The 49,048-nt window shown below is 58.2% G+C and carries 50 protein-coding genes and 2 pseudogenes (1 of these 52 running past the window's edge); 25 read left to right on the top strand and 27 right to left on the bottom strand.

All coding sequences use genetic code 11. The features are described from left to right. Positions 1 to 336: 336 nt before the first annotated feature. The 7 genes from H7B90_RS06830 to H7B90_RS06800 form a co-directional block, all read right to left on the bottom strand. Positions 337 to 1,344 carry a FecCD family ABC transporter permease gene (locus tag H7B90_RS06830; protein WP_185135113.1) on the bottom strand — a complete coding sequence of 336 codons (1,008 nt, stop codon included), beginning with the start codon at positions 1,342 to 1,344 and terminating at the stop codon, positions 337 to 339. Beyond that, a complete protein-coding gene (locus H7B90_RS06825; protein ID WP_185135117.1) occupies positions 1,341 to 2,282 on the bottom strand; it encodes a FecCD family ABC transporter permease in 942 nt (313 codons plus the stop codon). The genes H7B90_RS06830 and H7B90_RS06825 overlap by 4 nt, the downstream gene beginning before the upstream one ends. A gap of 181 nt (positions 2,283 to 2,463) precedes the next feature. Next, positions 2,464 to 3,453, bottom strand: coding sequence for an iron-hydroxamate ABC transporter substrate-binding protein (locus H7B90_RS06820; RefSeq protein WP_185135112.1), 990 nt, complete (start codon positions 3,451 to 3,453; stop codon positions 2,464 to 2,466). 227 nt (positions 3,454 to 3,680) lie between these two features. Continuing rightward, the gene (locus H7B90_RS06815) at positions 3,681 to 5,045 is read right to left on the bottom strand and encodes a DUF2252 domain-containing protein (RefSeq protein WP_185135111.1); all 1,365 of its coding nucleotides are present in this window, start codon (positions 5,043 to 5,045) and stop codon (positions 3,681 to 3,683) included. A 157-nt stretch (positions 5,046 to 5,202) separates the two neighbouring features. Then, positions 5,203 to 5,928: a twin-arginine translocase subunit TatC gene (gene tatC / locus H7B90_RS06810; protein WP_185135110.1), complete on the bottom strand. Its 726-nt coding sequence runs from the start codon at positions 5,926 to 5,928 to the stop codon at positions 5,203 to 5,205. A gap of 1 nt (position 5,929) precedes the next feature. Beyond that, positions 5,930 to 6,148 (bottom strand): twin-arginine translocase TatA/TatE family subunit, encoded by a 219-nt coding sequence (gene tatA, locus H7B90_RS06805; protein ID WP_185135109.1) that lies wholly within the window; start codon positions 6,146 to 6,148, stop codon positions 5,930 to 5,932. 37 nt (positions 6,149 to 6,185) lie between these two features. Further along, positions 6,186 to 7,826, bottom strand: a complete 1,641-nt coding sequence (locus tag H7B90_RS06800; RefSeq protein WP_185135108.1) for a PhoX family protein — start codon at positions 7,824 to 7,826, stop codon at positions 6,186 to 6,188. A 215-nt stretch (positions 7,827 to 8,041) separates the two neighbouring features. Here H7B90_RS06800 and H7B90_RS06795 point away from each other — a divergent pair, with 215 nt between their 5' ends. Continuing rightward, positions 8,042 to 8,461 (top strand): VOC family protein, encoded by a 420-nt coding sequence (locus tag H7B90_RS06795; protein ID WP_185135107.1) that lies wholly within the window; start codon positions 8,042 to 8,044, stop codon positions 8,459 to 8,461. Between the two features lie 257 nt (positions 8,462 to 8,718). Here H7B90_RS06795 and H7B90_RS06790 read toward each other — a convergent pair whose 3' ends face one another. From H7B90_RS06790 to H7B90_RS06765, 7 genes and pseudogenes are all read right to left on the bottom strand, one after another. Continuing rightward, on the bottom strand, positions 8,719 to 9,228 hold the full coding sequence (locus H7B90_RS06790) for an SRPBCC family protein (protein WP_185135106.1): 510 nt from the start codon (positions 9,226 to 9,228) through the stop codon (positions 8,719 to 8,721). 58 nt (positions 9,229 to 9,286) lie between these two features. Then, a complete protein-coding gene (locus tag H7B90_RS06785) occupies positions 9,287 to 9,640 on the bottom strand; it encodes a DUF1801 domain-containing protein (protein WP_185135105.1) in 354 nt (117 codons plus the stop codon). A 164-nt stretch (positions 9,641 to 9,804) separates the two neighbouring features. Next, positions 9,805 to 10,461, bottom strand: a complete 657-nt coding sequence (gene catA / locus H7B90_RS06780; protein WP_185135104.1) for a type A chloramphenicol O-acetyltransferase — start codon at positions 10,459 to 10,461, stop codon at positions 9,805 to 9,807. Between the two features lie 86 nt (positions 10,462 to 10,547). Continuing rightward, positions 10,548 to 11,399 carry an AraC family transcriptional regulator gene (locus tag H7B90_RS06775; RefSeq protein ID WP_185135103.1) on the bottom strand — a complete coding sequence of 284 codons (852 nt, stop codon included), beginning with the start codon at positions 11,397 to 11,399 and terminating at the stop codon, positions 10,548 to 10,550. A gap of 118 nt (positions 11,400 to 11,517) precedes the next feature. Continuing rightward, positions 11,518 to 12,333, bottom strand: a complete 816-nt coding sequence (locus H7B90_RS06770) for a ferredoxin reductase family protein (RefSeq protein ID WP_260410821.1) — start codon at positions 12,331 to 12,333, stop codon at positions 11,518 to 11,520. 54 nt (positions 12,334 to 12,387) lie between these two features. Continuing rightward, a pseudogene (locus H7B90_RS33670) lies at positions 12,388 to 12,648 on the bottom strand (ferric reductase-like transmembrane domain-containing protein); the annotation flags it as partial. A gap of 242 nt (positions 12,649 to 12,890) precedes the next feature. Then, positions 12,891 to 13,253: a winged helix-turn-helix transcriptional regulator gene (locus H7B90_RS06765; RefSeq protein ID WP_185135101.1), complete on the bottom strand. Its 363-nt coding sequence runs from the start codon at positions 13,251 to 13,253 to the stop codon at positions 12,891 to 12,893. Between the two features lie 181 nt (positions 13,254 to 13,434). On the opposite strand from H7B90_RS06765, the gene H7B90_RS06760 reads away from it, so the two are divergent. Continuing rightward, positions 13,435 to 13,950, top strand: coding sequence for a dihydrofolate reductase family protein (locus tag H7B90_RS06760; protein ID WP_185135100.1), 516 nt, complete (start codon positions 13,435 to 13,437; stop codon positions 13,948 to 13,950). Positions 13,951 to 14,218: 268 nt separating this feature from the next. Here H7B90_RS06760 and H7B90_RS06755 read toward each other — a convergent pair whose 3' ends face one another. Next, the gene (locus tag H7B90_RS06755; protein ID WP_185135099.1) at positions 14,219 to 15,496 is read right to left on the bottom strand and encodes an adenylosuccinate synthase; all 1,278 of its coding nucleotides are present in this window, start codon (positions 15,494 to 15,496) and stop codon (positions 14,219 to 14,221) included. Between the two features lie 112 nt (positions 15,497 to 15,608). Here H7B90_RS06755 and H7B90_RS06750 point away from each other — a divergent pair, with 112 nt between their 5' ends. Both H7B90_RS06750 and H7B90_RS06745 read left to right on the top strand, forming a co-directional pair. Further along, positions 15,609 to 16,490: a LysR family transcriptional regulator gene (locus H7B90_RS06750; RefSeq protein WP_185135098.1), complete on the top strand. Its 882-nt coding sequence runs from the start codon at positions 15,609 to 15,611 to the stop codon at positions 16,488 to 16,490. Positions 16,491 to 16,609: 119 nt separating this feature from the next. Further along, positions 16,610 to 17,155 (top strand): DinB family protein, encoded by a 546-nt coding sequence (locus H7B90_RS06745; protein WP_185135097.1) that lies wholly within the window; start codon positions 16,610 to 16,612, stop codon positions 17,153 to 17,155. A gap of 76 nt (positions 17,156 to 17,231) precedes the next feature. Here H7B90_RS06745 and H7B90_RS06740 read toward each other — a convergent pair whose 3' ends face one another. Further along, the gene (locus H7B90_RS06740; RefSeq protein ID WP_185135096.1) at positions 17,232 to 17,393 is read right to left on the bottom strand and encodes a hypothetical protein; all 162 of its coding nucleotides are present in this window, start codon (positions 17,391 to 17,393) and stop codon (positions 17,232 to 17,234) included. 107 nt (positions 17,394 to 17,500) lie between these two features. On the opposite strand from H7B90_RS06740, the gene yidC reads away from it, so the two are divergent. Further along, positions 17,501 to 18,331, top strand: a complete 831-nt coding sequence (yidC, locus tag H7B90_RS06735) for a membrane protein insertase YidC (protein ID WP_260410819.1) — start codon at positions 17,501 to 17,503, stop codon at positions 18,329 to 18,331. Between the two features lie 84 nt (positions 18,332 to 18,415). On the opposite strand, the gene H7B90_RS06730 is transcribed toward yidC, so the two are convergent. Then, positions 18,416 to 18,976 carry a GNAT family N-acetyltransferase gene (locus H7B90_RS06730; RefSeq protein WP_185135095.1) on the bottom strand — a complete coding sequence of 187 codons (561 nt, stop codon included), beginning with the start codon at positions 18,974 to 18,976 and terminating at the stop codon, positions 18,416 to 18,418. A 252-nt stretch (positions 18,977 to 19,228) separates the two neighbouring features. Here H7B90_RS06730 and H7B90_RS06725 point away from each other — a divergent pair, with 252 nt between their 5' ends. From H7B90_RS06725 to H7B90_RS06705, 5 genes are all read left to right on the top strand, one after another. Beyond that, a complete protein-coding gene (locus H7B90_RS06725) occupies positions 19,229 to 19,909 on the top strand; it encodes a response regulator transcription factor (RefSeq protein WP_185135094.1) in 681 nt (226 codons plus the stop codon). After that, positions 19,906 to 21,282, top strand: coding sequence for a sensor histidine kinase (locus tag H7B90_RS06720; protein ID WP_185135093.1), 1,377 nt, complete (start codon positions 19,906 to 19,908; stop codon positions 21,280 to 21,282). The genes H7B90_RS06725 and H7B90_RS06720 overlap by 4 nt, the downstream gene beginning before the upstream one ends. A gap of 103 nt (positions 21,283 to 21,385) precedes the next feature. Continuing rightward, entirely contained in the window at positions 21,386 to 23,104 is a 1,719-nt protein-coding gene (locus H7B90_RS06715; RefSeq protein WP_185135092.1) for a S41 family peptidase, read from the top strand. A 156-nt stretch (positions 23,105 to 23,260) separates the two neighbouring features. Beyond that, a complete protein-coding gene (locus tag H7B90_RS06710) occupies positions 23,261 to 24,583 on the top strand; it encodes a hypothetical protein (protein ID WP_185135091.1) in 1,323 nt (440 codons plus the stop codon). Between the two features lie 325 nt (positions 24,584 to 24,908). Then, positions 24,909 to 25,355, top strand: a complete 447-nt coding sequence (locus H7B90_RS06705; RefSeq protein WP_185135090.1) for an OsmC family protein — start codon at positions 24,909 to 24,911, stop codon at positions 25,353 to 25,355. Positions 25,356 to 25,363: 8 nt separating this feature from the next. On the opposite strand, the gene H7B90_RS06700 is transcribed toward H7B90_RS06705, so the two are convergent. The 3 genes from H7B90_RS06700 to H7B90_RS06690 all read right to left on the bottom strand — a co-directional run bounded on the left by H7B90_RS06700 (position 25,364) and on the right by H7B90_RS06690 (position 26,957). Beyond that, complete coding sequence (locus H7B90_RS06700; protein WP_185135089.1) at positions 25,364 to 25,828, bottom strand: acetyltransferase; 465 nt, start codon at positions 25,826 to 25,828, stop codon at positions 25,364 to 25,366. A gap of 40 nt (positions 25,829 to 25,868) precedes the next feature. Continuing rightward, positions 25,869 to 26,498, bottom strand: a complete 630-nt coding sequence (locus H7B90_RS06695; protein WP_185135088.1) for a 2OG-Fe(II) oxygenase — start codon at positions 26,496 to 26,498, stop codon at positions 25,869 to 25,871. A 99-nt stretch (positions 26,499 to 26,597) separates the two neighbouring features. Next, positions 26,598 to 26,957, bottom strand: coding sequence for a winged helix-turn-helix transcriptional regulator (locus tag H7B90_RS06690; protein ID WP_185135087.1), 360 nt, complete (start codon positions 26,955 to 26,957; stop codon positions 26,598 to 26,600). Positions 26,958 to 27,097: 140 nt separating this feature from the next. Between H7B90_RS06690 and H7B90_RS06685 the strand changes: the two genes are divergently transcribed. Next, the gene (locus H7B90_RS06685; protein ID WP_185135086.1) at positions 27,098 to 27,448 is read left to right on the top strand and encodes a DoxX family protein; all 351 of its coding nucleotides are present in this window, start codon (positions 27,098 to 27,100) and stop codon (positions 27,446 to 27,448) included. A 10-nt stretch (positions 27,449 to 27,458) separates the two neighbouring features. Here the strand turns inward: H7B90_RS06685 and H7B90_RS06680 are convergent, their stop codons facing one another. After that, positions 27,459 to 27,971 (bottom strand): hypothetical protein, encoded by a 513-nt coding sequence (locus H7B90_RS06680; RefSeq protein ID WP_185135085.1) that lies wholly within the window; start codon positions 27,969 to 27,971, stop codon positions 27,459 to 27,461. Between the two features lie 131 nt (positions 27,972 to 28,102). After that, positions 28,103 to 29,380 carry a GTPase HflX gene (hflX, locus tag H7B90_RS06675; protein WP_185135084.1) on the bottom strand — a complete coding sequence of 426 codons (1,278 nt, stop codon included), beginning with the start codon at positions 29,378 to 29,380 and terminating at the stop codon, positions 28,103 to 28,105. Between the two features lie 438 nt (positions 29,381 to 29,818). Here hflX and H7B90_RS06670 point away from each other — a divergent pair, with 438 nt between their 5' ends. Genes H7B90_RS06670 through H7B90_RS06660 form a run of 3 tightly spaced genes read left to right on the top strand, consistent with a single transcriptional unit; the run spans position 29,819 to position 33,974 of the window. Beyond that, complete coding sequence (locus H7B90_RS06670) at positions 29,819 to 30,871, top strand: Ig-like domain-containing protein (protein ID WP_185135083.1); 1,053 nt, start codon at positions 29,819 to 29,821, stop codon at positions 30,869 to 30,871. After that, positions 30,802 to 33,264 carry an Ig-like domain-containing protein gene (locus tag H7B90_RS06665; RefSeq protein WP_185135082.1) on the top strand — a complete coding sequence of 821 codons (2,463 nt, stop codon included), beginning with the start codon at positions 30,802 to 30,804 and terminating at the stop codon, positions 33,262 to 33,264. Before H7B90_RS06670 ends, H7B90_RS06665 begins: the two co-directional genes overlap by 70 nt. Beyond that, positions 33,261 to 33,974, top strand: a complete 714-nt coding sequence (locus H7B90_RS06660; RefSeq protein ID WP_185135081.1) for an S-layer homology domain-containing protein — start codon at positions 33,261 to 33,263, stop codon at positions 33,972 to 33,974. The genes H7B90_RS06665 and H7B90_RS06660 overlap by 4 nt, the downstream gene beginning before the upstream one ends. 109 nt (positions 33,975 to 34,083) lie before the next feature. Here the strand turns inward: H7B90_RS06660 and H7B90_RS06655 are convergent, their stop codons facing one another. Both H7B90_RS06655 and H7B90_RS06650 read right to left on the bottom strand, forming a co-directional pair. Next, positions 34,084 to 34,506 (bottom strand): DUF1259 domain-containing protein, encoded by a 423-nt coding sequence (locus H7B90_RS06655; RefSeq protein ID WP_185135080.1) that lies wholly within the window; start codon positions 34,504 to 34,506, stop codon positions 34,084 to 34,086. A gap of 50 nt (positions 34,507 to 34,556) precedes the next feature. After that, complete coding sequence (locus H7B90_RS06650) at positions 34,557 to 34,970, bottom strand: DUF1259 domain-containing protein (protein WP_185135079.1); 414 nt, start codon at positions 34,968 to 34,970, stop codon at positions 34,557 to 34,559. Positions 34,971 to 35,489: 519 nt separating this feature from the next. Here H7B90_RS06650 and H7B90_RS06645 point away from each other — a divergent pair. Continuing rightward, positions 35,490 to 35,911, top strand: a pseudogene (locus H7B90_RS06645) (DNA-3-methyladenine glycosylase I). 140 nt (positions 35,912 to 36,051) lie between these two features. Here H7B90_RS06645 and H7B90_RS06640 read toward each other — a convergent pair. Next, the gene (locus H7B90_RS06640; RefSeq protein WP_185135078.1) at positions 36,052 to 36,639 is read right to left on the bottom strand and encodes a TetR/AcrR family transcriptional regulator; all 588 of its coding nucleotides are present in this window, start codon (positions 36,637 to 36,639) and stop codon (positions 36,052 to 36,054) included. 197 nt (positions 36,640 to 36,836) lie between these two features. Between H7B90_RS06640 and H7B90_RS06635 the strand changes: the two genes are divergently transcribed. After that, positions 36,837 to 37,334 carry a DUF2798 domain-containing protein gene (locus H7B90_RS06635; protein WP_185135077.1) on the top strand — a complete coding sequence of 166 codons (498 nt, stop codon included), beginning with the start codon at positions 36,837 to 36,839 and terminating at the stop codon, positions 37,332 to 37,334. 111 nt (positions 37,335 to 37,445) lie between these two features. Here H7B90_RS06635 and H7B90_RS06630 read toward each other — a convergent pair whose 3' ends face one another. Beyond that, the gene (locus tag H7B90_RS06630; RefSeq protein WP_185135076.1) at positions 37,446 to 39,005 is read right to left on the bottom strand and encodes an IS1182 family transposase; all 1,560 of its coding nucleotides are present in this window, start codon (positions 39,003 to 39,005) and stop codon (positions 37,446 to 37,448) included. Positions 39,006 to 39,441: 436 nt separating this feature from the next. On the opposite strand from H7B90_RS06630, the gene H7B90_RS06625 reads away from it, so the two are divergent. The 6 genes from H7B90_RS06625 (at position 39,442) to hprK (ending at position 46,374) form a co-directional block, all read left to right on the top strand. After that, positions 39,442 to 39,843, top strand: coding sequence for a GntR family transcriptional regulator (locus H7B90_RS06625; RefSeq protein ID WP_185135075.1), 402 nt, complete (start codon positions 39,442 to 39,444; stop codon positions 39,841 to 39,843). After that, positions 39,840 to 40,949, top strand: a complete 1,110-nt coding sequence (locus H7B90_RS06620; protein ID WP_185135074.1) for a DUF5808 domain-containing protein — start codon at positions 39,840 to 39,842, stop codon at positions 40,947 to 40,949. The genes H7B90_RS06625 and H7B90_RS06620 overlap by 4 nt, the downstream gene beginning before the upstream one ends. A gap of 51 nt (positions 40,950 to 41,000) precedes the next feature. Continuing rightward, positions 41,001 to 43,283 carry a preprotein translocase subunit SecA gene (locus tag H7B90_RS06615; protein WP_185135073.1) on the top strand — a complete coding sequence of 761 codons (2,283 nt, stop codon included), beginning with the start codon at positions 41,001 to 41,003 and terminating at the stop codon, positions 43,281 to 43,283. Between the two features lie 55 nt (positions 43,284 to 43,338). After that, positions 43,339 to 44,304, top strand: coding sequence for a helix-turn-helix transcriptional regulator (locus H7B90_RS06610; protein ID WP_185135072.1), 966 nt, complete (start codon positions 43,339 to 43,341; stop codon positions 44,302 to 44,304). Between the two features lie 100 nt (positions 44,305 to 44,404). Beyond that, complete coding sequence (locus H7B90_RS06605) at positions 44,405 to 45,193, top strand: zinc ribbon domain-containing protein (protein ID WP_260410818.1); 789 nt, start codon at positions 44,405 to 44,407, stop codon at positions 45,191 to 45,193. Between the two features lie 266 nt (positions 45,194 to 45,459). Continuing rightward, positions 45,460 to 46,374 (top strand): HPr(Ser) kinase/phosphatase, encoded by a 915-nt coding sequence (gene hprK / locus H7B90_RS06600; protein WP_185135070.1) that lies wholly within the window; start codon positions 45,460 to 45,462, stop codon positions 46,372 to 46,374. Positions 46,375 to 46,436: 62 nt separating this feature from the next. Here the strand turns inward: hprK and H7B90_RS06595 are convergent, their stop codons facing one another. Beyond that, entirely contained in the window at positions 46,437 to 46,739 is a 303-nt protein-coding gene (locus H7B90_RS06595; protein ID WP_185135069.1) for a hypothetical protein, read from the bottom strand. 272 nt (positions 46,740 to 47,011) lie between these two features. Here H7B90_RS06595 and H7B90_RS06590 point away from each other — a divergent pair, with 272 nt between their 5' ends. The 3 genes from H7B90_RS06590 to H7B90_RS06580 all read left to right on the top strand — a co-directional run. Continuing rightward, entirely contained in the window at positions 47,012 to 47,590 is a 579-nt protein-coding gene (locus H7B90_RS06590; protein ID WP_260410817.1) for a TetR/AcrR family transcriptional regulator, read from the top strand. Beyond that, positions 47,565 to 48,311 carry a type I methionyl aminopeptidase gene (gene map, locus H7B90_RS06585; RefSeq protein WP_185135067.1) on the top strand — a complete coding sequence of 249 codons (747 nt, stop codon included), beginning with the start codon at positions 47,565 to 47,567 and terminating at the stop codon, positions 48,309 to 48,311. Before H7B90_RS06590 ends, map begins: the two co-directional genes overlap by 26 nt. 430 nt (positions 48,312 to 48,741) lie before the next feature. Then, positions 48,742 to 49,048: the 5' portion of a ParA family protein gene (locus H7B90_RS06580; protein ID WP_185135066.1), read on the top strand. Its footprint extends 758 nt past the window's final position; the window shows 307 of its 1,065 coding nt (coding positions 1-307); it begins with the start codon at positions 48,742 to 48,744; its stop codon lies beyond the right edge, outside the window.

Genomic DNA, 49,048 nt, shown 5'->3' with positions numbered 1-49,048 from the left:
CGTGCCTCTGGGCACGCCATAAGAAAAATAGGGCGCAGGGAAAATTCCCTACGCCCTATCCGGTTCGATCCGTACAGGTTAAGGTAGGAGCCTTCTCGCGAGTCGTGAAATCGTATGGTTAAAAATGGACAGACTTCTCCCGTCGACATCAACACCATGAACGATGCCAGCCATCGCGAGGGGCAGCCGGCTCACTTGGTTATTCACGAACTCCCGGTTCATCCTACCTTCACCTCCCTATGCATACTTATTTCCGAGTATAGCACGCTCCAGTCTTTTTCCACAATCCTGGAATCGTCCCGCCCGCGCCCGGCCAGTCGCGGCGAGAGGCCGCGGCTACTTCCTCAGCAGAAGATACAAGAAGTACGGCCCGCCGATGAGCGCGACCATGACGCCCGCCGGAATGCCGGCCGGCTCGACGAGATGGCGCCCGACGGTATCGGCGAACAAGAGCAGCCACCCGCCCATCAGGACGGCGACGGGGACGTAAACCTGGTGGCGGCGCCCGACGATCGCCTTGGCGATATGGGGGGCCATCAGGCCGACGAACGCGACGCCCCCGGTGACGGATACGGCCGCGGCGGCCAGAGCGACGGCGACCGCGAGCAGAATGAGCCGATCCCGGCCCACGGAGACGCCGGTTCCGACGGCGACAGCTTCGTCCATCGCCAGCAGGTTAAGGGCGTTCGACTTGTACAGCGTGTACGGAAGCAGAACGACGAGCCATGGCAGCAGCGCCCACACGAACGGCCAATCCGCTCCCCAGACGTTGCCCGCCAGCCACTTCGCGATGAAGTCGACCTTCCGGGGATCGGCCGAGGAGATCAAGACGATCATCAAGCCCGACAGGGCCAGCGCGAAGCCGACTCCGACGAGCAGGAACTTGACGGGCTGCAGCCCCGTTCCCTTGGAATAAGAGAAGAGGTAGATCAGGGCGGCCGTCGCCAGCGCGCCCGCGAACGCCACGAGCGGAAGCGCGTAGGCGAACGTCTTCGGATCCATCGGGTAGTAGAGGAAGAAGGCGGCGATCGCCACCCCCGCTCCCGCGTTGATGCCGACGACGCCGGGATCGGCCAGATCGTTCCGCGTAACCCCCTGCAGGATCGCGCCGGAGAGAGCGAGGCCCATGCCGGCGAGCAGCGTCACGACGATCCGCGGCAGGCGGATGGAGAACAGCACCAGGTTCTCCTTGGTCGTGCCGTGCCCGAACAGCGTCTGGAGCAGACGATCGAAGGACAGCGCTCCGGAGCCGATGCTGGTCGAGGCGACGATCGTCGCCAGGATCAGCAGCGCCACGATCGCGATCACGACGACTTGTTTGGGATAACGAGCGGTACGGGTCATGACAGCGACTTCACTCCTTTGCGCACGACGAACAGGAAGAACGGAAGACCGAGCACCGCGATAATCGCCACGACCGGCGTCTCGATCGGAGCGTAGAGCGTCCGGCCGAGCGTATCCGCCATCAGCATGAACGTCGCTCCCCAAAGAGCCGACATCGGGATGACCGTGCGGTAATCGGTCCCGAACATCGCCCTCACCATATGGGGAATCATCAGCCCGATGAACGCCATGTTCCCGACGAGAGCGACGGCGGCCCCCGCCAGCAGAATGATGACGATATACAGAATGGCTTTGACGTATGCCGTTCGAAGGCCCAAGCCGACCGCGGCTTCCTCGTTCAGGCTCAGAACCGTCAGCGCCTTGGACAGCGCCATCGCGACCAGAAGGGAGACGACGATGACGGGACTTAACGCCCGGACCTGCTCCCACGTCGTGCCGATCAGCCCCCCGGACGTCCACATCGTCACGTTCTTGGACGTCTTGAACAAGAGGCCGGTCCCGTCCGTGACGGCGTACAGGAAGGCGGATACCGCCGATCCGGCCAAGACGATCCGGGTCGGGGACAAGCCGCCCTTCTTCACCGCGCCGATGCCGATGACGAGCAGCATGCCGAGCGCGGCTCCGACGAAGCAGACGATCATAATGCCGAAGTAGCTCAAGCCCGGCCGCAGGGCGACGACCAGGGCCAGCGCCGCGTTCGCCCCGGCGGTCAGCCCGAGAAGCCCGGGGTCCGCGAGCGGATTGCGCGTCAGCCCCTGCATGATCGCGCCGGCCGTCGCCAGCGCGGCGCCGACGAGCACGGCGGCGACTTCCCGCGGATAGCGGATCTCCCGGAGCATGGCGATCTTATCGTCCTCCCCGCCGCGGTTCGCCAAGATCGGCCAGAGCTCGCTCAAGGATACGTCCTTCGCTCCGAGCAGCATGGCGAGGGCGAACATGACCGCGAGCGCCGCCAGGCTGATCGCGGCCCGAAGAATCGTCGATTTGGATTTGCGACTGCCACTCACGTTGCCATTCCTCCTTCAAGGTCATCGAGGGCGCGAAGAAGACCGAGAGCGCCTCCATGGTGCCAGAGGCATCTCGGCCTTCTTCGCCGCTTCCGCGCGCGAACGCGATCGCTTATTGCAGGAAGCCTTCCTTGAAGATGTTCAGCAGATACTCGAGCGTCGTCGGATCGCTGTACGTGGAAGCTTCGGTGTCGATCTCGATAACCTGGTTATTCTTGACGGCCGGGATCTTCTTCCACGTCTCCGTCTGCATGAAGGAGTTGTCTCCCTGGGAGCTGCGGCTAAGGACGATGTAATCGCCGGCATAATCGCCGAGAACTTCGGGGGAGAGCGTATAGTAGCCCGGTCCGAGGGCGTCCGTCTTGACCTTCTCCGGCATGCCGAGTCCCATGGCCTGGTACAGAATCTCGGTTCCGCGCGCCCAGGCGTCGCCGAACACGTAGAAGTTCTTCGAGTCGGTCTCGAACACCGATACCGTCACGTTGTCGCCGTGCTTGGCCTTGATCTCGTCGCCGACGGCCTTGGCCCGCTTCGTGAAGTCGTCCGCCCAAGCCTTCGCTTCCTGCTCCTTGTTCAGAAGCTTGCCGATCTCGATCTGTTGATCCAGGTAATTCAGCTTGCCCCAGGTGAAGGTGACGGTAGGCGCGATCTCCTTCAGCTTGTCGATGTTCTTGCTGGTGGCGTCGACGATAATCAGATCCGGGTCGAGCTCGATGATCTTCTCGAGGTTGTCTTCGGACACGACTTCCACGCCCTTCAGCTTCTCGGTGAAGTGCGGACTCTTGTTCGTCCACTCGTCGACGCCGACGAGCGTTCCGCCGAGCGAGAGCACGTTCGGCGCGTACCCGAGAGCGACGATCCGCTGCGGATGCGCCGGCACTTCGACCGGACCGAGCTCGGATTCGTACGTGATCGTGCCGGACGCGGAGGACGATGCGGAGGCGGACGGCGATGCCGCCGGCTCGCTGGCGTCGGCGCTTGCGCTCGGGCTGGAGCTGGCGCTCGAGGAAGGCGATGCGCCGTTATCGGAGGCGTTGTTGCCGCAAGCGCCGAGAATGACGCCCATGATCAGAAGGAATGGAAGAAGCAGTTTGGTGTTCATCTCTAAACTCCTTTATATGCCGATAATGATTCTCAATATCATCTGTGAATTACTATAAATTCGCTAGGTCGGGTTGTCAATGAAAAAATATCGTCAAAACCGGCGTTCCCTCCGATCCGAAGGCCGTTCTGACGGCGATTGCGGCAATAGGACCGGGTCGTCCCCGCTTCTTCGCGAGGTGATCCCGGTCCTTGCTCGGCTTCTGCGTATGGATTCGGATTCGCAGTTCATGATCGGCCTTGCTCGAACGCTTCGCTCCATTCCTTAAACAGAGAATAGTCTTCTCTTACCTGATAGGCGTACGACAAGGCCCTGTTCGCCAAATAGTCGCGGAAGGCGTCCGCGTCGTCGCCGATCGCCCGGGCGATCTCGTCCTCGCTGTGATAAGGCAGCAGGCCTTCCTCCACGTCCGCGTCCGCGCGGGCATGCATCTTGGCCGTAATCCGCCCCATGCACTCCGCCGTCCGGAGCCAATCCTTCGGTTCCGCGAATTTATGAGGCTTGAGCTTCTTCTTGTACGGCGACCGCTCTCTGGCATAGAAGTGCCGGCCGTTCAGCGTCAGGTAACCCAGGAAGGGATCCGCCTCATGATGCATCGCCTGCTGGGTCGCCATGACGCGCTTGCCTTGATGGGCGAATTCCTCCCAGAACGCTTCGTTGTACGGCATGAAGTACGCCGGGACCGGAGCCCGCACTTCCTTGATCTCGATGATAATATCGTCGAGCCCCAGGTCCCCGGCGCCTCCTTCCATCAGCACGTAGAACCGGTCCAAGCCGATCGAAGCCGTGCCGGAACCGTGCTTCACCGCGATGTCCTTCACTTGATAATAAGATTCCGGCCGGCCGGTGCGGGTAGCCAGGCGGCTCGCGTATTCGGGCCAGCCGTTCAGGACGAGCTCGCGCTCCCCGTCGGTCGGCTTCCGGATCTCCTCCGACCACCGGAACACCCGGCGCCCCTCTTCCAGCGTGGTGATTCCTTCGATCAAGCGGCTGGCGGCGAGCTTCTCCGTCTTCTTGAGCAGCTTGCGGATCGGGCCCTTGGTCGACAACTCGTCGAACACGAGGGAGCGCGGGTCTTCCCGTCGCTCGGCATACCTCCGGATCTGCTTGACATAGGCGGATAAATAGGCGATTACGGCCTCCCTCTGCTCTTCAAGCGGCAGCCCCCGCTCGGACATCGCGAGGAAGAGACTGACGGACATGCGGAGCACGTCGTACAGGTAGGAGCCCATGCACCCTTCGTCGAAGTCGTTCACGTCGAACGCGATGCGCCCCTTCCCGCTCCGGAACGCGCCGAAGTTCTCGAAGTGCAGATCGCCCTGGATCCAGGTCGGGCGTTCCGGGTCGCTGCGGTAAGGGAACCATTCTCTTCCGACGTCGAAATAGAACAGATAGGCGCTTCCTCGAAAAAATAAGTACGGGCTTCCTCTCATTTTGCGATACTTCATTATGCGCTTGCCGTCGTCCAGCCCCATGATCCGTCCGTCGAATTCCTCCAGCACTTGCGAGATCGTCAACCGCCGCAAGTGAAGCTGCGTATGCTTGACGCGTCCCGTTAAATCGTCCGCTCTCTTCTCGTCCAGCTTCTCCATCGAACGACCTCCGCCTGTCCAATCTGTTTAGAGAATACATTTTTTCCAATCCGAATGGCAAGCAGGCGGACGCGTCCCCCAACCCGGCCGCGACAAAGAAGCCCAGGCACGTCGCCTGGGCCCAACGCCGTTCGAAGACGGCTCTCCGTTCCTTCCCCTAGCTCTGCAAGGCGTTCAACTGCTTCCGGTACACGAATTTGGAGATCGAGATGCTGACCTCATACAGCAGGAACAACGGCACGATGACGATAATGTCCGACAGCACGTCCGGCGGCGTGATCGTCACCGCGACGATGCACAAGACGAAATACGCCGCCTTCCGCGCCTTGGCCAGACGCTTCGGATCGAGAATGCCGAGCCGGGTCAAGAACATGACGACGGCCGGCATCTCGAACAGAAGACCGAACGGGATCGTCATATGGATCATGAAGGTAAAATACTTCTGCGCGGTATACATGACGGTGAATTCGTCGGTCGCCATCTCGTTCATGAAGCGCAGCACCATCGGGAACAAGATGAAGTACCCGAAGCCGATCCCGACGAGGAACAGCACGCTGATGCCCGGAATGAGCATCAGAGCGGAGCGCTGCGCCTGCGCGGGCAAGGCCGGCTGCACGAACCTCCAGGTCTGGTAGGCGGCGACCGGGAGCGTCACGGCGATCGCGACGGCCCCGGCGATCGTCATATAGACCCACATGACGTCGGACGGTCCGAGCAGCACGAGCTTCCGATCCATATCCCTCACGAGCCATTGGTAGATGTCCCGCACGTAGATCAAGGCCGCGGCCATCGACACGATAAAAGCGATCAGCGTGCGAATCAGCCGGGACCGCATCTCCTCCAAATGGCCGATGACGCTCTGCTCATTCGGATCGCGGGCCATTCTACTTGCCCGAAGCCGCGGCAGCCTGCGACTGCGGCGTCTCCTCGTCCTTGCGGTCGTTGTCCTCGCCGTTCACCAAGCCGCGGGTCGCCCCTTTGAACTCGCTCAGCGTCCGGCCGAAGGCGCGGCCCAGTTCGGGAAGCTTCGACGGTCCGAATATGATCAGCGCGATAATCAGAATGAGAATCAAGCCTCCGATGCCAATGTTGCCGAACGGCATGTCAACATCCCCTTCAGGTTTGGTTTAGATTGGCCGATTACAGGCCCAGTTTGAAGCCGCTGATCGCGACGACGGCGCATCGTGCCATCTTCTCGCCGGGACGGTGAGGCCACGTGCTCGTCGGATTCTTCAGATCCTTCGTGTTCTCGCCCGGATGCTGGACGGACAGGAAGAGGGTCTGCTCGTCGGGCGTGAAGAACGGCCCGGTCAATTCGCACTCGACGGGTCCGGACGCGAATTGCAGCGCTTTGCCTTTGTCGGGACCACTTGTCGGGATGACGAAGAGCCCGTTGTTCATGAACGACTTGTGCACGCCCTTGTTCTGGCTGCTGCTGGAGATGTCCGTGACGACCCACAGATGGCCGTTCGAATCGAATGCGAGGTTGTCGGGCGAGCTGAAGCCGGATTGACGGCCGCCCGCGGCGAAGATCTCGAAGTCGAATTCCAGCGCGCCCAGATCGTTGCCCGCTTCGAAGATGCGGGTGATATGCCCGTGAATGTTCCCGTGGCTGTCGTTGTTCGTATGGCAGATGAACACGGTGTTGTCGAACGGCGAGATCTCGATATCCTCCGGACGGTCGGTCGGGGTTCCGCCTACGAGGATCGCCGCTTCCTGGCAGTACGTGACGACGTCCCCTTGGGACGCGAACTTCTGCTTCAGCTCGGGCTTGTCCTTCGCCGCCTTCAAGACTTCCTCCAGCGTGACGGGTACCCACTTGCCGGTCTTCAGGTTGGCGGCGTACAGCGTGCCGTCCTCGAGCAGGGCGGCGTTGGCGCGGCCGAGAGCCTTGTTGTACTTGCCCTTGCTCACGAACTTGTAGACGCAGGCATCCTTCTTGTCGTCGCCCATATAGACGACGACGCGGCCGTCCGCGGCCAGTCCCATCGCCGTGTTCTCGTGATTGAACCGGCCCAGCGCCGTATGCTTTTTCAGATACGCCTTATCGAACGGATCGACTTCGACCACCCAGCCGTAATGGGTGTCCGGCAAGCCGGAGGCGGCGGCCGTCTCGGCGAAGTTCTCTTCGCAGGACAGAACCGTGTTCCACAGCGTCACGCCGCCGGAGCAGTTGGCGAAGGTGCCCGTCACCGCCGTCGCCCCCTTGAGAGCGGGAATGCCTCTGGCCGGACCGGTCAGCTCGAACTTGGTATAGCCGTTGATGCGGCGCGCGTAGGAGGAGCCGGCGTCCATCTTCCAGACGCCCTTCTCGTCGCGGTACACTTCGATGACGGACATGCCTTGGTAATACAGGCTTTTATCCAGCTGTTCCTTCGTCATTTTGTCCCCTTCGACGGGGCCGAGTTGGAAGATCGTCGTATATTCGTGGTTGTTGACCAGAAGGCCGCGCACGTTGGAGCCGTCGATCGGGAAGAAGGCGTTGTAGTCGCAGCCGGAGCCGAATCGCTCGCCGGCCGGATTGATGACGTCGTCGTAGGCCGCTACCACGTCGTACTTGAAGTTCGCGGGCAACACGAGGTTATCCTCGGTCGTCGCCTCGATCGGATCGAAGTATCCGCTTACCCGATTCGTGTTGAAGCCGAACAGATGATTAGCCGTTGCAGACGCGGCGGAAGCTTTGCCGTCGAGCACTCCCAATCCGGCCGAGGCGGCTGCCAGAGCCGCCGCGCCGGTACCCAGGTAAGAGAGAAACGTTTTGCGGTCCATCGTTTTGCTCATCCTTGTCCACTCCTTAGGCATCATTTCTCTAAGTGTAGCGGGGGTTTGTTAGGGTAGGGTCAGCGAGAGTTATATCTTGTGTAAACTTCTACGATGTTCCATCCGTTCCGAAGGCCGGAAGCGGAAAAAAATTTTTTTAAGAGGATGTCGATTTCCCCGTCTTCGGTTCGTCGTCTTAACAGAAACGCAAATAACCAAGAGGAAGGAAGTTGAATATGACGGCACAACTGAACGCTTACATTCACTCGGAGGACGCCAAGACGCAAGCCGCATTCTACGCGCAAGCGCTGGGAGGGGAGATCGTCTCCACGATGACGTACGGACAAATCCCGGGAACGCCGGAAGCCATGAAGGATAAAGTCATGCACATGGCGCTTCGCGCAGCCGGCGGGAACCTCTTGTTCCTGTCCGACTCCGTCGGGCTCGGCGGCCCCGACTCCTCCGGAACCCCCCGAGGCTTGCGCTTCATCGCGCTGGCGCTCTCCTACGGGGACGAAGCGGAGGCGCGCCAGGCCTTCGAGAAGCTGGCCGAAGGCGGCGAGGTCAAATATCCGTTCGAATTGCAGCCTTGGGGAGCCTACTACGGCGAGATCGAAGACAGGTTCGGGGTTAATTGGCAGATCGTGAAGCAATAAAGCCAAAAACAGCGGTTGGTCCGGGATTCGCTCCGGGACGCCGCTGTTTTTCTTTTCCCGTTAAATCAGACACTCTTGCCTTGCCTTCTCGACGGCTTCTTCACGGCCATTCACTTGCAGCTTCAGATAGATGGACGATCTATAATTGCGGATCGTGCCTTCAAAATTGGCGAGGTTAAGGGAAGGCTCCTTCGAGGGAAATAAGTACCGGGCCTAAAAAAAGCGACGTCTCCCTCGCGGAAACGTCGCTTGTGCGTTTATTGCTGGCTGGCCAGGTACTGCTCCAGCTGCTCGAACGTGCCGGCGAAGCCCTGCTTGACCATCGGCTTCATGGCGTCGAACGCCGCCTGTTCTTCTTCCGACGCGTTCAAGGGCCCGCCGATGAAGGTGACGGTCGTCTTGCCGTTCTCTTCGGCGAAGGTCAGAATGTTGATAATCTCCAGCGGCCAGTTCGGGTTGAACGGAGCCCGGATCGTATTGCCCTCTTCGTCGCTGAACGATTGAACGTACACCAGCTTCTCCGGCGCGATCACTTCCTGGTACACGAACTTCCCCCACATGCTCATGCCGTCGGGAGACTTCTGGCAGCCCAGGAACAGTCCGCCCGGACGAACGTCCATCCTGCTGATCTCGAGCGAGAACCCTTTGGGTCCCCACCACTTGCCGAAGTGGTCCGGCTCCGTCCATACCTTGAATACGAGTTCGCGCGGGGCGTTAAACTCGCGGGTCAGCAGCACTTCGTAATTCTCCTTGGATTGGACAGTCACTCTAATTCCTCCTTGTAGTTATGATTTTCCTTATTATCCATTCGGCCCTTCGCCGTCTCTAGAGCGCTTGGGAGGCCTGAGAGAGCAGCGAGCCTAGCAAGGCGTAATCCGGAGCGGCTCCTTCTTTGATCTTGATCCACTTGCGCTCCGGCGGTCCCTCGAAGCCCTTCGGGAATTCGATCTCGGACGGATTCATGATCATGAAGGCAATGGCATCCTTCGAGGGCGAGATCACCGCGGCGTAATGACCGTTCTTCAGAAAATGGGGCTTCTTGTATTGAATTCGCTCCTCAACCGACGGGATGGTCTGATGAACCATCTCTCTCAGCCGTTTAGACAGCTCGATCTGCCACTGGGGTCCCAAGTTCTCAATGAAAGACGTAACCTCTTCGTTCGCCACTTCATTTACCATCTCCTTTGGGCTCTAATTCGCTTTCCATGACTATAATATACCCCAATAGGAATATTCCTGTAAAGGAATTTTTTAAATTTTGGCAAAAAAATCTCAGCGCAAACAGGCCGCAACGTCTCCGTCGCAGCCTGCTTGCCTGTTAGAGGGGGGCGAACGCAGGAGCGTCAGCCCGCCAGCCAGCTCTCGCAATCGTCCGCCAGCCCTTGCATCTCGTTAAAGAAGACGCCGGCATGGTAGCCGTCGCATACGGCATGGTGGAATTGCGCCGATATCGGCAGCCGGGTTCGGCCGTCCTGCTCGTCGTATCTCCCCATCGTGAAGATCGGCAGGAGATACGCGCCCTCGTTGTAGATGTTCAGGTTAAACCCCGTGAAGCTCACCCACGGGATGCTGGAGATCGGGAAGGCGTTCGGCGGCTCGTCCGGCTTCGGGAACAGCCCCTCGGCATTCCTGTAGCTCTCGATGTCCTCCAGGCAACGGGCGTGGAAGGTTCCGAAGCTCTCGCTGAACGGAGTCCAGATGCTTGAGAACGTCTTCTCCTCTTCATGGAAGATGGTGTAGGCGGGAGTCATCCGGTCCCAGCAGCCCAGCCTCCCCTCGGCGTCCATGCCCATGCGGAATTCCCGATGGCGATTCACCACGGTCGCGATCATGTGGATCAGCGCCGGATACAGCTTCATTCCCCTGCTCTTCAGTTCCTTCCTCAGCAGAGTGATGTCGATAGGGGCGGTCATGCTGTACGTGCATCGCACGCGATTGAGATAGTGTTCGAAATAAGGCTTGCGGCTCCAGCTGTCGATATCGATCGGATGGAAAATCATCGTTATACCCTCCTAAAATAAGTTTTTATTCTAGGAGGGAACATCGACGGAGATAACCACGTCCATCTCTCTCATTCCTTCTCTTTTTATTTGGGGACGACCGCGACCCACAATTCGTTGCGGTTCTCCTCCGGCGGCAAGTACCGCTCGATGGCGGGCACATAAGCAAGCTCGTACCCGGAGACCGGAACCCACTCCGTATAGAGGCGCCGCCACAGCTCCGCGAGGCCTTCCGGCCCTCCTTCCGCCTCGAACACCGCCCATGTCGCCGCCGGGAAGTCCCGCTTCGTCATCCCTTCGGGCGGCGATCGGTCCGAGACGATGGAGAGGACGTAATGGAACTCTTCGTTCCGGCCGAAGTCGCCGTCGGCGCAGACTCCGAGAATCCCGCTCACGGGGTGATCGTCTGCGCGAATGTCCCACAATCTCCCGAACAGCCCGTCCTGCGCGGCATTCGCCCACAGGCCGGGAACGACCTCGAACGCGCGGCTCATGGGTACCTTCTCTTGCACGCCGACGATGGAGAATCCCGGCATCTCTTCGATTCTGTAATTCATCTCCGCCACTCCTTGGATCGAGATTTGGAAGGAGATCCGCGGATAGGCTTTGAGCTTGGCGCCCGCGCTCCGCGCGGCGGTGGGAGTCGTGCCGTGCAAATTCTGGAACGCGCGGGCGAACGCCTCCGGCGATTCGTAGCCATACTTGAGCGCGAGGTCGATCACTTTGATCTTGCCGTTCTGCAATTCGAATGCCGCCAGCGTAAGCCGGCGCCGCCTCACGTACTCCGACAAGGATACGCCGGCGATAAACGAGAACATCCGCTGGAAGTGGTACGTCGAACAGCAGGCGATCCGCGCCGCCGCTTCGTAATCGACCTCCCCGGCAAGTCGATCCTCGATATAGCCGATCGCCTTATTCATTCTATCGACCCAATCCATTCGCGATTCTCCTCCCTACACCCAGGATACGGCAAGGAGAATCCCTCGTCCGTGCAATCCTTGCACGAATCTGCAAGGTTGTCCGAGTCTTCCTGTCCCGGTTCCTATCCTCTACTCTTCATCGGAAATGAAATCGTTCGTAACGGACCGAGGCAGCCGGAACCCCTCGGCGCCGGAAGTCTCTCTTGAACGCGGCCAGCATGGGGGCCGGTCCGCACATATAAACGGATTTGCCCGCCAACCCGCCCTTCAATTCGTCGGCCAGGCGCTCGACGGAGAGCCTGCCCTTCTCGGCCGAATAGTGCATGTGCAGCTTGAAATGCGGATGACGCCGCACGGCTTCAAGGATCTCGGACAAGAAGAAGGCTTCCTCCGGGGTTCGCACCGTATAAAAGAAATCGATCCGATACTCGAGCCGATGCGGCATATCCCGAATCCAACTTAGAAAAGGGGTGATGCCGATTCCGCCAGCGATCCAGATTTGATCCTTCCCGCCCCGCCGATAATCCATCTTGCCGTAGCCGCCCTCGACGACCGCCCGGGTGCCGGGCATCAGATAGTTCTGAAGATATCCCGTGTAATCGCCAGCGGCGCGAATCGCAAGCCTCAGGCTGGATTCCCGAGGGGAACTGCAGACGGTGAACGGATGCCATTCGGATAAGGCACGGTTCCCTTTGAAGCGAATGAACAGGAATTGACCGGCTTCGAAGCTCATCCGCCCGGTCTCGGGAGCCAGGACCGCTTCGATCGCTCCCTCGCCGAGCCGTCGCACTTCCGCCACCTTATAGATCGCCCTGCGCCTTACGAAGCGTGCAATCAGTTCGGTGTACAAGTAAGAGACGATTCCGACCCCCATGGCGGCTAACAAGAGGCCGAACGGCACCGAAGCCGATCGAACGAGCGGATCCACGAGCATGGCATGAGCCGTTCCCATAATGAAGAATACTCCAATGAATTTATGGGAGATTCGCCATCCCCGATAGCCGAGTCGGATGATTCGCCGGATGATCGGGATGCGCGGAGCCAGGGACAAAAGAATAAGAAGGATGAATCCGCCAAAAGCGATATAACCGGGCGCCCGCCCGGGAGGCACCTGATCGGGGTTCAGCGGCATCACCAGGAAATGCAAAAGGAGGAGCAAAAAAATCCATGTGCCGGCCTGTCGGTGCAAGGCGTACATGCGATCAAGGCCGCCGAAGAAGCGCTCCAATACTCGCGACCGCGTCGCAAGCAATAAAGCGAAGGCCATGAGGATCATCATCGTAGAGCCGATCCATTCCCCCGCATACCGGAGAGCCAAGTCCGGACGCCTGCCGTCATCGGCGGGGGGAAAGACCAGCCACGCGCATGCGTTGGCAAGCGGCAGAGCCGCGAGAATGAGATTCCCTGCGCTCCACCCCCGCCGACGGACAAGCCCTTTGAGAACCATAGACATAACTTATCCTTTCTCGATGGAGAAGCGAACTTGGAACCCTCGCTACATGCGAGTCTTTACATAACCTTCTCCGCTTCCGGGTCCGTCTCCTTCTTCTCTTGCTTCAGAATGGAGCCGTACTCCTGGGTCCAAGTCCACATCGCCTCGAAGATCGGCTGCAGCCCCTTCCCGCTCTCGGTCAACTCATATTCGACATGCAGAGGAACGCCCGGATACAAAGTCCGCGTGACGATCCCCTTATCCTCCAGCAGGCGCAGCCGATCGGTCAGCGTCTTCGGGCTGATCGGCTGCAGCTTGCGGCGCAGCTCGCCGAAGCGCCGGGTTCCGTTGAACAATTCGAACAAGAGAAGGAGCATCCACTTGCCGTCCAGGAGCTCCAGAATCGGTTCGACTCGGCCCGGGCAGGATCGATCCATCATCGCGATCCCCTCCATACTTCATTTTTTGAAACTATTGCACTTAAATGTAACTACTTTTCAAATGTATCATAGATCCCTTACGATGTGAATCAGGAACTGCGAGGGTCCGGACCGGGCAGCATCCACACATCCGCCATCCGAAGAATACGGAATGGAACATACCTTGAGGAGGAACCTCTCTATGAAAACGATAATGTGGGCGACTTTAACCGCTAACGGCAATTACGCGCAGTCCGGTCCCGAGAACCCGCCGAAGCCGGAAGCGCTTGGCGACTTCGCGGCGCAGGCCCAAGCGGCGGGCAACTTCATCGTCGGGCGCAAGACGTTCGAGGGCATGCGCGGCAACGGCGGCCCCGGACCCTTCGCCGATCTCGATATCGTCGTCGTCTCCAAGAGCGCCTCGGCTATTCCCGGCGTAACGGTGGTCGGATCGCCGCGGGAAGCGTTGAGCTACCTGGAACGGCGAGGTCATCAGGCCGCTCTGATCGGCGGCGGCGCGGACATCCACAATTCTTTTCTGAGCGAGGGGCTTGTGGACGAAGTGATCTTCAACGTGGCGCCCGTCTTGGAAGGCAAGGGACTCAACCTGCTCATCGATCAAGAGAGCTACCGGTATCGGCACGTGGAGTTGCTGGACTGCAAGCCTCTCGGCGGCGGCGTCGTTCAACTGCGTTATGCGGTCCAGGATCGTCATTGACCCCGTTCAGTTAAGTAAATAAAATAGGACCCTCTAACCTCATTGTCCTTATCGAGCCAAGATCCGTGCTGATTTCAGCACGTTTTCTTTTTTCCGCAATTGCCAGCCCCCAACAATCCCTAAGGTTGAAAAAACGTAACGGACACAGACGCGCCTATTTTGCAAAAAAACGCCTATTTTGACCATCGGATGAGTCATTAAGAGCCGTGACGTTCGTTAGAATGACGGCTAAGGAACGAGGAACGAGTCCATGAAGTCGAGAATAGCCTTATCGCGCGATGACTTGTTCCCGTCTCGGGCCGACGGAGATCGCCGATATGGCGACGCCTATCTTCGATTCGATAAACTCGACATAACGCCTAGCGGCCTCGGGCAGGTCTTCATACCGACCCATCCGAGAGATATCGCGATTCCACCCCGGAAGCCGCTTATAGACAGGTTTGGCGGAGAACAATCCGGCGGTGACCGGGAATCGGTCCGTGAACCCCTCCTCCGTCTCGTACCCTACGCATACAGGGATCTCGTCCAAATATCCGAGCACGTCCAGATTCGTCAGAGCGACCGTCGTCGCCCCTTGGATTCCGCAGCCATAACGCGTCGCTACTGCATCGAACCAACCGACTCGCCTTGGCCGGCCGGTTACGACGCCATACTCGCCGGCATCTCCGCCCCTGCGGCGAAGCTCCTCGGCCTCGGCCCCCTCCAACTCGGTTACGAACGGTCCGGCGCCGACGCAGCTGGAATAGGCCTTGGTGACGGCAACGACCTCGGTTATCCAATGAGGCGGAATTCCCGCACCGACCGAAGCATGGCCAGCAAGCGTGGAAGACGACGTCGCGAACGGATATATGCCATGGTCCGGGTCCCGAAGCGCCCCGAGCTGTCCTTCCAGAAGAATCGTCTCTCCTCTTCCATGGGCTTCATGCAGCAAAGAGGTCGTGTCGCAGACATACGGCGCCAGCGGCTCGGCATGCCCGCTTAGCCGTTCGATCCATTCTTCGGCCTTGACCGGAGACTGCCCGTAAAGATGCTGAAGCAACACGTTCTTGCTCTCAAGCAAGCGCTCGATCCGCTCGCGCAGACGGAATGAATCGAACAGATCGGCGACCTGGATTCCGAGTTTCGCATATTTATCGGCATAGAAGGGGGCGATTCCGCGCCTCGTCGAACCGAAGCTCCTTCCCCCTAATCTCTCTTCCTCCAGCTCATCCAACAGGGGATGCACCGGCAGTACGACTTGGGCCCGCTCCGATATCCTTAATTGGGGATCGGGAACACCGCGTTCCGATAAGGATTGCAATTCGTTCCGCAGCACCTCGACGTCCAGGGCGGCTCCCGGGCCGATCACATTCACGACGTTCGGGTAGAACACTCCCGAAGGAAGCATGCGCAGCGCGAATTTTCCGAGAGGATTGAGAATCGTATGCCCCGCGTTGCTCCCGCCTTGATATCGCACCACATACGACGATTGCGCGGCCATCGCGTCCGTCATTTTCCCTTTTCCTTCGTCTCCCCAATTCGCACCCACTATTGCCTTAACAGCCATCTTCTCTAACCTCCAGATTCTGTAATAGCTTGCAGAGTTAATGATAAAGGCAAAGAAGTATATTAGAATAATTGATATTCGTAATATCCGATATAAAGAGAGGTAATGCCGGGTGGAAGTCAATTTGGAGTGGTACCGCGTTTTTTATTGGATCGCGAAAACGGGCAGTCTGTCGCGTGCGGCCGAGCGTCTTCACATCACCCAACCGGCGGTCAGCCATACCGTTAAGCAGTTGGAGAGCTCCCTCGGCGGCCAGCTGTTCTTCCGCACGACTAAGGGAGTGACTCTGACCAAGGAAGGCGAGGTGCTGTTCCATTACCTGGAGCAAGCGTTCAATTACGTGGAGATCGGAGAAAAGGCGATTGCGGAGATGAATCAATTAAACAGCGGGGAGATCGCGATCGGGGCGAGCGACACGTTGTGCAAGCATTTTTTGCTGCCTTACCTGGAACGGTTCCATGAACGTCATCCCTCCGTCCGGATCCGGGTCACGAACCGGACGACGCCGGAGACGCTCGCGCTGTTGAAGGAGGGCAAAATCGACTTCGGCATCGTAAGCTTGCCCGCTTTGGATAAGCAGGTCGATTTCCGCGAGAGCGCGCCTTTGCAAGACTGTCTCGTCGGGGGAACCCTATATCGGGAGCTGGCGGCAGGCCGCGCGACCCCTATCGACGCCCTGAATGAGTATCCTCTCCTGCTGCTCGAAGCGGGAGCCAGCACGCGGCGTTATCTGGACGATTACGCGGCATCGCATGGCGTTACATTGAAGCCCGAATTCGAGCTGGGAAGCATCGACCTTCTCGTCCAATTCGCGCGCAGCGGATTCGGCCTGGCCTTCGTCATTCGCGATTACGTGCAAGAGGAGCTAAGGACGGGCGAGCTCGTCGAGATCCCGCTTAATCCTCCGATACCCGCCCGTCATATCGGGATCGCCACGCTTCGAGGGGTTCCCTTGTCCTCGGCGACGAAGTCTTTTCTACAGCTGCTGCCCTGATACTTTGATTGGCGATATAAACAAACGAAATAGCATATTGTTTACACTAATCATAAACGTATTTATAATTTGGCTATATATTGAATAGACAACATCAAGCAGAGAAGGAGGCTCAACCCATGAAAGAGAATGAACCGCCGTTATCTAACGCCCCGGTCCGAGACGTCCTTCAATTCCAATACCAGATCTCCTGCCAGATGCTCGACATCCATCTAGCCGGCCTGGAAGACGACGAATTTCTCTGGAGGCCCGCCTCGACGGGGCTTCATCTGGTTAACGAATCGGGGGAATGGCGCGCGGATTGGCCGGAATCGGAAGGGTACGAGATCGGACCGGCCAGCATCGCTTGGCTGACGTGGCACATCCTGTTCTGGTGGTCCATGGTCCTTGACCATTCGTTCGGGGACGCTGCGCTGACGCGTGAGAAGATTCCCTGCCCCGGAAGCGCGAAGGAAGCGATCGATCGAATTCGTCAATTGAGAAAAGAATGGGAGGCTGCGTTCGCCCGATTGCCGGAGCCTGAACTGCACTCCCGCTCGCGAACCAAGTGGCCCTTTGGCGATAAGCCGTTCTATGAGCTTGCCGCCTGGCTCAACCTGGAGCTCATGAAGAATGCCGCCGAGATCGGATATGTCCGCTTCCTGTACGCGGCGCGCCAAGTTTGAGTTCGAGCATGTCCGTGATATAATATAAATTATATTTTCGGACAATTCGGAGCGATCGGAGGCGGACCGGGATGGATCAGTGGATCGAACTATTGGTGCTGTCCGTCGGCCTTCTCGCTTCGATCGGCTCTCTCTCCTCGCTCTTCTTCTCCGCGAGGGAGGTCGCTTGGAGCCACCACGCGGCCGCCGCCGGTCCGACTCCGTGCGTCCCCGTCGGCCTTCCCCGGCTGAACGTCATTCAGCGCTGGATGGCTCGTACCGTCAGGCGCAAGGAAGCGCCGGATGGCGATGCGGATTGCTCCCCTCTCTATTGTATGTTCCATACATTCAATAGGGAGGACAACAATGACCAAGATGACGATGCCTCGAGGATGGGCGAAGCCCGCTCGCCTCGCTTGGATCGGAATCATTCCGATCCTTCTATTAAGCGGATGCTCGCCGGCATCCCAGTCGGCCCCGATATCCGCCTCTTCGCCGGGGTTCTTTAACCACTACTTCATCTATCCCTTCTCGTTCCTGATTCAATCTATCGCGAATGCCTTCGATGGAGATTACGGATTGTCGATCATCCTGATGACCGTATTGATCCGGTTCGCGATCCTGCCGCTTATGATGAATCAAACCAAGAAGCAGACGGCGGCGAAGGAGAAGATGGCCGTCCTCCAACCGGAGCTGGACGCCATTCGAGAGAAGTATAAGGACGATACCCGCCCGGAGGCCAAGCAGCAGCAGCAAGCCGAGGTCTTGCAGCTCTACCGGAAGCATCAGTTCAATCCGCTCGGCATAGGCTGCCTGCCGATGCTCCTTCAATGGCCGATCACCCTCGCCTTCTACTACGCCATACGCCGGACCCCGGAGATCGCGGCGCACGACTTCCTGTGGTTTAGCTTAGGGAAGCCGGACATCGTTCTGTCGCTGATCGCCGCGGCCGTGTATTATGTCCAGTTCCGCGTATCGCAATCGCAGTCGGCGCAGCAGCTGCAGAACTCCAACCCGTCATTGGCGTTCCTTGGGCTGCTGTCCCCGATCCTGATGGGCGTCTTCGCCCTCATGATGCCGGCGGCGCTGCCGCTGTATTGGGCCGTGGGCGGTATCTTCCTGATCGTTCAAACGATATGGCTTCACAAAAGGTATTCGAAACCGGCGCCGGCCGATCGGCCCGTTCCGGCGGAATAGAGCAAGGAAGAAAGGCCGCGCCTGGCGCGGCCTTTCCCCTGCTTCTTGCTATCTCCGCGGCGCTCCCTCGGCACTACGGCGGTCTTATTCGAAGAGCAAATACCAGAATAACGCGACTTCGTCTTTATTTCTCGGAATGCCCCGATACAGATAACGGTCGACTCCGCCCAGGACAAAGCCGCAGCTCTGATAGAACCTGCAGGCGTTCACGTTGTTGTTCTGGGTCTCCAGCATAAGCCCGGGCATTCCGCCGTCCTTGGCCCATCGCTTGGCCCGGTCGATCAGCTTCCGGCCGATGCCGAGTCCCCTGAACTTTCGGTCCACCGCAATGTCTTCGATTAGCGCGTATTTGTTCCAGTTCCGGGTCAACGCGATGCGTCCCGCCGCTTCATCGCCGGCCCAAGCCAGATATCGGATTCGGTCCGGGCCGCCGACGGATTCCGAGCAGTCTTCGTCCTCGTTCTCCGCGTCTGAATTTACTTCGTCCTTATAGCTCTTCGTATAGCTCGGAACGGACTCCACCGCGAAGCCGAATTCCCGCCCCTTCAGCGAAGGAACGAGAATCGAATCCACGACGAAGCTGTCGTCAATCTTCCCGTAGGCGTCCTCGTCTCCGGCCGCGAATTCCCGAATGACAATATCCATGCTTTTCACCTCGAGTTAAACGATGCTTGACGCCGAAGGGCCTCCCGGTAGATCGGCAGATCCTGCCCGTACTTATGCGGTAGTCGAAAAGGATCGTTCATAAGATCACCTACCCTCATGCATCTGGGATCTATTTCCTGCCGTAATAGGGTTAATAATACCACCCGAACCTAGCATGCGGCTATTCCCGGCGCGATTCTCGCTGCTATAATATGTCAGGTCAGGAACACAGGAAGGGAGCGCGGCGCCGTTATGGTGAAAATTCTGATTGCCGACGACGACCCCCATATTCGCGAGCTGATGAGCCTCTATCTGCGGAACGAAGGCTTCGAAGTCGCGGAGGCGGACAACGGCGAGGATGCGCTTGCGCTCGTCGCGGCGGCGGACGTCCAGCTGGTCATTCTCGATATTATGATGCCGCTCATGGACGGCTGGGAGCTGTGCCGGGAGATTCGCAAGCGGGATGCCGACCTCCCCCTGCTCATGGTGACGGCCAAGGGGGAAGCGGTTCACAGGGTGAGGGGCTTCCAGCTGGGCAGCGACGATTACTTGACCAAACCGTTCCACCCCATGGAGCTGGTAATGCGGGTCAAGGCGCTGCTGAAGCGGTACCGGATCGCCGCGTCCCGGCTCATTCGACTGGGCGGAATCGTGCTCGACGGGCGCAGCAACAAGGTGATCCGGGACGGCGAGGAGCTGACGCTGCCCCTTAAGGAATTCGAGCTGCTGTTCAAGCTCGCCGGCCATCCCGGACAGATCTTCACCCGCGAGAGCCTTATCGTCCAGATCTGGGGGATGGATTACGAAGGAGACGACCGGACGGTCGACGTCCATATCAAGCGGCTGCGGCAGCGCTTCGCCGGGGATGCCGAGCATTTCCGTATCGAGACGGCCCGCAGCCTCGGCTACCGGCTCGTGGTGAACGCGGAATGAAGACCTTATACGTCCGTGTCGTGCTGACTTTTCTGGTCATCATTATCATCAGCCTGTTGTCGTCCTTGATCGTCGGTCTCGCCCTGTTCCAGCCGAAGCTGAACCGCCTCGGCCAGGAGGAGATGACGGGCGCCGGCGAGCGGATTATCCGTCTCTACGAGCTGACGCGTCCGCAGGACCTCGACGGCTTCCTGACGCACGCTTCCAAGCTGGTCTCCTATCCGATGGTTCTGTTCAGCGACGAGGACCATTACCGGTCTTACGGCCGGGAGATGAAGAAGCTTCCTGCCAGCCTTGCCCCGCAGGCGGTTCGGCAGGTTCTGGACGGGCGAGCTTACCGTTCCGCGCTTCGGGGCGCGGACGAATTGACGGTAGGCCTCCCGTTGGCCTCCGAAGGCCGCACCTACGGCTTGTTTATGTTGACCTCTTCCAAGAACGAGGGGACGATTCTGCAGCTTCTATCAGCGCTTCTGCTGCTGGCGCTTGCCGTCGGCAGCCTGTGCATTGTGGCGGCGGCCCGCTATCTGGTGAAGCCCCTGCGGGCGTTGACGGCGGCGACGCGGGAGCTGGCCAAGGGCCGCTTCGACGTCGAATTGCCGGCGAAGCGCCAAGACGAGCTCGGGGAGCTGGCGCGCAGCTTCAACGGGATGGCGCGCGATCTGAAGCAGTTGGAGCAGATGCGGCAGGACTTCGTCTCCAACGTCTCGCACGAGATCCAGTCGCCGCTGACGTCCATCTCGGGCTTCGCCGAGGCGCTCAAATCCCCGGGGCTGACGACGGAAGAGAACCGCTCCCGTTATATCGACATTATTTTGTCCGAGAGCGATCGGCTATCCCGGCTAAGCGACAACCTGCTGAAGCTGGCGTCCCTCGAATCGGAGCAGCACCCGATGGCGGCGCGGACCTTCCATCTGGACGAGAGCATCCGGCAGGCCGCGGTCGCCTTGGAACCGCTGTGGTCCGCCAAGCGGCTGGACCTCGAGCTGTCGCTGCCCCCCGTGCTTAAGATTCAGGCCGACCCCGACCAGCTGAACCAGGTGTGGACGAACCTGCTGGGCAACAGCATCAAGTTCACCCCGGAAGGCGGGAAGATCGCCGTCGCTATCGCTCCCGAAGGCGACGAATATAAGGTCACGATAACAGACACCGGGATCGGGATTCCGACGGAGGATCTCGATCGCGTCTTCGAACGGTTCTATAAAGCCGATCGGTCCCGCCGAAGCGGCAGCGGCAGCGGCCTCGGGCTGTCCATCGTCAGGCGGATCGTTCTCCTTCACCGCGGTCGGATCGAGGCGGCCAGCTCCCCCGGGCAAGGCACGACCGTCACGGTCCGGCTGCCGCGGAACGCCGCTCCAATCTCCCCGTCTCGTTAAACGCTTCTTCCGCCAAACTCGCGCGAGTTCACGCTCCGTTCATATTTCGCTTCTACTCTTCCAGCGTAACGGATATTTCAACGATTGCACTGGAGGCTAAGCGATGAGTACTTTGGCGGATAGTTTGTTGGGGGCGTATAAGTGGCTAACCCCGTATGAGATGGTTTTGTGCGCGATCGAGCTCTTCTTGCTAGGATGGTATGCCTTCCCGGCTCGCCGCCCTTCCCGGTGGATCGACTTCGTGCCGAGCGCGGGCGTGCTGACGTCCGCCCTGAGCCTGCTTCGCGGGGATGCGACCCTGCCGGCCTTGATTCTGTACGGCCTGAGCGGCTTGCTGTTCCTGTGCACGGCGAAAAGAATCTGGGCGCCCAAGCGGCAAGCCCCGCTTCCCAAGCGCAAGAGACTCCGCGCGATCGTCCGCGCCGCGTCGTGTCTCGCCGCCATGAGCCCGATCGTCCTCGCGCTCCTGCTCGCCGGGGAGATGCGCTACAACCCGGCCAGCGACTTCCGGGAGTTAAGCTACTCCGAGGCGTTCATCCGGTTGAACGAGCGGCTGTCCAAGGAATATCCCTTCGGCGACTGGAAGCAGGTCGATTGGGAAGCTATGGAGCGCAAGTATGAGCCGATCTTCCTGGAAGCGGAGAAGAAGCGCGACAAGGAGCTTTATTACAAGACCCTGCGGGAGTACCTGTTCTCGTTCCGGGACGGTCACGTCAAGATCGTCAACGAAGCCCTGTACGAGGACAATCCCGTCTTCAAGCGAGAGGCCGGGGGCGGCTTCGGCCTCAGCGCTGTCCTGCTGGATAACGGCCAAGTGCGCGTCAGCCTGCTGCTTAGGGGCAGTCCGGCGGAGCGCGGCGGAATGGCGCTGGGCGACGAGATCGTCGCCTGGAACGGGAAGCCCGCTTCGGACGTCTATCGGGCGACGGCCTGGAGCGAGAATCCGACGGCGACGGACGGGGACCGGAGGATGAACCAGGGCCGGTTCATGACTCGGGCGGCGGTCGGGAGCCGGGTGGAGATCGAGTACAGGAGCCGGGCGGAGAACAAGTTGAGAAAAGCGACCTTGCAAGCCTATGACGACGACTATGCGACCCTGAAGGCCACCAAGGTGAAGCTGAAGATGACGGATGCCCCTGTCGAAGGGCGCGTCTTGGAGAACGGATACGGCTATATCAAGATCCGGTATTTCCTGCCGAACGATGCCGTGCCCGGTCCCGCCGAATCCTTCGCGGAGATGATTCGAGATTTTCGGAAGCGTTCCGTCAAAGGCCTGATCGTCGACGTCCGCGATAATCCCGGCGGCGATGACGATATGGCCGCGGCCATCGCCGGTTATGTAACTTCGGAGAAGCGGCATTACGAATCCGTCAGCTATTACAGCCGGACGACGGGCCGATTCGAAGAGAATGCCGGAGAGACTCTCGTCATAACGCCTAAGGGGTCGAGTTACAAAGGAAAGGTCGCCGTCTTGGTCAACCACAACACGGCCAGCTCGGGGGAGGGCTTGCCGCTCGTGCTGAAGGGGCAGCCCCGAACCGTCCTTGTCGGCTTCACCTCCACGAACGGCTCCTTCGGCGTGATGAGCCGTCCGATCGAGGCGAAGATGCCGGAAGGCTACCTGCTTCGCTTCCCGGACGGGCGATCTCTGAACGCCCGGGGCGCCGTTCAAGGCGACAGCGACGGCCAGGGCCGGGGCGGCGTCTCGCCCGATATTCAAGTGCCGCTGAACGAGGAGACGTTCGCCGCGAAATATATCGAGGGGCAAGACGTCGAACTTCAAGCCGCCGTCGAGGCTCTGGAGAAGATGGGCCCCGCCTAGTGAAGGCGGAGACTTGGGTCGATGGCAATGCCTGCTAGAGCAGAGGTGAAGCTTTTGGTCACAGAGCGCAAATCCGACCGAAGTCTTACCTCAAAGACATATGGTATACTTAGGAAATGTTTGCGCCCTAGAACCGACAGGAGGAATCGTACCGCCATGAGATTATTCGCTAAAAGAATCCTTCCGCTAGTCCTGTTCGCCTTCCTAGCGATCTCGCTTCATCCCTTGGCGCCGACCGCGTCCGCCGCGGAATTCACCCGGCTGCCGCAGCCGGAATGGACGGCCGCGATGCCGGCCAATACGTCAACCGAGCCCGACTCCAAAAATGCCTACTACTTGGGAGACAGACGCCTTCCCGTCGTGTCCGACGGCAACGGCTCCAGAACCGCCTATACGTTCTTGTTCCAAGCGGATCGCTCTTCCGGCAAGCTCAAAAGGATCTACAAGCTGCTCGCTCTGGACGACGCGACCGGGAAGACGAAGTGGATGCATACCGCCCCGCTAGCCTATAACTCGTTCGACATGGATCTCAGCGGCAACGCCTACTACATCGACAAGGTCAAATCGGGCGCCCGGACGCTAGACAGGCTCGTCGCCCTGGATTCGAACGACAAGCAGCGGTGGGTCAAGACGTTCGGCGGGTCCAACAACTACAAGGTGCTCGGCGACGGCCGCATTGCGGTCATCACCTTGGATGCCGGATTAGACACCACCCTCACCCTGTATTCGAAGGAAGGCAAAACTCTCTATACCCGGAAATTCAAGGACGCCGGCATTCGCCATATCCAGGGGGATTACGTCGGGGTCGTCAACTACAAAGCGCCGAAGAGCACGACGACGATCGAGATCTATTCGATCTCTTCCGGCAAGAAAATCGCGACGGCCGTTCTGCCGCCGGAATATTTCAATGCCGTACATGCCGAGTTCGACGTTCTGAGCGGCGGAACGCTGCTCGTCCCCGTCTATCATGCGAAGACCGGGGTCGAGACCTTATACGGCTACTCGCCGGACGGCAAATTGAAGTGGAGCCGGGTTCTGCCCAGATCGACGCAGGACGGCGAGTACGGTTCCGATACCGTCTATGGAGGCGTCGTCTACGCCAAGACGATTTACGACTCCTTCTTCGTCTCCGTCGGCAACAACTATCTCGTCCAAGAGAAGAACAAGCTCAGCCTGTACGACACGAGCAACCGATTGATCGCGGCTAAGACGTTCGACGATTTGCCGGGTCAAGGCTCGCTTCAACGGCTGGGCGACGGAAGCATCGTCTTCGGCGCGACCGAGAGACCGGGCTTCCTGCCGACGAAGCCCGAGCCCAAGAAGGCCGCCTTCTATGTGATGGATTCGCGGACGCTGCAGGTTAAGCACTCTCTGGTGATGGAAGATGCCCTGTTCAACCAGGCAGACGTCCGCTTCTACGACGCGAACACGTTCTATCTCGATTCGAGAGGAAGTCTCGCGAAGTATATTTTGAAGTAGCCGAATCGGATAGCCTTCCCGATTCCGATTCCGATTGCGACGACGAGCCGAAGTCCCTTATCCGCGGGCTTCGGCTCGTTTTTTGTGTTCTTGCTAGGGGCAGGCGCTAGCTCTAACTGCCCATAAAATAGCGTCATCCGGAACCGCTAGCGCATCCCATCTCCCTTCGCCGCCCAAGCGATTGGGCAGTTGGAGTATCCTCGCGCCAAATTGACAGATTTTGAGGGATCAGATTATAATACACACTAAGCCTATTAAATAAGTTTGAATTAAACAAAAAAAGTTGATCCGGTTATGAACCGGATCCAGTAAAGGAGGGCGTCTCATGCCCAATGTTCAAACGTTCAAAGCGACGGCGCATCTGCAAGACGGAGTCAGGGTTGTCACGAATGTCAGGCAATTCGAACTGATCATCGACGAGCCGAGAAGTCTGGGCGGCACGGATACGGGCATGAATCCCGTTGAAGCGCTGCTGGCCTCCCTCGGCGCCTGCCAGTCGATCGTGGCCAGAGTCTATGCGCCGAAGTTCGACGTGAGGCTGGAGGATTTCCGGGTCGAAGTCGAAGGGGACCTGGATCTCGACGGGTTCTTCAACCGCTCCGAAGTTCGCCCGGGCTACTCCGATATCCGGTATACGTTCTACGTCAAGACGGACTCGCCCGCGGAGAACGTGGAGCGGTTCGTGCAATTCCTGGAGAGCAAATGCCCGGTCGGAGATACGATCGCGAACCCGGTTCGCCTTAAGCTGGATCGTATCGTGATCGAGCCCTAATCAACCTTTTAAGCCGTTCCCCTCTCGCTGAATTCCATATGGAGCAAGGGGAACGGCTTGCCCGATCCGTCCAGCTCCGACCGCCCGGTCTGCACGAAGCCGAACCGTCTGTAGAACGCGCAGGCGCCTTCGTTCTGCTCGTTCACGTCGACTTGCAGCGCTCTTCCCTTAAGCTGCTGGGCATGCTCAATCAGACGGGTGCCGATGCCCCTTCCGTGGCGATCGGGATCGACGAACAGCATCTCGATCTTGGCGCCGTCCAGCCCGATAAACCCGGCCGGTTCCCGGTTCTCGTCTCGGCTTACCCAGATCTCGACGGCTCTTAAGGCCCCGTTCCGAACGATCCCGCGGTAAAATTCGATGTCCGATTCCGTCAGGAAGGTATGGGTCCGACGGACGGCCCGGTACCAAATCTCGACTAACCGGTCGTGATCGCTCTCTTGGTAGGGGGTAATCTCGTTCTCATTCGTCATGCAAGCTCCTCCTAAAACGATGCCATGATTCCAACTGCATCTAGCGATATTGCTGCCTTCTCATCCATTGGGTCGCGACCCACTTCTCCCCGGCCGTCACGGGATTCCCCGCATGCAGCGTCAATTCGTTCAGCCTCTTGTCGCCGTAGAAGTATTCGAAGTAGACCGCGCCGCCCTTCTTGGGCGCTACCCCGAACCGAAGCGACGGGAAGTACGTTTCGCCGCCCTCTTCCACGTCGTTCAGATACATGACCAGCGTGCTGATCCGGTTGTTGACGACGTCGCCGGACGCGAAGTAGTCGTAGTGGGGCTGATACTGCTCGCCGGGCCCGTAGTGCAAGATTTGCAGCGGCTCGGCATGCGCGAGGGGGACGTTCATCAGCTCGGAGACACGGGTCTCGATCGTCCGAACCCATTCATTCTCGCTCTCTTCGAAAAACATGCTGCTGCCGGTCCGAACGTCGCTGACGACGCGGGACTGGCCGACCTTGGCCCGCCTCATGCGTTCTCCGGCCAGTTCGATCAGGGCGTCGCACTCTTCGAAGCTTAATACGTTGTCCAATATCAGAATCAGAGGCTCGTCAATTCTCCCGACAATCGGAATCTCCCGGTCGCCCGTTCGAATCTTGTTGCCGGCCGCATGGATAATCGTCTGCTCTTGAATGGTCATCGGTTCATCCTCCAATAAGATTCATTGAGGGAAGCAATCGAATGGCATGAAGTCAGATGATCTGAGGAAAAGCGAAGCTTCTGCTCGCCATGGGTATATTCAGTTGCCCGGGAATGATTCCGCCTTCCGTTCTTCCCCGTATAACTCGTTCATATGCTCGATATGCCCGACTCCCCAGTCGTTCATCGCCTGCAAGACGGGGGCGATCCGCCGCCCGTACGCGGAGATGGAATATTCGACCTTGGGGGGAACCTGGGGATATACCTCGCGGCGAACGATATCGTGGTATTCCAATTCTCTTAACTGCTGAGCGAGCATCTTCTTGGTGATGTCCGGAATCGCCTTCTGAAGCTCGCTGAATCGCAGGGTTCCGTTGTTGAATAGGTTAAGCAAAATAACCGGCTTCCACTTGCCGGTCAGGATGTCCAGCGCCGTCTCGAACTTGCAATAAGTCTCCACTCGGTGCCCTCCTTCCCTTCCCCTCCCGAGGTTACTTTATCTATACCGGGTTTAGATGAAGTGCCTACTTCCGAATCGTTCCTCTACAAAATATTATAGGTCTGGGCGTCTAAGACGTACAAGAGGAGGCGAACGGAACGATGAATATCGCGTTATGGATCGTGCAGGGGCTTCTCGCGCTCGGATTTATCTTCTCCGGTTGGATGAAGGCGTTCCAATACGAGAAGGCCAAATCGTCCTGGCCTTGGGCGGGAGAAGTGCCGAGAGGTTTGGTATTCTTCATCGGCATCGCGGAGCTGATCGGGGCTGTCGGCCTGATCGTGCCCGAGGCGACCGGCATCGCGCCCGTTCTGACGCCGATCGCCGCCATCGCGCTGGCCGTCGTCGTGTTGCTGGGAGCCGGATTCCATATCCGTCGCAAGGAGAGCCGGCAGATCGGCGTGAACGTCGTATTCCTGGTATTGGCCTTATTCGTGGCGATCGGTCGCTAAGAGGCGCCGATCAGGTTCTCGAACTTGCGGAACGGCTCGTTCGGATAGCGTAGGACAGGGAGGCCAAGCTGATCGTCACTCCCCAAGTCAGGAAGCCTCCGTATACCGGGAGCAGCACCCAAGGGTCGAATTCCGGATTGTCCGCGAGGTCGATAGTGCCGGCGATCAGCCTGGCGAAGGTCGTCAAGCCGATGACGATGAAGAACAGACCTCCCGCGCAGGACGGGACGAGCAGCATCCAGCGCGGGACCCTTCTTCCCCAATCCCGGACCAAGGCCAGCGCGAGCACAGAGGCGATCAACGCCAATAAGGCGGTCGTATCGATGCCGCGGACGTACAAAGATCGGCTGAGGGGATCGGCGTCGGCCGTCATCGAAGCATGAAGCTCCTCGATGCCTTCGGCGGAAGCGAGGAAGGGCACTCCGTTCGCCCATAGCGTCTTAAGAATCGCGTAGGGAACGAGAGCAAGGGATGCGGCATAGCCCCACTTGGTCGATAGCCGCCAGGACTTCGTCTTCATCATGGCCTATCTCCTTTCGAATCCATCGTTGCCGTTATGGTATGAAGCGGACTTGAAGCCCGTATAGGGTAGAGAGAGCCGGTTACTCCCGAGTCGGGGGCCCGGCTCTCTTCCTTTTTACATGCCATCCGAGTCTATTCCGTCGCTTCCGCCTGAACGAAGAACTCCTTGTACTTCTCGTAGTCGGCCCTCTTGCATTCCATGATCAGGCGAGTGCCGTTCTCTTCGTACTCGGTCGACCGAACGTGCGCGTTGGCGTTGAAGTAGGATACGAGCCGTCCTTCCGAGAACGGGATCACGACTTCGCACAGCATGTAATCCCGGAAGATCCGCTCTCTCGCGAGCGCGATCAGCTCCTCCAAGCCCGCTCCCTGCCTGGCGGAGAGATAGACGCTGTCCCCGTCGGCCCGCGGGTAGGGCTGGCCGGTCAGATCGGCCTTGTTGTAGGCGTAGATCATCGGAATCCCGTCGGCGCCGAGCTCCTCGAGGGTGGAATTCGTCACCTCGATATGCCGCTCGTATTCCGGGTTGGACGCGTCGACGACCTGGATGAGAAGGTCGGCTTCGGCCACTTCCTCGAGCGTCGAGCGGAACGCCTTGACGAGATAGTGCGGGAGCTGGCTGACGAAGCCGACCGTGTCGGTAAGTAGAAACGACTTGTTGTCCGGCAGCTCGATGGCGCGGACCGACGTCTCCAGCGTGGCGAACAGCATGTCTTGGGCCAGCACCTGCTTGCCCGAGTCCGGCATGAACCGTTGAAGGACGGCGTTCATGAGGCTGGACTTGCCCGCGTTGGTGTATCCGACGAGACAGACGACGGGCACGCCGGTTTTGTGCCGCTGCTTGCGCTGTACTTGGCGCTGGGCGACGAGCTTCTCGAGCTCGTGCTGGAGGGCCGCGATCCGGTCCTCGATGCGCCGGCGGTCGAGCTCCAGCTTCGTCTCGCCCGCTCCCCTGTTCTTCAGGCCGGAGCCGCCGCCTTGCCGCCCGAGCGACTCGCGCAGGCCGACGAGGCGGGGCAGCATATACTGCAGCTTCGCGACCTCCACCTGAAGCTGGGCTTCCCGGGTGCGGGCCCGTTCCGCGAAGATGTCGAGGATCAGAATCGTCCGGTCGATCACCCGCTTCTGCAAGGCGCTCTCCAGATTGCGGATCTGAGAAGGAGAGAGCTCGTCGTTGAAAATAACGGTCGAGGCGTCGCTCCCTAGCGCGAGCGCCGACAGCTCGTCGATTTTCCCCGTGCCGATGTAGTGCGAGCTGTTAATCTTGACCGCGTTCTGGGTCAGCTGCCCGACGACCTCGATGTTGCAGGCTTCCGCGAGATTGGCCAGCTCCTCCATCGAATAGGCGAAGCCGGGGCGGTCGTTCAAATTCACGCCGACGATGACGGCGCGGTTGTTCGGTTGTTCCATAGAAGGTCCTCCCCTTCACAAGTCGGATTTGGGTACAAAAAAACACACGGGCGCCGCGGCCTGTGCGTTCTGCGTACGGGGAAGAGGACTCCGGAACGGCGGCAAGAGACTCCCCCTATGTCGGGTCGGGGAGTGCCTTCCGCGCTTCCGAATATACAAGTCGCATGAGACAGACTTATCCTGAGTCCTCTGCACACAGGCAGAACCTTGGCGCTAACGATTAGCCGCGCGAAGAACGAACCCGGATAAAGTCAATCACACGCAACCCTCCGTTCCAAATAAAGTAAAGCCATTCTAACACGGGAAGCCGCGGGATTGCAATCGGGAGGAAATTGTCGAAACGGCGGTTGTGCAAAATATGGTAGAATGAGAGGGACGAATTCTTCTCATTTTCTAGGGAATATACGACGTTCATTGCTAAGAGAAGGGACGATTAGCATGCCTTATGCGAAGAGACTTGGGGCTTCCTTGTTAGTCATTATGATCCTGAACGGCTTGATAGGTTTAAAACCGGCCGGAATCGCCCTGGCCGCGGCTCCAACGGCGACCATCGAAGTCGACGACGAATTGCTGACTATCGGCGAGTCCACCCTCGTGACGATTACCTTCTCGGAGGCGGTGACGGGCTTTACGATTGCAGACCTTACGGAAGAGAACGGCACTCTCAGCGGGCTTCGCACAGACGATAACACCACGTTTACCGCTACGTTCACGCCGACGGATGGCATAGAGGATACCGACAATGTCATCTCGCTCGACAATACGGGAGTGAAGGATAACGCCACAGGCACTGCAGGATCGGGAAGCACCGTCTCCAACAACTACGCCATCGATACGAAGCAGCCGACGGCTAATTCCATCGCCGTCTCAGACGCATTGCTGGCAGCCGGCGAGACCGCCTTCGTGACGTTCACCTTCTCGGAGGCGGTGAAGGACTTCGCGAACGACGATCTGACGATTCCGAACGGTACGCTGAGCGCGGTCAGCTCATCCGATGGCGGCGTCAGTTGGACGGCGACGTTCACGCCGAAGGAAAATATTCGCGCATCGACCAATTCCATTACGCTTGACAAATCGGGCTTGACCGATCTCGCCGGCAATCCGGGAACCGGTTCGATGAGCTCCGGCAATTTCGCCATCAACACGGTTCGACCGACGGCAACCATCGAGGTCGCCGACACATCGCTGTCGATCGGCGAAACGTCTCTTGTGACGATCGCCTTCTCGGAGAGCGTAGGCTTCGGGAATGACGATCTGACGGTCCCGAACGGCACGTTGAGCATGGTTAGTTCCTCCGATGGCGGCGTTACTTGGACGGCGACGTTCACGCCGGCGGCCGACGTGGAGGATCCGACCAATGTTATCGAGCTCGATAACTCGCGCGTAACCAGTTTCACCGGATTACGGGAGCAGGCACTACCATGTCCAATAATTATGCGGTCGATACGAAGCGGCCGACGGCGGCCGTCGCAGTCGAGGACCCTTCGCTGACCGCCGGAGAGACCTCCCTCGTGACGATCGCCTTCTCGGAGGCCGTGACGGGCTTTACGCTTGCAGATCTCGCGGAAGAGAACGGGACGCTCAACGGGCTTCGCACAGACGATAACGTCACGTATACCGCTACGTTCACGCCGACGTCCGGCATCGAGGATACGACTAACGTCATCTCGCTCGACAACTCAGGCGTCATGGATCGCGCAGGCAATGCAGGGGCCGGAAGCGCTTCTTCCAACCACTACGCGATCGATACGAAGCGACCGACGGCTTCCATCGTCGTCGCGGACTCTTCGCTGACGGCCGGCGAGACGTCCCTCGTAACGTTCACCTTCTCGGAGGCGGTGACGGGCTTCGCGAATGACGATCTGTCGGTTCCGAACGGGACGCTGAGCGCGGTCGCCTCGTCCGATGGCGGCATCACCTGGACGGCGACCTTCACGCCGGCGGACAACCATAGCTCCTCCGCCAACGTCATTACGCTCGACAACTCGGGCCTAACCGATCTCGCCGGCAATTCGGGGGCAGGCACGACGAGCTCCAACCCCTTCGCCATCGCCACGACGCAGCCGACGGCTTCCATCGCGATCGCCGACTCTTCGCTGACGGTCGGCGAGACGTCTCTCGTAACGATAACCTTCTCCGAGGCGGTGACGGGCTTCGCGAACGACGATCTGACTATCTCGAACGGCACGCTGAGCCCGGTTAGCTCTTCCGATGGCGGCATCACGTGGAAGGCGACGTTCACGCCGAAGGCCGACGTAGAGGCTCCAACCAATATCATCGAGCTCGACAACTCGGGCGTCACCAATGCTTCCGGGAATGCGGGAGCAGGCGTTACCGCGTCCAACAACTACGCGATCGATACGAAGCGGCCGACGGCTTCCATCGCGATCGCCGACTCTTCGCTAAAGGCCGGCGAGACGTCTCCCGTAACGATAACCTTCTCCGAGGCGGTGACGGGCTTCGCGAATGACGATCTGACGATCGCGAACGGCACGCTCAGCGCGGTCGCCTCGTCCGACGGCGGCATGACTTGGACCGCGACGCTTACGCCGGCGGCCGACATCGAGGATACGACCAATGTCATCTCGCTCGACAACACGCGCGTGACGGATCTCGCCGGCAACGCAGGGGCGGGAAGCGTCCATTCCAACAACTACGCGATCGATACGAAGCGGCCGACGGCGGCCGTCGCCGTCGCCGACTCTTCGCTGACCGCCGGCGAGACGTCCCTCGTGTCGATTACCTTCTCGGAGAAGGTGACGGGCTTCTCGAATGACGATCTGACGATCCCGAACGGCACGCTCAGCGCGGTCGCCTCGTCCGACGGCGGCCTCACTTGGACGGCGACGTTCGCGCCGACGGCCGACATTCGGGCCGCGACCAATACCATTACGCTCGACGACTCGGGCGTAACCGATCTCGCCGGCAATCCGGGGATGGGCACGACGAACTCCGGCAATTTCACCATCGATACGGTGCGGCCGACGGCGGCCGTCGCAGTCGCCGACTCTTCGCTGACCGCCGGCGAGACGTCTCCCGTGACGATAACCTTCTCCGAGGCGGTGACGGGCTTCGCGAACGACGATCTGACCATCGCGAACGGCACGCTAAGCGCGGTCGGCTCCTCCGACGGCGGCATCACCTGGACGGCGACGTTTACGCCGAAGGCCGACGCGGAAGCTCCGGCCAATGTCATCTCGCTCGACAATGCAGGCGTCGCCAATGCTTCCGGGAACGCGGGGACAGGCATGACCGCCTCCAACAGCTACGCCATCGATACGAAGCGGCCGACGGCGGCCATCGCGGTCGCCGACTCTTCGCTGACCGCCGGCGAGACATCCCTCGTGACGATTACCTTCTCGGAGAAGGTGACGGGCTTCGCGAACGACGATCTGACCATCGCGAACGGCACGCTGAGCGCGGTCAACTCGTCCGATGGCGGCCTTACTTGGACGGCGACGTTCACGCCGAAGGCCCACACTCGCGCGGCGACCAATACCATCGGGCTTGTCAACTCGGGCGTCACCGACCTCGCGGGCAATCCGGGGCAAGGCACGACGAATTCGAACGTCTATTCCGTCATGACGGCGCGAGCGACCTCTTCATCGTCCAACGACGGGCCGATTCTGTCGACGGACGGCCGATTAACGCTGCCGGCGGGCCGGGCGGGGCGAGTCAGCTTGGGCGAAGAGGTCTCGGTCTACGTTCCGGCAGGCGCCACGAATAAAGAGCTGACGATCACGATCGTCAAAGTGCAGGACGTTCAAAACCTGCTCTCCGACGAGCTCGCGCTGAAAAGCTCGATCTATGACATTCAAAAGAGCATCCCGGAGAACTTCCTCCTGCCGGTTACGATAACCTTCGCATTTGACCCGCAAGCTTGAAGTCCGATCAGAGAGCGGCGATCTTCTACTACGATGAAGCGAAGAAAGCGTGGGCAGAAGTCGGAGGAACCGTCGGCGATCGCCATATCGCCGCGCAAACGGACCATTTTACGAAATTCGCGGTATTCGCCGTGAATCCGCCTTCCACCGATAAGCCTTCCGAAGGGGAGGCGGCCTTCAGCGACATCTCCGGACACTGGGCCGAGACCGCGATCCGGCAAGCGGTTGGCGGCGGAATCGTCGACGGCTATCCCGACGGCACCTTCAAGCCGAATCGCACCGTGACGCGCGCGGAATTCGCGGTTATGCTCATGAATGCCTTGAAGCCGTCGGCCGAAGGAACGGCCCTCAAGTTCGCGGACGCCGCGACGATCCCGAGCTGGGCGCGGCAAGCGGTCGCCCAAGCGGTTCAAGCCGGCATCGTCAACGGCTACGACGACGGCTCCTTCCGCCCGGATGCCGAGATCGCCCGTTCGGAGATGGCGGCGATGATCGCCAAGGCGCTGAAGCTGACTAGCGATCCGAAGGCGTCTAGCGGCTTCGCGGACGACCGGAGCATCCCGTCTTGGGCGAGAGGAGCGGCGGCGGCCCTGAAGGAGCTCGGCATCATGGGAGGATCCGGCGCCAACCTCTTCGACGGCAGCTCCAAAACGACAAGAGCGGAAGCCGTAACGGTCCTGCTGAGAATGCTGGCGCAGATGGACAAGTAACTTCCGTCGCCGGCTTCACTATGCCTGAACAACCATGCGCAAAAGGCCGGACAGCCCTCTCGGAGGAGGAGCTGAACGGCCTTTGCGCTGCTGCGGTTATCTCCTATCGTTAACCCAAAAAGGCGATAGAACGCTTTACTTTTCTCGCGAATGCAATCGGATCGTCGATCGACTCCCAGTGAATATACATCAGACGAGGCTTCTCGAACAACCAATGGTTATGGACCGCCGTCACTTTAATCCCGTTATTGCGGAGATTGGACAGCAGCCGGTTGACCTGGTTCTGGAAGAGCGCCGTCTCCCCCAGACACAACGCTCGCCCCGATTTGTCCAGCGATTCGAACGAGAACAGCTGGTACCGGACGAGAGGGGACGTGGTGCGTCTTCCCAAGATGGCGGCGTTCACTTTCCGATTCCTAGAGACGAAGCAAACGGGACCCTTCGTAATTTCATGCTCCGTTCCGCCCAGAATGGCCGAAAATTCGTTGCACAGCCTTCTGAATTCGGGGCTTGCCTTCACGCGGTTCGCCAAAAGTAATCATCCTCTCCGTATATTCATAACACAACCGTATGGCTCGCCCGTTACCCCAGGAAGGCGATCGATTCTTTGGTTCTTCTCGCGAACACGACAGGATTCATGATGGCTTCCCAATGCATATACATTAAGCGAGGATTTTCCTTCAGCCAGTGGTTATGAACCGCGGTCACTTTAATCCCCCGCTTGCGGAGGTTCGACATCAATCGGTTCACTTGGTTCTGATGGACGGCGGTCTCGCCCAGACAGAGCGCGCGCCCCGACTTCAGGGATTCGAATGAGAACATCTGCATCTGAACCAGAGGCGAGCGGGTTCTTCTCCCCAGGATGGTCTCCTTCAAATTCGTCATCCGCGTGACGAAACAAACCGGCCCCGCTTCAATCTCCGATTCGCCTCCCAGTATCCTCCCGAATTGCATGCAGAGCCTTCTGAATTCCGGTCTAACCTTCGCTTTGGGCATAGGGATCCTCCTTTGTTCGCTTTCAGGATCAATCTATGAGGCATGCAGACAAGCGAATTGTGCGGATCACTAACGTCGTCAAAAACCGGCGTATATGCGGACGTCCCTCGCGAAAAATCGAATAAGCCTATGCACGAGCGCACAGGCCTCTTACGGTCAAAAAAAAGAAGTCCCGGGGGAGGGCGGGACTTCTTCAGGGGGATAACTTAGTAATCAAGCCGGCTTGTGATATACCCGGATACGTGCCACGAGAACGTATCGTCATAGAATTTGTAATAGTTCCCTACCGGTTGACTTAACCCGTATACGGTACCCGGAATCCCCGAAGCCACCAACGTATAGTTCTTATAGATGTCGAATTTGCCTTTGAAGCTGGCCCCGAAGAAAAATACGGAGATCACGAGAATCAGAGAATAAACAAGCCGCCGCTTTTTCATCATTTCACTCCCTTTGTAAGCGTTTTCTCTCCCCAACACGAGTATATCACGACCCATCCAGAATATCCATATATTTGCATTAATGTCGAAGGGAGGTTTAGCCGATTTATTCAAGCGAACGGCGGTTCGCCCGCGCTGCCGCTGGTGCGGAGCCGCGCCGGAGTTTCAAGATTATCACGATACCGAGTGGGGATTTCCGGTAAGCGACGACCGCAGGCTGTTCGAGAAGTTAAGTCTGGAGAGCTTTCAATCCGGCTTGAGCTGGCGCACTATTCTTTTGAAACGCGAGAACTTCCGTGCAGCGTTCCATCGCCGCAATCGATCGCGCTGTCGAAGGAGCTCAAAAAGCAGGGTTGGAAATTCGTTGGACCGACTACCGTGTACGCCTTCATGCAGGCGATGGGGTTGATCAACGATCATGTCGAGGATTGCTTCATCCGGGAAGCGGTCGAGCGCGAGCGTCAACAGTTCCGGCGTCCCGGGGGAGCTGCTGGCCGTCGTTAAAAGCGGCAGCATTCCCTATGCTCCCTTTCCTGTTCAACGCCAAGACAACGATGGCCGCAGCAGGCCGCCAACCGGCAGCCTGTCGCAGCCGCTATATCCTATCGTTTCCGCCGCTTCCATAGGGATGAAGACCTCATCGCTTACCTCAAGCCGGACAGAAGCAGCTGCCATACGGCATCGAAAGCTTTATCGATCTCCGGGTCCTTCCATTCAGGCGCATGCGCGGGATGGTGGAAGCTGCTCGTCCCCAAGAACAAGGCGCGGGCCCTGCTTGCCTCATCCCCCGGCCTGAACTCTGCCGTCTCGACCCCGTATTCCAGAATCGATCGGATTTGGCCGACAAGTCCGTCGACATGGACCTTAATCAATTCCTCCGCCTCGAGAGTCACGGCGGCGTACATCGCGAACATCTCGGGCTCTTCCGCGGCGTACGTCCGTTTGTGCGAGATAAGGGTTTCAAACCACGATCGCAATCTCGACTCCGCGCTTCCCTCCCGCTTCTCCGCCACCGCCTGCAAGGGGAGCAAGATACTATTATATAACCAACGTTCCGTGACGGCTTCGCGCAATGCCGCTTTGCTTGGGAAGTGACGATACAGAGATCCATGGCTCACTTGAAGAAATTTGGCGATATCGACGACGGATGTTTTCTCCGGACCATACCGGCGCAACACTTGCTCCGCGGCGTTTAGGATCGTTTCCCTCGTTAGAGGCGCTTCGGCAGGCATCTTCGCCACCTCATCTCACGATAGTAATTTCAAAAATCATTATTGCATTTTTGTCATCAAAATACAAACCGGATTAGCGGAGTTCCGCTTCCCATAAAAATAAATATCAAAATTGTATTTTTGTTACTTGATATTTGTTACGCAGTAGGTTATATTGGTTTCAACAACCAATCCACCGTATAAAGGAGTTTTCATCCATGCGAATCCCTGCCAAGTATCGTCAGTTAACTTTTGTGTCCGCCATGTCGATCCTGTTCACGTTCATCATGTCCGGAATTATGACCTACGTTCTAGAGGGCGGGTTTATCCCGCACTTCATGAGCCTATGGATGAGGGATTGGGGCGTTGCCTTCCTGATCGCATTCGGGCTTAACTTCTTCCTTCCGGTCCGGATCCGCCGATTCGCGAGCCGATTCAATCGCAGCAAGGCCGTATCGACGGTCGTCTATGCATTCGCCATATCGCTTATCATGTCGCTCATTTTATCCTTCGTCTTGACCGCCGTCGCCGCGCACGGGTTCATTCCGGGATTCGCAAGTCACTGGATGAGCGCATGGTCCATCGCCTTCAGCATCGTCTTCGTATTAAACTTCTTCTTGCCGCAATTGGTGGGCCGGTTCGTCGCCATGCTCATCGCTAAACCGGCAGAGGCTCGAGCCAGCTCCTATCACCCGGAAGGAATGAAGACCGCATAAGCCAGCTCCAGGCGAAAGAGGCTGTCCCAAAAGTAAGTTTGAGCTCATTTTAGGAACAGCACCCTATGTGAAAAATGGTCTGGAATTACAAAAAAGGCGGCGTAAGGGAGGTTATCCCTTCGCCGCCTTTGCATGTTCTTGATCGATGGCCGCCTTCTTCAGCAGATTATGGGCGAGCGAAAGCCATCCGACCTCAAGGCTTACCTTCGGCAAGCCGCGAAGCAGAAAACGTCGGAATCCTCGGTTGTTCTTCACTTGCCCAAACACACTTTCCGGCTCGACCATCCGCCGAACCGATAGGGCATATCCTTCCTCGCTGCGGAGTTTCTCCCGCACCTGTTGTTTGTAACGTAGATACTTCAAACTAACGCTGATTTCACGGTTCCCCTTAGCTTTCGTGCACGCACTCTTCAGCGGACAGCCTTCACAACTAACGCTCCGGTAGTGCCTCTTTCGAATTTCAAAACCGCTTTCGGTGGTTTCCTTCTTTTCGTTTCGAAAGACTAGTTTCCGTCCCGCCGCACATGTCCAGTTGTCTTCCTCTTCGTTGTACTCCCAGTTGTCGATCTTGCTGATGTCCTTCTGCCAAGCCTTTGATTTCTCTTTATGAAAGGTGCCGTACTTGACCAGAGCCTCGATTTCTTCACTCTCCAAATAAGCGTAGTTCTCTTCTCCACCGTACCCGGCATCCGCGATAATCGTTCCCGGCAGCTTGCCAAGAGCGGCTTTAACCTTCTCCAAATGAGGCTTCAAGCAACGCGTGTCCGTTGGACGTTGATGCAAGCTATATCCGATGATGAGCTGATTTTCCGTTCCGATCTGCACATTGTAGCCCGGCTTGAGTTGACCATTGCGCATGTGGTCTTCTTTCATGCGCATGAACGTGGCATCCGGATCCGTCTTGCTGAAGCTGTTGCGGTCGCCGAGAATCTCCCGCTGGATTTCATACTTTTGCAGCCGCGGAAGGAGGTCTTTATGTAGCGTCCGCACCGCTTTCTTGAGGGGCTTGTCCTTCGGTTTTTCTTGAAGCTTAGCCTCAAGCTGTGCAACTGCCTCAGCCAGCTTCTCGCTGGTGATTTGCGCGGCTTCGCCCAGCTCCGGAAGATCTCGTCCGACATGCTCTTGCTCGTCTTGGCGCTCGGTCTCCGCAATTGTCGCGAACAGGGCCTGGACTTTCTCCTGAAGCTTGGCCTGCTGCTTGACGACGACCTTTCCCCAGACGAACGTATAGCGATTGGCGTTGGCCTCGATCTTGGTACCGTCCACGAAATAGTGATCCAGCTTCACATAGCCCGATTCCACCAGGAATTGCAAAACGGCCGTGAAGACGTTCTCGAGAACGGACTTCATTCGCTCGGAACGGAACCGGTTGATGGTGCGGAAGTCCGGCCGCTGCCTGCCGGCAATCCACATGAACATGATGTTCTCCCGGACGGCTTTGGTGATTTCCCGAGAAGAGTAGATCCGCTGCATGTAGGCATAGATGATGACCTTGGTGAGCATCTTGGGGTGGTAGCTATCCCGGCCGCCGCCAGGGTAAGCCGAAGAGAAAATACGGTCGTCTAAGCGATTGACGGCTTCGTTAACGACGCGCACAAGGTGATGGGGAGGAATGTCCTCCTCGAGGTCCATTGGCAGGCAAAGTTGGTCCATGGTATAGTGAATGTACAAAGAAACCGTTCCTTTCGTAAATGGTTGGGTGGTACCTCCATTTTACCAAAGAACGGTTTCTTTGTGTTTAAGGGTGAAGGTTTTCTGAGAGAAGCGATGAGGAAAATAAGGGTGTGTATCTCCTGGAGGAGCGAAGCGTTTGCCTTTGCCGCCGTGAAATCCCCTTGTTACGGGGTTACCATTCCAAATTTCACGGCGGCAACAGCAACCGGAAGGAGATACATCCCCCAAAAAAAATTTCAATCGCTACCTAAGAAGTAGGGGCCATCCCTAAGTCATTTGGATGACTTTTGGGACAGCCCCTTTCTTGTGGCCGCAAATGGATATTGCTCTCCCTTTGTATATCTGTTATATAATACATATAACAGATAGAACGAAGGCGGGTCGACGCTCGCCGCAACCCAACCTTATGTCAGTGCTATAAGGAGAACGATTCATGTTCATCGAGCTGGATCTGCAATCGGAGAATCCGCTATACGAGCAATTAATCGACCGGCTGATCGAAGGGATCGCATCGGGCGCATTGAAGCCGGGAGACCCGCTTCCGTCCGTTCGGAATCTGGCGGAGAGTCTAGGCATCAATCTGCATACGGTCAACAAGTCCTACACCTTGCTGAAGCAGGACGGGTTTCTGCAAGTGCACCGGAAGAGAGGCGTTATCGTCCAGCCGGACGCGATGCCGGGCGTGACGGCGGAATTCGAGGCCAAGCTGTTCCGGCAGCTTCGTTCGCTCGCGGCGGAAGCGGCCGTGCGCGGAATGACGGAAGAAGCATTCGTGAATCAATGCAGAAGGCTGTATGGGGACGCCATCAGGAAGCGCGGAGGGGACGGCCAATGATGACGAATGGAACCTTCATAGCGGTCGCAAGCCTATACTTTGTTCAAGCGCTGTTGATCGTCGTACAAAATTTCTTCGGTCCCCGAACCTTGCTGTTCGGAGTAGCGATTCCGCCTGACGAGGCGCAGGACCCGGCCGTCCGGCGGATACGCGTGCAATATGCGATTGTGATGGGAATATTCGTGCTGGTTGTGGCCGCCGCTTGCTTCTTATGGATTCGGCACCGGGACGCTGCGCACGCTTTGGTATACGTTCTGATCGCGCTGTTCCTTCTATTTCCGCTCTCCGGCATCGCGGTCGCGATCTGCAGACAATCGGCGCTGCGATTGAATGCAATCCGCGATTGGCAGGTCCCCGTCGACAACAGAAGGGTAGCCAGCATCTCGAACAGACGGCATCGTGCCCCCGCGTTCGGCTTGCCCTGGTTCGGCGCTCACTTGGCCGTAATCGCGGTGTGCGTCGTCATCGCCATTGCGAAGTGGGGCGATATCCCGGATTATTTCGCCATACACCGGTATGCGGACCGGATGCCGGACTGGTATCGCTGGTATTCTACCAAATCCCTCAGCTCCGTCTTCTACGAGAACTTCGGACAGCTTATCGTAACCGGACTTTTCATGCTTCTGAACCTCCTTAACGGCAGAGCAAGAACCTCTCTGGATCCGGCAGACCCGGAAGGCTCGCTGCAGAAGCAAATCCGGTACAAGCGAATCCACTCATCCACGATATGGGGCATCTCGCTGGCCGCGACCGTATTCTTGGGGCTGTTCCAAGCGGGCAGGCTATACTCGATCCAATTCGACTTGTGGATCCATTTGGCGTTCCCGCTTATGCTTACGGCCGATCTGCTGCTGCTGGGCATGTTCGTTTATTTGAGGGTGCGGGGACTGGACCAGCAACGAGATGCTCCTTCGCAGGGCGATCGGTATTGGAGAACGATGGGCATGATCTATTCCAATCCTGAGGATCCGGCGATTATCGTTCCGAAGCGGTACGGCATTGGCTGGACTGTCAATATGGCCAGGCCGATGGGCCGGTTAACGATCGCAACGATTGCGGGAGTCTTTATTGTGCTTTTGGTATGGACATGGCTCCTGACCGAGTAATATCCGGGATCACGGAATCGCGTATTTCTACCGAGGAGCGATCGTATGCCGATGAATGCAGCCGTCAGGTTGGCGCAAAAAATCAAAGACCGCGATACCCGGCATAAGCTGAAGAGTTATCGGGACAAAGCGGGGCTCATCCGAGGACGCAACTTGGAGGCATGGGACGACAAGCGGCTGCAAGCGGAATCTCTCCGGTTGAAGCAGCAAGCGCAATCGGGCACGCCATTGGACGAGCTGCTTGTCGATGCCTATGCGCTAGTCTGCGAAGCCGCGAAGAGAAAGCTCGGTTTGCGGCCCTACGAGGTTCAGATCATGGCTGCCATCGCTCTGCACGAGGGATTTTTGATCGAGCAGCATACCGGCGAGGGGAAGACGCTCTCTGCCGTTATGCCTGCTTATCTAAATGCGCTAACCGGCGCGGGCGTTCATGTGCTGACCTTTAACGATTATCTGGCCAAGCGGGATGCGGAATGGATGGGCCCGATCTATCGGTTCCTCGGGTTAACGGTCCAATCGGTTCAAGCGGGTATGAGTCTATCTGAGAAAAGGGAAGCGTACGCCGCGGACATCACCTATGTGACGGCCAAAGAGGCGGGATTCGATTATTTGCGCGATACGATCGCGCTAGACGAAGCCGATACCGCGCATCGCCCCTTCCGCTACGTTATCGTCGACGAAGCGGATTCGCTTCTGCTCGACGAAGCGCGAGTGCCGCTCGTCATCGCCGGCGAGCCGGGCTCTTCCGGCAGCGACGGCCTTCGCTTCGCGGAAGTAGCCAGGCAGCTCGCGCAGGAGGAGCATTACGACTTCGACGAGTTCAAGCGGAACGTTTATTTGAATGAAGCGGGCGCGGCGAGAGCGGAATCGCTGCTGGGATGCGGCAATTTGTACGAGAGCCGTAATAGCCATTTGTTATCGTCGCTAAACTGCGCGCTGCATGCGGAGGCGTTATTGAGAAGAGACGTCGATTACATCGTCCGGGACGGCAGAATCGAGCTGATCGACGAATATACCGGCCGCGTGGCGGAGAACCGGCATTTGCCGGACGGGCTGCAAGCCGCGCTGGCGGCGAAGGAAGGGCTGCAGTCGAGAGCCGGCGGGAACATTCTCGGGACGATTACCCTTCAACACTTCCTTAGCTTGTATCCGAAGATTTGCGGAATGACGGCTACCGCTCGCGTCTCCGCAATGGAATTCGAAGCGATTTATGGGCTGCAGGTCGTGCCGATTCCGCCGAACCGGCCAAACATTCGGATCGACCAGCCGCACCGGATTTATACCCATAAAGAAGCCAAACTTAAGGCGCTTGTACAAGAGATCTCCTCCGTCCATGCGGCGGGACGTCCGATTCTCATCGGGACGTCAAGCGTCGAGGAGTCCGACAGGCTGGCGAAGGCGCTAGCGGCTGCCGACGTGCCTTGCCATGTTCTTAATGCGAAGAACGACGCGGAAGAGGCCGAGATCATCGCCAAAGCGGGAGAGATCGGCGCCGTGACGGTGTCTACGAATATGGCGGGACGCGGCGTCGACATTCGGCTCGGCGGCGGCGACCCCGCGCAAGCCGAAGCTGTCGCCAAGCTGGGCGGGTTGTACGTGATCGGCACGCACGTGCACGACAGCGTGCGGATCGACAACCAGCTGCGCGGGCGTTCCGGCCGCCAAGGCGACCCGGGAGCTTCCGTCTTTTTCGTAAGCTTGGAAGACGAGCTGTTCCTTCGATTCGGCATCGATAAAGCGATTCGCGAGCTTAGGCAGGACGAGGCTCTCGAAGAGTCGGTGCTCGTCGGCAAAATCGCGCATCTTCAGCGCGTCGTTATGGGTCAAAACTTCCATCTCCGCCTGGAATTGAACCGTTATTCGGATATGGTAGAGGAACAGAGGCGTATTCTGTACGGGGAGCGGCTCGGAATTTTGCAAGGCGAGAAGCCGATGAGCCCCTCGGAGCGGCGGGTGCGGCTTTATTATATCGACAAGTTCTGGGCGGACCACCTGGCATACGTTGCTTACATTCGCGAAGGCATCCATTTGACGAGCCTTGCCAACCGCAATCCGATCGACGAATTTCATGCGCAAATCATCCAGGCATACGAGCAAATTCCGGCTAAAATCAATAGAGAGACGGCGAATATGCTCGCAAGGCTCGGAGGTTCGAACGATCCGGCGAAGTGGGAGGAGTTCGGACTCAAGACCCCCTCATCCACCTGGACTTATATCATCAACGATCAATACATGGAATACTTGCAGAAGCCCGGTTCATGGGGCCCGGGGACGATCATCGCTTATTGGATTCGCAAGCTTCTGAGGCCGGTATTCGGATGGGCTAAATTATGATGCGGCGACATCCAATGTAACTGTAGACTCCAGATAGAGGAGGTTCATTGAAAAGGTGAAGCTGGATCGCCTGCTCTCGATTATTATCCTGTTGCTTAACCGCAAAAAGGTGCTCGCGCAAGAGCTGGCCGATCAATTCGAAGTATCCGTGCGCACGATCTACCGCGATATCGAGACGATCAATCAAGCCGGTATCCCTGTCGTCACCCATCAAGGCGCGGGTGGGGGAATCGCCTTGATGGAAGGGTATCGGCTGGATCGCAACCTGCTGACCGACGAGGAGCTGGCGACGATCGCAACGGCGCTGCGGAGCTTGTCGACCTCTCAAGCGGGCCCCAATCCGGAGCTGCTGCTCGAGAAAATCGCCAGCGTGATTCCGGAGTCTCGCTCCATGGATTTCGATATTCGCAGCAAGCAGCTGATTGTCGATCTGTCGTCCTGGGGGCGCAAAGGCCAGCTCGAAGAGAAGCTAAAATGGCTGAGCGACGCCGTAGAGAGAACCCTGTCGGTCGGCTTTACATACTGCAGCCCGGACGGCCGGACCTCGGAGCGGATCGTGGAGCCGCATACGCTTGTGCTGAAGGGGCAGTCCTGGTACCTCTACGCCTATTGCAAGCAGCGGGAGGGGTTCCGCTTCTTTAAGCTGCACCGGATGAGGGATGTGGTGCTGCTGGAGCGTCAGCCGTTCGAACGGCGCGCCGTGTCCCCCGAGTCGCTGCCGTGGAATGCCGAGTGGTTATCGCCGGAGCGCTCCTCGGTTCGCCGAATGAAGCTGGTGCTGAGCTTCAGCAAGTCCAGCAAGCATCTGGCCGAGGAATGGTTCGGCGTGGAAGCTCTCAGCGACAGCGGCGACGGCCGGTACACGGTAACGGAGTATTATCCCGAGGACCGATGGCTATACGGGTTTATCCTGAGCTTCGGTCCCGAAGTCGAGGTGCTGGAGCCTTGGCATATACGCGAGAAAATCCAGGAGCTTGCCGAGGCGACGGCTCATCTTTATAGCGGTGCCGATAGAACTTGACAATGGGTTGTCAGGTTTCTCCTTGTATGCTGAGGATGTCGATGGCCCAGAGCAGTCGATAAAAAACGCCTAACACCTTATAATCCAAGGAGAAATGACGATGACCACAACGTTGATTGCCTGCCAGAGCTGCGGCATGCCTATGCCCGAGAGCGCATTGTACGGAACGGAATCGAACGGGGAGCTGACCTCGGAGTTTTGCAAATACTGCTACGAAAACGGCGCGTTTACTCAACCGGATCTGACAGTTGAAGGAATGGTCGAGCTGTGCACCTCGATTCTGGTGGAGGAAGGCAAGGAGGAACAGTCGGCTAGAGCGATGCTGCAGGCTTATCTGCCTTCGTTGAAGCGTTGGTCAACGGGAATTGCTGCTGATGCGGCGGAAGGCCCCGACCGGATCGTGGAGCATTCCGGGCTGCGGTTAGCGGGACTGTCCGCGCGGACGACGAATCGGCGCGAAGCTTCGCCGGACGGGGCAATTCCCCAGCTGTGGAGTCGATTCTGGTCGGGTCCGGGGGGACAGCTGGCGGCGGCTTCTGCCGAGCCGGGCGTCGTCTACGGCTTGTACTATGACTACGAGGATGGGGCGGACGGCGAATATTCCGTGCTAGCGGGCGTATCGGCAAATGCGGGCGGGGGCGGCGAAAGTCCGCTTAGCTCGAAGGAACTGGATAACGTCGTCGTCCCCGCCGGAAAGTATGCTGTGTTCGTAACGCGCCGCGGCCCCTCTGTACAGGTCGTTGTGGAAGCCTGGCAACGCATCTGGAGATGGGCGGCCTCCTCTACCGGCTACGAACGGACGTTCGCCGGCGACTTCGAACGATACGACGAGCGGTGTCATAATCCGGACGATGCGGTTGTCGAGATTTTCATTGCGATTAAAGCTTAATCCTTCGTACACTCTCCATTTGGCCGGCTCTAGGGTTCCCGCAACTGCGTCCGACGCGGCCTCTCGACTCTTACTCTTCCCCTGTCGCCGCCGGATTCTCGTCGTACGAGATCCGATCGCGTCAGCTGCCCGCGTACAGCTTCGCGTTCCCGAAGCCCGCTTCGCTCAGGGCGAGAACGCGTTTGCGCAGGAATAGCCTGCACCTCCGTAGAAAATATCGAAGTATTCCGAGATTGATCACATGCATGCCAAAGGAGGTTGTCCGCGTGAAGACCATCACCGTGCAGAGTCTCGCGGATCATTTCAAGCTAGAGGTGGTGGCGGGCGGCGGGCGGCTCGACCGGGAAATTTCGCGTTCTCGGGCGCACAGGCCGGGCCTGGAATTCGTCGGTTACTTCGAATTTTTCCCGATGGAGCGCGTGCAGGTGCTGGGCCGCAAGGAGATCACCTATCTGCTGCAGCTAAGCATCGAGGAGCGGCTGCTTCATATCGGCAATATCGTCAAATACCATCCGCCCTGCTTCATCGTGACGGCCGGACAGCAGGAATTGCCTTATCTGAAGAAGTTCTGCGACGAGGAAGGCATTCCGCTGCTGCGTACGCCCGAGGCGACCGTGGAGTTCATCGCCAAGCTGGACGGCTACCTGGTGAAGGCGCTGGCGCCGGAGCAGTCGATCCACGGCGTATGCGTGAACGTATCGGGAATCGGGATCTTGCTGCGGGGCAAGTCCGGTATCGGCAAAAGCGAGACCGCGCACACCCTCATCCGCAGAGGCCATCGGTTCGTCGCGGACGATATCGTCGTGCTCAAGAAGCTGGGCCCGGCGCTGCTGATCGGATCGCACAACGGGACGACCCGGGAATTCCTCGCGCTGCGCAGCGTCGGCTTGATCAACGTCGTCCGCCAGTACGGGCGAAGAGCGTTCCAGGACGAGACTCGCATCGTGCTCGATATCGAGTTGACGACCTGGCGGGAAGGCGAGCTCAGCAACGCGCTGGAGCTCGAGCCCCGGTTCACCGATTATATGGGCGTACAGATTCCGCATATCCAGATTCCGCTGCAGCCCGGCCGCGATGTCGCCGGTCTGATCGAAGCGGCGGCCAACAACTGGTATCTGAAGCAGCTCGGCTACAGCGCCGCGGAAGAATTCATGCAGCGAATTCAGAATTCGATGGACTGACGAAGAAGCCGGCAACCCCTTCGAGAGGAGGTTCCCGGCCTTTCCCCTTTCTACCCTGCCCTTTACGCTATTTCCCCGATGTCATGCTGTCCGACAATCAGCTTCACCGGCTCCAAATAAACGCGGGTGACCGCGGGCTTCGTCACGAGATCGATCTCGATATCCGCGACTTTATATCGGGCGAGCTTGCCTTCCCTCTTATCGTACACGACATTGAATTCCTTCAACCCCAATTGGTGAATCAGAACGGAGGACCCTACCGACAAAGCGGCCGTCTCGTACTCCCCATGCTCGAATAGGACTTCCGAGAGCAGTTCATCATCCATATCCACAATCGTGACTTGCTGGCAAAAGCGATAGTTCATTTCGCGGACTTCTCCTCCCCCGTAAATCTGCAGATGTCGACGCGGCTCAACGCATGCATCGTGCCGTTCACCTACATTATCGGATCGTTTCATTTGCCAGTGTAGGACAAAGTCCTCAAACGGATTGAATGCCCGCTTTTTTTTCGCAACGGATCATTTGCTTATCCCCGCCCCATGCGTTATTATTTTATATTGACATATTTGCAGGTCTATACAAGGAGGCTCTGTCGCCGATGTGCCCCCGTACCAAAGAACAGAATGAGCTCATCCGCATGCAGCGCAGAGAACAGATTCTGGACGCCGCCGCGCACGCCTACTTCCGCACGGGCGGCAGCTTCGATATTCGCGACGTCGCCCGCGAGGCCAAGCTTGGTTACGGCACGGTATACCATTATTATCCCAACCGGCATTTATTGATCGAAGATGTGCTGGGCAGCGGCTTCGAGCGGTGCGAGCAGGCCTTGGCGGAATGGGCTGACCTCTCCGGCGGCGGCCCGGAGAACAGGAAGCTGTTGGCGTATTGCATAGCGCTGCTCCGGCTGTGGCAGTCGGACGCCCGCGCCTATCTCGTCTACAAGATGGCGATGGAACATTACGCGGGCTTGCCCGAGAAGGATCGGCCCCCCGCCAAGAGACGATTTATGGAACAACTGTACGTTCCGCTCCAATCGATCGCCCAGCGCGAAGACGATAGCGTCGACCACATGCTTGCCGTATTGGTCGGCTGCTGCGGACTGCGCTACTATGCGGGCAATTCCGAACTGGACGTCGATCGAATCAGTCAACTCGCCGTTCAAGCTATTACGAAGGAGTCCTGGAACGAACATGGTCATTTTAAAAAGCAAGCATGAAATCGAGGCCATTCGCAAGGCATGCCAAGTGGTGGCCGAATGCCATCGTACAATCGCCCCGCTCATCCAACCGGGTATCACGACGAACGAGATTGAGCGCATATTCGAGGAGATTATTCTGAAGCATGGCGCCAAGCCATACGAGAAGGGCTATAAGGGCTATCCGTATGCGACCTGTGCCTCCGTCAACGACGTGATCGCGCATGGCTTTCCTAACGATAAGCCTCTTAAGGAAGGCGATATCGTGACGATCGACACGGTCGCGGAGCTCGACGGCTGGCTCGGCGATTCGGCCTGGAGCTATGCGGTCGGGAAGATCTCGCCGACGGCCGAGAAGCTGATGCGCGTCACGAAGGAATGCCTTGACCTCGGCATCGCGCAGGCGCAGCCCGGCAATCGGCTCGGCGACGTGACGAGCGCGATTCAGCAGCATGCGGAATCGCACGGCTTCGGCGTCGTGCGCGACCTTCTCGCCCACGGCATCGGCCGGGATCTGCACGAGGAGCCGACTTATATGCATGTCGGCAAGCCCGGCAAAGGCTTGCGCATCAAGGAAGGCATGGTGTTCACGATCGAGCCCATGATCACCGAAGGCGCCTACTCCATGACCATCGATCCGGATGGCTGGACCGCGCGGACACGGGACGGCAAGCTCGCCGCCCAATACGAGCATACGATCGCCATCACGGCCGAAGGTCCGCAAATTTTGACCGCGCAATAGAACAATTAGAAGCCGACCACGTTGGGGTCGGCTTCTTTTTTTACTATCGAAGCTTGAAAAAGGTACTTGCTCCGAACGGTTCCCGGTCGTGATGGTTTGCGTGGTCGGTCGGCTTTGGTTCTGCCTGCTGCCGACGCCGCAAAACTGGGCGCTCAACATCCTCCTGACCCGACTACCGGGCTGTGGCTGGCTCCGGGGTTCCTGCAACGGTATCCAGGGAGTTCTTGAACACTTGTGCCCCGATGGTTAAAATCTCTTACGCTAGTAGAGCCACAAATGAAGAAAGATCATACCTTGTCTCGTCAGTACCGATAGCTGACGGCTAGTGATTAGCAAATCGGGGAATCCCAAAATCTATATGTAGAAATAGGAGGAATTTGCTGGTTCATTGTCGAAATCAGATCTTACTATGTAACACGAGGTGAACTCCATGTCCAAAGTAATAACCTTTTATAACCATAAAGGCGGCGTATCTAAAACAACAACAATTTTTAACCTTTCCCATTATCTTGCAGGAGAAGGTTACAAAGTACTGGTTATTGATGCTGATCCGCAGTGCAATCTAACCGAAATTATGTTGTCTCCTACAATTGAGCGACTAGACAAGGAGCAGGAAGAACAAGGATTTGATAACGAATTACCAGGCACAAGCCTTCTTCAACTTCTGCAGCCAAGAATTGAAGGGGCTATTCCTCAAGTTAATATTGATAGTATTATAGTGAATAATATAGTGGATA

The organism is Cohnella xylanilytica, from assembly GCF_014212175.1.
Classification (GTDB): domain Bacteria; phylum Bacillota; class Bacilli; order Paenibacillales; family Paenibacillaceae; genus Cohnella; species Cohnella xylanilytica.
Note: the sequence above shows the minus strand (reverse complement) of the source record. Positions and strands in the feature narration are given on the sequence as shown.

What these genes read in the sequence shown, in the direction of transcription:
- H7B90_RS06765 (WP_185135101.1), bottom strand. Translation starts at nt 13,253, where the DNA reads ATGATGGATCGATCCTGCCCGGGCCGAGTCGAACCGATTCTGGAGCTC.
- H7B90_RS06620 (WP_185135074.1), top strand. Translation starts at nt 39,840, where the DNA reads ATGATGACGAATGGAACCTTCATAGCGGTCGCAAGCCTATACTTTGTT.
- H7B90_RS06775 (WP_185135103.1), bottom strand. Translation starts at nt 11,399, where the DNA reads ATGGATTGGGTCGATAGAATGAATAAGGCGATCGGCTATATCGAGGAT.
- H7B90_RS06725 (WP_185135094.1), top strand. Translation starts at nt 19,229, where the DNA reads ATGGTGAAAATTCTGATTGCCGACGACGACCCCCATATTCGCGAGCTG.
- H7B90_RS06825 (WP_185135117.1), bottom strand. Translation starts at nt 2,282, where the DNA reads ATGTTCGCCCTCGCCATGCTGCTCGGAGCGAAGGACGTATCCTTGAGC.
- H7B90_RS06615 (WP_185135073.1), top strand. Translation starts at nt 41,001, where the DNA reads ATGAATGCAGCCGTCAGGTTGGCGCAAAAAATCAAAGACCGCGATACC.
- H7B90_RS06590 (WP_260410817.1), top strand. Translation starts at nt 47,012, where the DNA reads ATGCAGCGCAGAGAACAGATTCTGGACGCCGCCGCGCACGCCTACTTC.
- map (WP_185135067.1), top strand. Translation starts at nt 47,565, where the DNA reads ATGGTCATTTTAAAAAGCAAGCATGAAATCGAGGCCATTCGCAAGGCA.
- H7B90_RS06665 (WP_185135082.1), top strand. Translation starts at nt 30,802, where the DNA reads ATGTCCAATAATTATGCGGTCGATACGAAGCGGCCGACGGCGGCCGTC.
- H7B90_RS06820 (WP_185135112.1), bottom strand. Translation starts at nt 3,453, where the DNA reads ATGAACACCAAACTGCTTCTTCCATTCCTTCTGATCATGGGCGTCATT.
- H7B90_RS06745 (WP_185135097.1), top strand. Translation starts at nt 16,610, where the DNA reads ATGAAAGAGAATGAACCGCCGTTATCTAACGCCCCGGTCCGAGACGTC.
- H7B90_RS06700 (WP_185135089.1), bottom strand. Translation starts at nt 25,828, where the DNA reads ATGACGAATGAGAACGAGATTACCCCCTACCAAGAGAGCGATCACGAC.
- H7B90_RS06760 (WP_185135100.1), top strand. Translation starts at nt 13,435, where the DNA reads ATGAAAACGATAATGTGGGCGACTTTAACCGCTAACGGCAATTACGCG.
- H7B90_RS06695 (WP_185135088.1), bottom strand. Translation starts at nt 26,498, where the DNA reads ATGACCATTCAAGAGCAGACGATTATCCATGCGGCCGGCAACAAGATT.
- H7B90_RS06785 (WP_185135105.1), bottom strand. Translation starts at nt 9,640, where the DNA reads ATGGTAAATGAAGTGGCGAACGAAGAGGTTACGTCTTTCATTGAGAAC.
- catA (WP_185135104.1), bottom strand. Translation starts at nt 10,461, where the DNA reads ATGATTTTCCATCCGATCGATATCGACAGCTGGAGCCGCAAGCCTTAT.
- H7B90_RS06795 (WP_185135107.1), top strand. Translation starts at nt 8,042, where the DNA reads ATGACGGCACAACTGAACGCTTACATTCACTCGGAGGACGCCAAGACG.
- H7B90_RS06730 (WP_185135095.1), bottom strand. Translation starts at nt 18,976, where the DNA reads ATGGATATTGTCATTCGGGAATTCGCGGCCGGAGACGAGGACGCCTAC.
- H7B90_RS06680 (WP_185135085.1), bottom strand. Translation starts at nt 27,971, where the DNA reads ATGATGAAGACGAAGTCCTGGCGGCTATCGACCAAGTGGGGCTATGCC.
- H7B90_RS06710 (WP_185135091.1), top strand. Translation starts at nt 23,261, where the DNA reads ATGAGATTATTCGCTAAAAGAATCCTTCCGCTAGTCCTGTTCGCCTTC.
- H7B90_RS06715 (WP_185135092.1), top strand. Translation starts at nt 21,386, where the DNA reads ATGAGTACTTTGGCGGATAGTTTGTTGGGGGCGTATAAGTGGCTAACC.
- H7B90_RS06705 (WP_185135090.1), top strand. Translation starts at nt 24,909, where the DNA reads ATGCCCAATGTTCAAACGTTCAAAGCGACGGCGCATCTGCAAGACGGA.
- H7B90_RS06770 (WP_260410821.1), bottom strand. Translation starts at nt 12,333, where the DNA reads ATGGGAACGGCTCATGCCATGCTCGTGGATCCGCTCGTTCGATCGGCT.
- H7B90_RS06650 (WP_185135079.1), bottom strand. Translation starts at nt 34,970, where the DNA reads ATGCCCAAAGCGAAGGTTAGACCGGAATTCAGAAGGCTCTGCATGCAA.
- H7B90_RS06625 (WP_185135075.1), top strand. Translation starts at nt 39,442, where the DNA reads ATGTTCATCGAGCTGGATCTGCAATCGGAGAATCCGCTATACGAGCAA.
- H7B90_RS06830 (WP_185135113.1), bottom strand. Translation starts at nt 1,344, where the DNA reads ATGACCCGTACCGCTCGTTATCCCAAACAAGTCGTCGTGATCGCGATC.
- tatC (WP_185135110.1), bottom strand. Translation starts at nt 5,928, where the DNA reads ATGGCCCGCGATCCGAATGAGCAGAGCGTCATCGGCCATTTGGAGGAG.
- H7B90_RS06800 (WP_185135108.1), bottom strand. Translation starts at nt 7,826, where the DNA reads ATGAGCAAAACGATGGACCGCAAAACGTTTCTCTCTTACCTGGGTACC.
- tatA (WP_185135109.1), bottom strand. Translation starts at nt 6,148, where the DNA reads ATGCCGTTCGGCAACATTGGCATCGGAGGCTTGATTCTCATTCTGATT.
- H7B90_RS06755 (WP_185135099.1), bottom strand. Translation starts at nt 15,496, where the DNA reads ATGGCTGTTAAGGCAATAGTGGGTGCGAATTGGGGAGACGAAGGAAAA.
- H7B90_RS06635 (WP_185135077.1), top strand. Translation starts at nt 36,837, where the DNA reads ATGCGAATCCCTGCCAAGTATCGTCAGTTAACTTTTGTGTCCGCCATG.
- H7B90_RS06740 (WP_185135096.1), bottom strand. Translation starts at nt 17,393, where the DNA reads ATGACGTTCAGCCGGGGAAGGCCGACGGGGACGCACGGAGTCGGACCG.
- H7B90_RS06595 (WP_185135069.1), bottom strand. Translation starts at nt 46,739, where the DNA reads ATGAACTATCGCTTTTGCCAGCAAGTCACGATTGTGGATATGGATGAT.
- hflX (WP_185135084.1), bottom strand. Translation starts at nt 29,380, where the DNA reads ATGGAACAACCGAACAACCGCGCCGTCATCGTCGGCGTGAATTTGAAC.
- H7B90_RS06605 (WP_260410818.1), top strand. Translation starts at nt 44,405, where the DNA reads ATGACCACAACGTTGATTGCCTGCCAGAGCTGCGGCATGCCTATGCCC.
- H7B90_RS06815 (WP_185135111.1), bottom strand. Translation starts at nt 5,045, where the DNA reads ATGGAGAAGCTGGACGAGAAGAGAGCGGACGATTTAACGGGACGCGTC.
- H7B90_RS06670 (WP_185135083.1), top strand. Translation starts at nt 29,819, where the DNA reads ATGCCTTATGCGAAGAGACTTGGGGCTTCCTTGTTAGTCATTATGATC.
- H7B90_RS06640 (WP_185135078.1), bottom strand. Translation starts at nt 36,639, where the DNA reads ATGCCTGCCGAAGCGCCTCTAACGAGGGAAACGATCCTAAACGCCGCG.
- yidC (WP_260410819.1), top strand. Translation starts at nt 17,501, where the DNA reads ATGACCAAGATGACGATGCCTCGAGGATGGGCGAAGCCCGCTCGCCTC.
- H7B90_RS06685 (WP_185135086.1), top strand. Translation starts at nt 27,098, where the DNA reads ATGAATATCGCGTTATGGATCGTGCAGGGGCTTCTCGCGCTCGGATTT.
- H7B90_RS06720 (WP_185135093.1), top strand. Translation starts at nt 19,906, where the DNA reads ATGAAGACCTTATACGTCCGTGTCGTGCTGACTTTTCTGGTCATCATT.